General features: G+C 62.5%; 54 protein-coding genes (1 of these 54 cut by a window edge). 17 read left to right on the top strand and 37 right to left on the bottom strand.

The window, feature by feature from the left end; translation table 11 throughout:
• The 8 genes from AB5Y80_RS06455 to AB5Y80_RS06420 form a co-directional block, all read right to left on the bottom strand.
• Positions 1–512 carry the 5' portion of a tetratricopeptide repeat protein gene (locus AB5Y80_RS06455; RefSeq protein WP_368172682.1) on the bottom strand. The gene continues 625 nt to the left of window position 1, outside the view, so the window shows 512 of its 1,137 coding nt (coding positions 1–512); it begins with the start codon at positions 510–512; its stop codon lies off the left edge, out of view.
• Positions 509–1,399, bottom strand: a complete 891-nt coding sequence (locus AB5Y80_RS06450; RefSeq protein ID WP_368172681.1) for an ExeA family protein — start codon at positions 1,397–1,399, stop codon at positions 509–511. The genes AB5Y80_RS06455 and AB5Y80_RS06450 overlap by 4 nt, the downstream gene beginning before the upstream one ends.
• Positions 1,390–1,572 (bottom strand): hypothetical protein, encoded by a 183-nt coding sequence (locus AB5Y80_RS06445; protein WP_124244044.1) that lies wholly within the window; start codon positions 1,570–1,572, stop codon positions 1,390–1,392. The genes AB5Y80_RS06450 and AB5Y80_RS06445 overlap by 10 nt, the downstream gene beginning before the upstream one ends.
• Entirely contained in the window at positions 1,551–3,227 is a 1,677-nt protein-coding gene (gene mshL, locus AB5Y80_RS06440; RefSeq protein ID WP_010672620.1) for a pilus (MSHA type) biogenesis protein MshL, read from the bottom strand. Before mshL ends, AB5Y80_RS06445 begins: the two co-directional genes overlap by 22 nt.
• Positions 3,228–3,297: 70 nt before the next feature.
• Positions 3,298–3,627, bottom strand: coding sequence for an MSHA biogenesis protein MshK (locus AB5Y80_RS06435; RefSeq protein WP_042015443.1), 330 nt, complete (start codon positions 3,625–3,627; stop codon positions 3,298–3,300).
• 28 nt (positions 3,628–3,655) lie between these two features.
• Positions 3,656–4,303, bottom strand: a complete 648-nt coding sequence (locus AB5Y80_RS06430; protein ID WP_368172680.1) for an MSHA biogenesis protein MshJ — start codon at positions 4,301–4,303, stop codon at positions 3,656–3,658.
• Complete coding sequence (locus AB5Y80_RS06425) at positions 4,303–4,896, bottom strand: PilN domain-containing protein (protein ID WP_048208876.1); 594 nt, start codon at positions 4,894–4,896, stop codon at positions 4,303–4,305. Before AB5Y80_RS06425 ends, AB5Y80_RS06430 begins: the two co-directional genes overlap by 1 nt.
• Positions 4,896–5,759: a hypothetical protein gene (locus AB5Y80_RS06420; protein ID WP_041214302.1), complete on the bottom strand. Its 864-nt coding sequence runs from the start codon at positions 5,757–5,759 to the stop codon at positions 4,896–4,898. The genes AB5Y80_RS06425 and AB5Y80_RS06420 overlap by 1 nt, the downstream gene beginning before the upstream one ends.
• 120 nt (positions 5,760–5,879) lie before the next feature.
• On the opposite strand from AB5Y80_RS06420, the gene AB5Y80_RS06415 reads away from it, so the two are divergent.
• Positions 5,880–6,794 carry a 1-aminocyclopropane-1-carboxylate deaminase/D-cysteine desulfhydrase gene (locus tag AB5Y80_RS06415; protein ID WP_368172679.1) on the top strand — a complete coding sequence of 305 codons (915 nt, stop codon included), beginning with the start codon at positions 5,880–5,882 and terminating at the stop codon, positions 6,792–6,794.
• Here AB5Y80_RS06415 and AB5Y80_RS06410 read toward each other — a convergent pair.
• Positions 6,791–8,710, bottom strand: coding sequence for an EAL domain-containing protein (locus AB5Y80_RS06410; RefSeq protein WP_368172678.1), 1,920 nt, complete (start codon positions 8,708–8,710; stop codon positions 6,791–6,793). The genes AB5Y80_RS06415 and AB5Y80_RS06410 overlap by 4 nt on opposite strands.
• Positions 8,711–9,223: 513 nt before the next feature.
• Here AB5Y80_RS06410 and AB5Y80_RS06405 point away from each other — a divergent pair.
• Both AB5Y80_RS06405 and AB5Y80_RS06400 read left to right on the top strand, forming a co-directional pair.
• Positions 9,224–10,759: an EAL domain-containing protein gene (locus AB5Y80_RS06405; RefSeq protein WP_368172677.1), complete on the top strand. Its 1,536-nt coding sequence runs from the start codon at positions 9,224–9,226 to the stop codon at positions 10,757–10,759.
• Between the two features lie 151 nt (positions 10,760–10,910).
• Positions 10,911–12,008, top strand: a complete 1,098-nt coding sequence (locus AB5Y80_RS06400; RefSeq protein ID WP_010672612.1) for a calcium:proton antiporter — start codon at positions 10,911–10,913, stop codon at positions 12,006–12,008.
• A gap of 193 nt (positions 12,009–12,201) precedes the next feature.
• On the opposite strand, the gene hutH is transcribed toward AB5Y80_RS06400, so the two are convergent.
• From hutH to ftsY, 10 genes are all read right to left on the bottom strand, one after another.
• Complete coding sequence (gene hutH / locus AB5Y80_RS06395) at positions 12,202–13,734, bottom strand: histidine ammonia-lyase (RefSeq protein ID WP_368172676.1); 1,533 nt, start codon at positions 13,732–13,734, stop codon at positions 12,202–12,204.
• Position 13,735: 1 nt separating this feature from the next.
• Positions 13,736–15,439 carry a urocanate hydratase gene (gene hutU, locus AB5Y80_RS06390; protein ID WP_042015303.1) on the bottom strand — a complete coding sequence of 568 codons (1,704 nt, stop codon included), beginning with the start codon at positions 15,437–15,439 and terminating at the stop codon, positions 13,736–13,738.
• Positions 15,440–15,484: 45 nt separating this feature from the next.
• The gene (hutG, locus tag AB5Y80_RS06385; protein ID WP_103244105.1) at positions 15,485–16,423 is read right to left on the bottom strand and encodes a formimidoylglutamase; all 939 of its coding nucleotides are present in this window, start codon (positions 16,421–16,423) and stop codon (positions 15,485–15,487) included.
• Positions 16,416–17,651: an imidazolonepropionase gene (gene hutI / locus AB5Y80_RS06380; RefSeq protein ID WP_010672608.1), complete on the bottom strand. Its 1,236-nt coding sequence runs from the start codon at positions 17,649–17,651 to the stop codon at positions 16,416–16,418. The genes hutG and hutI overlap by 8 nt, the downstream gene beginning before the upstream one ends.
• A gap of 156 nt (positions 17,652–17,807) precedes the next feature.
• The gene (gene hutC, locus AB5Y80_RS06375) at positions 17,808–18,512 is read right to left on the bottom strand and encodes a histidine utilization repressor (RefSeq protein WP_010672607.1); all 705 of its coding nucleotides are present in this window, start codon (positions 18,510–18,512) and stop codon (positions 17,808–17,810) included.
• A gap of 10 nt (positions 18,513–18,522) precedes the next feature.
• Positions 18,523–19,182: a carbonate dehydratase gene (can, locus tag AB5Y80_RS06370; RefSeq protein ID WP_010672606.1), complete on the bottom strand. Its 660-nt coding sequence runs from the start codon at positions 19,180–19,182 to the stop codon at positions 18,523–18,525.
• A 127-nt stretch (positions 19,183–19,309) separates the two neighbouring features.
• Entirely contained in the window at positions 19,310–20,164 is an 855-nt protein-coding gene (gene rpoH, locus AB5Y80_RS06365; protein ID WP_029313526.1) for an RNA polymerase sigma factor RpoH, read from the bottom strand.
• A 452-nt stretch (positions 20,165–20,616) separates the two neighbouring features.
• Positions 20,617–21,570: a permease-like cell division protein FtsX gene (ftsX, locus tag AB5Y80_RS06360; protein ID WP_029313524.1), complete on the bottom strand. Its 954-nt coding sequence runs from the start codon at positions 21,568–21,570 to the stop codon at positions 20,617–20,619.
• Positions 21,570–22,238, bottom strand: a complete 669-nt coding sequence (gene ftsE / locus AB5Y80_RS06355) for a cell division ATP-binding protein FtsE (protein ID WP_010672603.1) — start codon at positions 22,236–22,238, stop codon at positions 21,570–21,572. Before ftsE ends, ftsX begins: the two co-directional genes overlap by 1 nt.
• Before the next feature lie 222 nt (positions 22,239–22,460).
• Positions 22,461–24,293 (bottom strand): signal recognition particle-docking protein FtsY, encoded by a 1,833-nt coding sequence (gene ftsY, locus AB5Y80_RS06350; protein WP_368172675.1) that lies wholly within the window; start codon positions 24,291–24,293, stop codon positions 22,461–22,463.
• Between the two features lie 110 nt (positions 24,294–24,403).
• Between ftsY and rsmD the strand changes: the two genes are divergently transcribed.
• Positions 24,404–25,033 (top strand): 16S rRNA (guanine(966)-N(2))-methyltransferase RsmD, encoded by a 630-nt coding sequence (rsmD, locus tag AB5Y80_RS06345; RefSeq protein WP_029313522.1) that lies wholly within the window; start codon positions 24,404–24,406, stop codon positions 25,031–25,033.
• 108 nt (positions 25,034–25,141) lie between these two features.
• Positions 25,142–25,456 carry a DUF1145 domain-containing protein gene (locus AB5Y80_RS06340; RefSeq protein WP_010672600.1) on the top strand — a complete coding sequence of 105 codons (315 nt, stop codon included), beginning with the start codon at positions 25,142–25,144 and terminating at the stop codon, positions 25,454–25,456.
• 33 nt (positions 25,457–25,489) lie between these two features.
• Here AB5Y80_RS06340 and AB5Y80_RS06335 read toward each other — a convergent pair whose 3' ends face one another.
• Positions 25,490–25,855: a YijD family membrane protein gene (locus tag AB5Y80_RS06335; RefSeq protein WP_010672599.1), complete on the bottom strand. Its 366-nt coding sequence runs from the start codon at positions 25,853–25,855 to the stop codon at positions 25,490–25,492.
• A 19-nt stretch (positions 25,856–25,874) separates the two neighbouring features.
• A complete protein-coding gene (gene fabR, locus AB5Y80_RS06330) occupies positions 25,875–26,495 on the bottom strand; it encodes an HTH-type transcriptional repressor FabR (protein ID WP_010672598.1) in 621 nt (206 codons plus the stop codon).
• A 149-nt stretch (positions 26,496–26,644) separates the two neighbouring features.
• On the opposite strand from fabR, the gene AB5Y80_RS06325 reads away from it, so the two are divergent.
• Positions 26,645–27,763 carry a fatty acid desaturase gene (locus tag AB5Y80_RS06325; protein WP_042015295.1) on the top strand — a complete coding sequence of 373 codons (1,119 nt, stop codon included), beginning with the start codon at positions 26,645–26,647 and terminating at the stop codon, positions 27,761–27,763.
• Positions 27,764–28,232: 469 nt separating this feature from the next.
• Here the strand turns inward: AB5Y80_RS06325 and AB5Y80_RS06320 are convergent, their stop codons facing one another.
• Positions 28,233–29,486, bottom strand: a complete 1,254-nt coding sequence (locus AB5Y80_RS06320; protein WP_368172674.1) for a phosphatidylserine/phosphatidylglycerophosphate/cardiolipin synthase family protein — start codon at positions 29,484–29,486, stop codon at positions 28,233–28,235.
• A 75-nt stretch (positions 29,487–29,561) separates the two neighbouring features.
• On the opposite strand from AB5Y80_RS06320, the gene AB5Y80_RS06315 reads away from it, so the two are divergent.
• Complete coding sequence (locus tag AB5Y80_RS06315) at positions 29,562–29,723, top strand: hypothetical protein (protein WP_010672595.1); 162 nt, start codon at positions 29,562–29,564, stop codon at positions 29,721–29,723.
• A gap of 5 nt (positions 29,724–29,728) precedes the next feature.
• On the opposite strand, the gene AB5Y80_RS06310 is transcribed toward AB5Y80_RS06315, so the two are convergent.
• The 3 genes from AB5Y80_RS06310 to tatA form a co-directional block, all read right to left on the bottom strand.
• Positions 29,729–31,150, bottom strand: coding sequence for a lytic transglycosylase F (locus tag AB5Y80_RS06310; RefSeq protein ID WP_103259354.1), 1,422 nt, complete (start codon positions 31,148–31,150; stop codon positions 29,729–29,731).
• A gap of 216 nt (positions 31,151–31,366) precedes the next feature.
• Positions 31,367–31,669, bottom strand: coding sequence for a YfcZ/YiiS family protein (locus tag AB5Y80_RS06305; protein ID WP_010672593.1), 303 nt, complete (start codon positions 31,667–31,669; stop codon positions 31,367–31,369).
• A 10-nt stretch (positions 31,670–31,679) separates the two neighbouring features.
• The gene (gene tatA / locus AB5Y80_RS06300; RefSeq protein ID WP_010672592.1) at positions 31,680–31,844 is read right to left on the bottom strand and encodes a twin-arginine translocase TatA/TatE family subunit; all 165 of its coding nucleotides are present in this window, start codon (positions 31,842–31,844) and stop codon (positions 31,680–31,682) included.
• Between the two features lie 292 nt (positions 31,845–32,136).
• Here tatA and AB5Y80_RS06295 point away from each other — a divergent pair, with 292 nt between their 5' ends.
• A complete protein-coding gene (locus tag AB5Y80_RS06295) occupies positions 32,137–33,114 on the top strand; it encodes a LysR substrate-binding domain-containing protein (protein ID WP_368172673.1) in 978 nt (325 codons plus the stop codon).
• Between the two features lie 61 nt (positions 33,115–33,175).
• Here the strand turns inward: AB5Y80_RS06295 and AB5Y80_RS06290 are convergent, their stop codons facing one another.
• Both AB5Y80_RS06290 and AB5Y80_RS06285 read right to left on the bottom strand, forming a co-directional pair.
• The gene (locus AB5Y80_RS06290; RefSeq protein ID WP_010672590.1) at positions 33,176–33,775 is read right to left on the bottom strand and encodes a YhgN family NAAT transporter; all 600 of its coding nucleotides are present in this window, start codon (positions 33,773–33,775) and stop codon (positions 33,176–33,178) included.
• 101 nt (positions 33,776–33,876) lie between these two features.
• Entirely contained in the window at positions 33,877–34,122 is a 246-nt protein-coding gene (locus AB5Y80_RS06285) for a YecH family metal-binding protein (RefSeq protein WP_039040405.1), read from the bottom strand.
• 208 nt (positions 34,123–34,330) lie between these two features.
• On the opposite strand from AB5Y80_RS06285, the gene AB5Y80_RS06280 reads away from it, so the two are divergent.
• Positions 34,331–35,614 (top strand): dicarboxylate/amino acid:cation symporter, encoded by a 1,284-nt coding sequence (locus tag AB5Y80_RS06280; protein WP_042881904.1) that lies wholly within the window; start codon positions 34,331–34,333, stop codon positions 35,612–35,614.
• Between the two features lie 15 nt (positions 35,615–35,629).
• Here the strand turns inward: AB5Y80_RS06280 and AB5Y80_RS06275 are convergent, their stop codons facing one another.
• The 3 genes from AB5Y80_RS06275 to AB5Y80_RS06265 are packed head-to-tail and all read right to left on the bottom strand — an operon-like array spanning position 35,630 to position 37,119.
• Entirely contained in the window at positions 35,630–35,944 is a 315-nt protein-coding gene (locus AB5Y80_RS06275) for a DUF2007 domain-containing protein (protein WP_010672587.1), read from the bottom strand.
• Positions 35,928–36,200 (bottom strand): hypothetical protein, encoded by a 273-nt coding sequence (locus AB5Y80_RS06270; protein WP_324047720.1) that lies wholly within the window; start codon positions 36,198–36,200, stop codon positions 35,928–35,930. Before AB5Y80_RS06270 ends, AB5Y80_RS06275 begins: the two co-directional genes overlap by 17 nt.
• A gap of 16 nt (positions 36,201–36,216) precedes the next feature.
• The gene (locus AB5Y80_RS06265; RefSeq protein ID WP_010672586.1) at positions 36,217–37,119 is read right to left on the bottom strand and encodes a LysR family transcriptional regulator; all 903 of its coding nucleotides are present in this window, start codon (positions 37,117–37,119) and stop codon (positions 36,217–36,219) included.
• A 97-nt stretch (positions 37,120–37,216) separates the two neighbouring features.
• Here AB5Y80_RS06265 and AB5Y80_RS06260 point away from each other — a divergent pair, with 97 nt between their 5' ends.
• Both AB5Y80_RS06260 and AB5Y80_RS06255 read left to right on the top strand, forming a co-directional pair.
• Positions 37,217–38,269 carry an HlyD family secretion protein gene (locus AB5Y80_RS06260; protein ID WP_043154430.1) on the top strand — a complete coding sequence of 351 codons (1,053 nt, stop codon included), beginning with the start codon at positions 37,217–37,219 and terminating at the stop codon, positions 38,267–38,269.
• Positions 38,269–39,822 (top strand): DHA2 family efflux MFS transporter permease subunit, encoded by a 1,554-nt coding sequence (locus AB5Y80_RS06255; RefSeq protein WP_368172672.1) that lies wholly within the window; start codon positions 38,269–38,271, stop codon positions 39,820–39,822. The genes AB5Y80_RS06260 and AB5Y80_RS06255 overlap by 1 nt, the downstream gene beginning before the upstream one ends.
• Before the next feature lie 60 nt (positions 39,823–39,882).
• Here the strand turns inward: AB5Y80_RS06255 and AB5Y80_RS06250 are convergent, their stop codons facing one another.
• Positions 39,883–40,509, bottom strand: a complete 627-nt coding sequence (locus AB5Y80_RS06250; protein WP_039040401.1) for a lysoplasmalogenase — start codon at positions 40,507–40,509, stop codon at positions 39,883–39,885.
• A gap of 172 nt (positions 40,510–40,681) precedes the next feature.
• Between AB5Y80_RS06250 and AB5Y80_RS06245 the strand changes: the two genes are divergently transcribed.
• Positions 40,682–40,840 (top strand): hypothetical protein, encoded by a 159-nt coding sequence (locus AB5Y80_RS06245; protein WP_005332188.1) that lies wholly within the window; start codon positions 40,682–40,684, stop codon positions 40,838–40,840.
• 88 nt (positions 40,841–40,928) lie between these two features.
• On the opposite strand, the gene AB5Y80_RS06240 is transcribed toward AB5Y80_RS06245, so the two are convergent.
• From AB5Y80_RS06240 to AB5Y80_RS06215, 6 genes are all read right to left on the bottom strand, one after another.
• The gene (locus AB5Y80_RS06240) at positions 40,929–43,493 is read right to left on the bottom strand and encodes a TRAP transporter permease (protein ID WP_368172671.1); all 2,565 of its coding nucleotides are present in this window, start codon (positions 43,491–43,493) and stop codon (positions 40,929–40,931) included.
• Positions 43,494–43,580: 87 nt separating this feature from the next.
• A complete protein-coding gene (locus AB5Y80_RS06235; protein ID WP_029313514.1) occupies positions 43,581–44,552 on the bottom strand; it encodes a TAXI family TRAP transporter solute-binding subunit in 972 nt (323 codons plus the stop codon).
• A 547-nt stretch (positions 44,553–45,099) separates the two neighbouring features.
• On the bottom strand, positions 45,100–47,265 hold the full coding sequence (locus AB5Y80_RS06230; RefSeq protein WP_368172670.1) for a S9 family peptidase: 2,166 nt from the start codon (positions 47,263–47,265) through the stop codon (positions 45,100–45,102).
• A gap of 288 nt (positions 47,266–47,553) precedes the next feature.
• Positions 47,554–47,985: a DUF411 domain-containing protein gene (locus tag AB5Y80_RS06225; protein ID WP_010672577.1), complete on the bottom strand. Its 432-nt coding sequence runs from the start codon at positions 47,983–47,985 to the stop codon at positions 47,554–47,556.
• A 45-nt stretch (positions 47,986–48,030) separates the two neighbouring features.
• A complete protein-coding gene (locus AB5Y80_RS06220) occupies positions 48,031–48,354 on the bottom strand; it encodes a hypothetical protein (RefSeq protein WP_319861866.1) in 324 nt (107 codons plus the stop codon).
• A gap of 76 nt (positions 48,355–48,430) precedes the next feature.
• Positions 48,431–49,153 carry an SDR family oxidoreductase gene (locus AB5Y80_RS06215; protein ID WP_042881944.1) on the bottom strand — a complete coding sequence of 241 codons (723 nt, stop codon included), beginning with the start codon at positions 49,151–49,153 and terminating at the stop codon, positions 48,431–48,433.
• A gap of 140 nt (positions 49,154–49,293) precedes the next feature.
• On the opposite strand from AB5Y80_RS06215, the gene AB5Y80_RS06210 reads away from it, so the two are divergent.
• The 5 genes from AB5Y80_RS06210 to AB5Y80_RS06190 all read left to right on the top strand — a co-directional run bounded on the left by AB5Y80_RS06210 (position 49,294) and on the right by AB5Y80_RS06190 (position 54,378).
• Complete coding sequence (locus AB5Y80_RS06210) at positions 49,294–50,136, top strand: LysR family transcriptional regulator (RefSeq protein ID WP_042015287.1); 843 nt, start codon at positions 49,294–49,296, stop codon at positions 50,134–50,136.
• A gap of 59 nt (positions 50,137–50,195) precedes the next feature.
• Positions 50,196–50,795 carry an NAD(P)H-dependent oxidoreductase gene (locus tag AB5Y80_RS06205; RefSeq protein ID WP_266136296.1) on the top strand — a complete coding sequence of 200 codons (600 nt, stop codon included), beginning with the start codon at positions 50,196–50,198 and terminating at the stop codon, positions 50,793–50,795.
• A 70-nt stretch (positions 50,796–50,865) separates the two neighbouring features.
• Entirely contained in the window at positions 50,866–52,722 is a 1,857-nt protein-coding gene (locus tag AB5Y80_RS06200) for a monovalent cation:proton antiporter-2 (CPA2) family protein (RefSeq protein WP_010672573.1), read from the top strand.
• The gene (locus AB5Y80_RS06195; protein WP_103259350.1) at positions 52,719–53,105 is read left to right on the top strand and encodes a SirB2 family protein; all 387 of its coding nucleotides are present in this window, start codon (positions 52,719–52,721) and stop codon (positions 53,103–53,105) included. The genes AB5Y80_RS06200 and AB5Y80_RS06195 overlap by 4 nt, the downstream gene beginning before the upstream one ends.
• Before the next feature lie 286 nt (positions 53,106–53,391).
• Complete coding sequence (locus AB5Y80_RS06190; protein ID WP_029313511.1) at positions 53,392–54,378, top strand: YafY family protein; 987 nt, start codon at positions 53,392–53,394, stop codon at positions 54,376–54,378.
• Positions 54,379–55,741: the final 1,363 nt, after the last annotated feature.

The following is a 55,741-nucleotide window of genomic DNA, read 5'->3' as shown; positions in this document are numbered from 1 at the left end:
GGTGCAGGCGCCTCTTCGGCGCTCTGCTCCGCGGCCAGCTCGGCATAGAGGTCCGGCTGCAGCTCCTCGTCGCTCGGGATCGTCTCGTCCCCCAGCGCTTCCTCCGGATTGCCCTCATCGGCGAGCACGGCCTCATCGGCCGGAACCTGCTCGGCTACGGAGGGGGCCACTCTCGCGGCGGTCGACTCGGCACCGGCGGCGGGCACCTTTGCCACTGGCGCGGCAGAGGAGACCGCCTGCGTGGTGGCCACCACGGCCAGGGGCGAGGATGGCGCCGCCGCAGGGGCAGTGTGGAGGGCCTCGACCTGCGCCGCTGGCAGGGAGGCTCGCTGGCTCTGCTGCCAGAAGATCCAGGTGCGCCAGCCGAGGATCCCCAGGGCCAGGGTACACAGCAGGGTCAGCACCAGCATCCACCAGCCTTGCTGGCGCACCGGCGCCACATAGACGGCGGCGCCCTCGGCCTCTTGCTGACGCCTATCCAGATCTTTCAGCATCTGATTGATCACGCTCATGACCAGACTCCATACGCCAGGGCGGTGCCCAGCAACAACAACAGGGGCCACCAGAGGGTGAGACGGCCAAGGCGGGCATCATCGGTATCCCGGATGGCGAGCCGGACCAGGGCGCTGTCGATCCGCCGCACACCGCGGCCATAGGCCAGCATCAGGCACTTCTGCGCCAGTATGTTGATGAGGCGGGGAATGCCGCGGGATGCGCGCCACAGCCTGCGCAGGGCGCGGCCATCGAACAGGGCGGCCCCGCGATAGCCGGACACCTGCAGCCGGTACTCCAGATAGGCGCGGGTCTCGTCGAGCCGCAGCGGCCGCAGGCGGTAGGAAAAACCGATGCGCTGGCGCAACTGGCGAAGACGGGGCTGCCCGAGCCTGGCATCCAGCTCGGGCTGGCCGAACAACACGATTTGCAGCAGCTTGCTGGATTCGGTTTCCAGGTTGCCAAACAGCCGGATCGCCTCCAGGGTCTCGTCCGGCAGGGCTTGCGCCTCGTCGATCAGCACCACCACCCTGCTCCCCTGCCGATGCAGGGAGATCAGATGGCGGTGAATACGATCCGTGAGATCCAGCTCGCTCTCCCCCGCCAACGTCAACCCCAGCTCCAGGGCCAGGGCCGTGCGCAGCTCCCCCGGAGTGAGATGGGGGTTGGGCAGCCAGGCCAGGCGCACCGGGCAGGCCTCGGAGCCGAGCTCGCTCAGCAGTTTGCGACAGAGCAGGGTCTTGCCGGTGCCGACCTCGCCGGTCACCTTGATGAACCCCTCCCCCTGGGAGAGCGCCCAGTTGAGCACCTGCATGGCCTCCTCGTGGGGGGGCAGGCCGTAATAGAAACCGGTGTTCGGGGTCAGGCCGAAGGGGGCCTCCCGCAGTCCGAAGTGACTCAGATACATGCTCCCTCCCGGCCAGAGTCCAGGGCGCGCAGCCGCAGACAGCCCCGGATCAGCGACATGGCGCCACCGCCGTCGGGCAGGGCAGACTGGCAGCAGCCGGGAGGCGCCACCACATGGGAGAAGGAGTGCTCAACAGGCGCGTCATCCCGGATCAGCCCTTGGGGGGATACCATTTGTCGAGCAGCTCGGAGGAGCGTTGCAGCTCTTTCTGCCAGGTGTCCTTTTCCACCACGGTGGGCTTGAGCAGGATCACCAGCTCCACCTTGCGGTTGCTCTCCCGGCGGTTGGTGAAGGCCTCGCCGACCCAGGGGATGTCACCCAGCAGGGGCACCTTGCTGACAATCTCCTGCCTGTCGGTCTTCATCAGACCACCGATGACGATGATGTCCCCATTGTTGGCCTGCACCACGGTATCGGACTCGCGGATGGAGCTCTTGGCCAGCGGCAACACCAGGGGATCGGCGGTGCCGACGTTGATGGTCTTGCTCTGCTCCTCGGTGTCGATGACGGAGGGGTGGATATGCAGCAATACCTTGCCCTGCTCGTCGATCTGGGGCGTCACGTCCAGGGCTATCCCCGAGAAGAAGGGGGTCAGCTCCACGTTCGGGGTGACGATGGGGGCCGAAGTCCCCGAGGTGGTGGTGGTGGTAGAGGCGTTGGTGACGAAGTATTCGTCCGTCCCCACCTTGATCACCGCTTTCTGGTTATTGGTGGCCGTCACGCGCGGGCTGGAGAGGGTGTTCACGTCCCCCTGGGTCTTGAGCAGGCTGACCGCGACGTTGAAGTTGCCATCGGAGATGGTGAAGCCGGCGCCGCCCCCCAAAGCCCGGAAGATCTGGTTGGGGGTCGAAGCGATGGGGCTGTCCATGAGGGAGCCGCCCCCCGTGATGCCCTTGCCGCCGTCCCAGCTTGCGGAGAGGCCGCTCCAGTCCACCCCCTGCTCGTAACCCTCGTTGAGGGACACTTCCAGGATCCGCGCCTCCAGCACCACCTGGCGCTTGAGGTGTTCGCCGGACTGGTCCAGGAACTCGCGCACCGCCTTGAGCTCTTTGGGATAGGCACGCACCGTGACCAGGCCCGCCTGGGGACTGGTGATGACGGCCCGCCCTTCCCCTGTGCCGATCAGGGTCTGCAGGGCATCCCGCAGATCGGTCCAGTAGTCGTTGTTGCTGTCCGTCTCGATGCGGGTGCCGTTGCTGTTGGTGTTGTTGTCACCGCTGGCGGTGTTGCCCTGGCTGTTGTTGTTGCCGCTGTTGTTCAGGCCGTTGTCGAAGTTGTTGTTATTGCCATTGTTGTTGTCGTTGGCCGTCACCCCGCCTGTGCTCACCGAGGTACGGGAGAGACCGCGCCGGGCCATCATCAGGTAGTTGACCGGAATGGTCTCGGTGCGCAGACCGGCGGGATAGACGTGGAACACGTTGCCCTTGCGCTGTACGTCGAAGCCGTACATGTCGCCGACGGTCGCCAGCGCCTCCTGCAGGGTCACATCCTTGAGCTCTACCGAAATGACACCCGCCACACCGGGATGGACCGCCACGCTGTAGCGGGAGCCCTTGAACAGGGAGCCGAAGAACTCCACCGCGTCCACGTCATGGGCCGCGATGCGCATCCGCTTCTCGGGAATGGTCATCGGCTGCTGAGGACGATTGAGCTGCAACAGCTCGCTCTGCACCGAGGGCGGCAGGGAAGTCAGGGGGGCGGTCGGGCTCTGCTCGCTCATCGCCTGCTTGAGTGCATCTTTGGCCTGTACCGGCTCGGGGTGACGATAGGTAGTGCAACCCGCCACCGCCAGCGCGAGGGGAAGCAGACAAAAAGGGTGTTTTTTCATGTTATTCGTGCACCTGACTCGCTATGAAACTCGACAAACCTGGCCCGCACCATCCCGTGCGACACCCACTTCACATCCGGATCTTGCTGCCAAACAGGGTCAGTGTCTGGCGTTTGCCCGCTTTTTCCAGCACCACGCTGTCGGCGCTGATCCCCACCAGCCGGAATCCGTTGACCTGCTGGCCGACCCGGTAGCTTTGACCGTCGAGCACCGCCAGGGCAGGCCCGCTCCCCAGGATGACGCTCTGCAACCTGGGCAGACCGGCCTCCTTGGCGACACTCGCCGCCGAGCCGGATCCCGCCAGGGGCAAGGTGGGATCCTGCAGCACCTCGGCCTGGGCCTGCAGCGCGAGCAGGCTCCCCCACAGGGCCAGCCAGCGCCAGGATGGGAAGGCAAAAATGCGGGATCCCGTCCCGCCGACATGCCGCTTAACCACGGATGAACTCCTTGCTGGTGCTGAGGGTGTAGATCTCCATCGCTACCGCCGCCTTGGGATGCTCGACCACCCGGTAGTCAAAGCCCTTCCAGTAGAAGTGCCGAGGCAGGGCTTCGAGCGCTTTCAGGTACTGGTAGACATCGAAATAGCCGCCCTCCAGCTGAAGCCGGATGCCGTGCCTGAACAGGTTCACCTTCTGCTCCCCGGCCATCAGCGGCTCGGGCTTGAGGGAGGTGAGCGCCAGCATATGCAGGTTGGCGGAGCGGGACAACAGGGCTTCCAGCACCGCGGGCATTTCGTGGGCGGGGATCAGATCCACCGTCTGAGCCAGCAGCTCGGCATCCATCTGGCGCAGAGACGTCTCTACGCCGGCGAGCTGCTCGCGTACCTGGGCATCGGGATCCCGCCCCAGCCTGGCCTGCTTGCCCTGGTTTTCCAGGGTCAGGATCTCCAGATCCCGCTGCGCCGCAACCAGGGCCAGCCGATCCTGGCCCAGCCGGGTGTCGGCGTCATCCAGCCAGCCATAGATGCCCATGGCCCCGAGCAGCACGACCCCGGTCAACAGAATGAGGATCCGCTCGCGCAGGCTGAGGGCTGCGATCTGCTGCGCCCATCCCTGCCATTGTGCCTTCATGTCCATCAAGGAGTCTCCCGCGCTATGCCACTGAGCTGGAAGGCAAGCTGGCCCTCCTTGTCCCGACTCAGGGTGAGCTCGCCAAACTGCTTGCCCGCCAGGGAGGGGGTCTGCTTGAAGCGGTTCACCCAGGCGGGCACGTCCTGACTGCGTTCGGCCACGCCCGCGAGGTTGATCCGCCCGTCGCTAATTTCGATCCGTTGCAGGGAGAGACGGGGATCCCGCAGGCGGGCAAGGTCCGCCATCACCCCCGCATAGCCCTGGGATTTTTGCAGGGAGAGGTGGCCAAGCTGCTGCATCAGCGCCTGTTTCGCCCCCAGCTCTTCCCGCTTGTCGGCCAGTTGCCGCTGCAAGTCTGCATTCGCCAGATGGCGCGCCAGCTCCGCATCGAGACGCCTGGCCTCGCCGCGCTGCACGTCGAGCTGTGCCCGCACGCCAGCCAATTCACGATCGAGGCCCTGCTGTTGCCAGCCATAGAAGAGGGTGGCCCCCAGCAGCAGCACCAGGACGCCGCCCCAGACCGACGCCATCTGGGGCAGGCTGGCCCACAGGCGTCTTGGCCGGAATTCGGCGCCATAGAGGTTGATATGGTGTTTCATCAGTCGCTCCTGCCCAGGGCCGCGCCATAGGCACTGAGGTATTCGACTCCCGCCAATACCGCCTTGTTTGCCATGGCCGACACCGGGAAACCGAATGTCTGTTCCAGGTGACGCACCAGTACCCCCATGGCGGAGGAGGCGATGGCCAATTGCAACTGGCCGGGCTCGGGCAGCTTGAGATGGCCGGCCAGATAATCGATGGATCGCTGGATCTCCAGCGCCAGCGCGTCGAGCTGGTCGGCATCTGGCTCATGGCTGCCGGTGAGGCTCGCAAATCCGCGCAACTGGCGGGAGAAACAGAGTCCACCCCGATGGAAGACCAGCAGTTGCAGCTCCTGCCCCCGGGGTTGCCAGAGCAGCATGCGCACCATCTGGTCCGCCTCGTAGAGGGCCGTCATGGCCAGCTCGTCACTGACGATGGCCTCCAGGGTCGCCGCGCCGTTGACCGCATCCGCCACCTGCTGCACCCGGCTCTTGGGCATGCAGACAACGTTGATGCGCGGACGCCCGGCAGGGGGCGTCGGCAGGTCCACATAATCCATGGCGAGCTGCAACACCGGCTCGTTGACGAAATCCTTGATGGCCCAGGGCAGGGCCCCCGCCATCTCGGCATCGGGGACGGCGGGCTTGTCGATCTGGATCTGCTGATAAAGGCTGGCCGCGAGGGCCACCCGCACCTTAGACTTGGCCAGACCGTGCCGGGAAAACAGCTCGGCCAGGGCCTTGGACCAGTCGTGGGGGCCGTTGACAGGCTGGCTGGCAAACACGGGAACGGGGTCCACGCAGGCCAGCAGAATGCGATCGCTGGCCAGCAGGATCCCGACCTGATGGCTGGAGGGAGAACGCCTGAACAGTGACTTCATCTGGATCTTCACCTGGCCGCGTAAAACGGACTAAACCTTAACATAAACAGGCTATTAGCCTCCAACTTTATGACAAACGACGCATCGACGGCCACGCTGGCACCCACGGGAGACGATCCCATGGCTCCCCTTCAGCTCCCCTCCCCCCTGCACCGGATCCGGCATCCTCTGCTGGCCGCCCATGACGTCACGCTCTGGTGCAAGCGGGACGATCTGATCCACCCGACCCTCTCCGGCAACAAGTGGCGAAAGCTCAAATACCATCTGCAACAGGCACAGATGCTGGGCAAGGGCCACATCCTCTCCTTTGGCGGCGCCTACTCCAATCACATCCACGCCCTGGCCGCAGCAGGACTCAGACTGGGAGTGCGTACCACGGGCATCATACGCGGTGAAGGGGATACCGTCAGCAATCCCACCCTGAAAGCGGCCAAAGGCTGGGGCATGGATCTCGTTTTTGTCGACCGCCAGAACTATCGCCGGCGCCAGGATCCCGAATGGCTTGCCCGGTTCGAGGATGACGACACCCTGCTGGTACCGGAAGGAGGCAGCAGCCCGCTGGCCATCCCCGGAGTGGCCGAGTTGGTCGACGAGGTGCCCTTCTCGCCGGATCTCTGGGTGCTGCCCTGCGCCAGCGGCGGCACCCTGGCGGGGCTCATCGCGGGCAAGCGGGCGCAGGAGCAGATCCTGGCCATCGCGGTGCTCAAGGGGGCCGACTTCATCACCGGCGAGGTATGCCGGTTGCATCCGGCAGCGGCCACTACTCCGGGCTGGCGCATTGCGCTGGATCACCACGATGGCGGCTATGCCAGGTTCAGTCCGGCACTCTGGCAATGGGTGCAGGCATTCAGTGCCGAAACCGGCTTGCCGCTGGAACCCATCTACAGTGGCAAGGCGATGTGGGGGCTGTTTCGCGAACTGGCGGCAGGCCGCATTGCGCGCGGCAGCAAGATCATCTTCATCCACACCGGTGGCTTGCAGGGGCTGGCGGGCCTGCAGGAGCAGGGCCGCCTGTCACCCCGGCCGGGACGCTAGTCAGGCAGGTTGAGGGGCTCGGGGTCGGCAAACCAGGGACCTTGACCGGCATGCACGCCCAGGTGTCGCAGCATCTTCCACTCGTCGCCACTCTCCACCCCCACCGCGATGACCCGGGCCTGGGTATTGGCACAGCCCCCCACCAGACTGCGTACCGCCATCTGGTTGACCTGGCGCAGGTGGATCTCCCGCACCAAGCTGGGGTGCAGCTTGAGGAAGTGGATCTCGAACTCCTTGATGTACTGGGTGCTCACCACGTCCTGGCCCGCATGATCGATGGCAAGCCTGCACCCCAGCATGCGCATCGCCCGAAGCGGCCGCTTGAGGGCTTCGTAGTGGCGGGTCACCTGGGACTCCGACAACTGCAGGATCAACCCCTCGTTGGTACTGCGCGGCAACTGGAACAGCTCGAAGAAGAGCTCGCGCTGGAACTCGCGGGTGAGCAGGTTCTGGGCGCACAGAGAGAGGCTGATGGGGCAGCTCGATGCCGGTCGCTGGCGCAGCAGTCGCAAGGCTCGGGCCACCACCAGCCTGTCCAGCGGCAGCAGCAGACCGGCCTTCTCCGCCATGGGCATGAAGACCCCCGCCTGCAGCTCCCGGCCCTGCTCGTCGTGAAGGCGGATGAGCAGCTCCTGCTGCAACACCACCTGATCCCGCTCCTGCTGCACAGGCTGGACGTAGAAGTCGATGCCCTGCTCCTCGATGCGACGGCTGATCAGGGTGCGCCAGCGCACCGTTCCCTTGCTGCTCGCCTCCTCGTTGAGGGATTTCTCGAACAGGAACCAGCCGCTGTGTCCTTGCAGGCGCGCGCTCTTGAGCGCCAGCTCCGCTTCTTCCTGCACCTTGAGCAGGGAATCCTGTGCCTGATAGCAGACCGCACCGAGATAGACTGCGGTGTCGGCATTGACCGCTTCGGGCCAGTGCAGCCGCTGCAGACTCTTGAGCAACTGGCTGGCACCGTCCACCATCTCGCTCTCTGACATGTTCGGCAGCAGCACGGCAAAGACCTGACCGGCATAGCGCGCCTGCAGGGCTCCGCTGTGCTTTCGCACGAAGGCGGCGATGGTGGCGCTCGCCTCCATCAGGAGTTCCTGGCTCGGGCGCCCGCTCAGCTCGGGATCCAGCTCCTCCAGACCGGCCAGCTCGATCAGCAGCACGCCGCCGCTGATCACACTTGCTTCCATGATGGCGCTCTCCAGCCGGTTGTCGAAGAAGAGGCGGTTGCCGATGCCCGTCGTCTTGTCGACGAAGGCATTGCTGCGGATGAAGTTGTCGAACCGGCTGCGCTCCTTGCGCGCGTCCGCCAGCTCGGCCAGCAGATGGGTGAGGGCCTGGCTGGCGGAGGCGGGCCACTCGTCGGCGGGATCATGGGCCAGCTTGGTGAGCTTGCCGTCCAGGATCAGCTGGGCGCGCTCCGCCAGCAGCTCGGCACCGCGCAACTGCTGGCGCAACCAGCGGATGGAGTACCAGAGGCCGAACACCACGATGAAGACCCCGAGGGAGATGCCGAACATCGCCTGCATGGAGTACTCGAACTCCTTGAACGGCCTGTCCAGCTTGAAGTCGGCCTGCATGCCGGCCTGATTGGGGATGGCCTTGCTGTAGGGGATCAGCAGGCTCTCGTCCGTCTGCTGCTGCACATCGCGAAACCAGTAGACCCGCTGCTTGTCCTGACGGATCTCCAGCTCCACCACATGGGAGGCCCGCAACAGGGAGGGCAGCCACCGGGCAAGGGCTTGCTGGTCATCGGTCACCCCCAGTTGCTTGTCGATGATCTCCACCAGGGAGTCGACCCGGTTCTGCTGCAGCTCCATTCCCATCTGGCGGAAACTGAAGACCCCGCCGAGCATCACCATGGCCATGGCCGAGATCACGCACAGCGTAATAAAAGAGACGAGTTGAGTGGTCAGTTTCATGTGCCTTTCCGTAGCCGACAGCATCCATAGGGCATCATGGTATCAGCCCAGACCAAACGCCGCCTATGGATGAAGATCCCGCTTCTGCAAATAAGCGGGCGGATGCGTCATGCGGCGCCGTTGTGCGGGCCGCAAAAGAGGCATCAAGGGAGAGAACGAGGGGGCACAGGCTGAGGAGCGGACAGAAAAATGGTCCCACAGCGGGGACCAAAAGAAACACTCATATCAAAACTAACACTCTGTGCTACTGACAAAAATAGATACAGGAGTATTGAACACACGGTGAGTCAAACCGCACCGCTACTTTAGCCACTTCAGATAAGCTGGACAATTGTCATTTATGACAGGTCAGCGATTGAATCTTGTTCAGGTGTGTAGCCATATCCTTTATTTATCAATTAATTATCGTTTTTGTTCCAAGTGTGACCAACTTGGCTCAAATCGATGCAGCTAATGCTATGATGCTTGAGTCTCAATCGGGTTGTTTCATTTCAGGGAAGAAGGGGGCCCACCATGTCTGCACGATCTCCGTTATGGATTCCTCTGGGCCTCTTCTGTTTGCCCCCGCTGCTGATGCTGTTGCTCACCCCCCTGTTGAGCGACAAGCTGGCTCACCACCTGTTGCAGACAAAGGAAAGGGCTCTGCTCGACTACCAGCAGGAGCGCAACCAGCTCCTGGATCACGATGTCCCCGCTCAACTCGCCCACTTTGCCTTCGATTGCGGCCCCAAAGACATGGCGCTGCTGCGCTCACCCCAGTATTACAACCGCCATATTCGCCTGGCCGGCCTGCAGCTTGCCAACGGGAGCGGCTGCTCCACCCTGGGCCCCGCCCTGCCCCAGCTTGCCGACGCCGGCATACCGGTCTCCCCCGACTTTCATATTTCCAGCACGGCCCCCATGTTCGATACCGAACGCGAAACCCTGGTCTATGCGAGACGCAACGGCAATCTGGCCTATTGGGTGCTCGACAGCAGCTGGAGCCATGAGCTGCTGCGCACCCCCTGCAACGACTGTTTCTACCTGGAGTTCAACCACAAGCACCCGACCCAGTCCGGGCTCTTTTTCCCCCGTGGCAACAAGCACATTCGAGAAGAGGCAAACCCGATGCGGCTGCTCAGTTTCGACCCCCAGCATCAGGTGGAACAGACCCTCTGGGCTGGCGAGGCACTGAAACGCTACGCCCGCTCACAGATACACCGTGATGGCCTCTGGTCGGCCGGGGCGCTGGGGGCGCTGCTGGCGGCCCTCTACTGGAGCCTTAGAAACTACCGGCGCTCCCTCAAAGGATTGCTGCAAAGAGGGCTGGCTCGGCGGGAGTTCATCCCCTTCTATCAGCCCATAGTGGACAGCAGAAACCGAAGGGTGGTGGGATTCGAGGCCTTGCTGCGCTGGCAGCGAGGACGGGATCTGGTGTCGCCAGGCACCTTCATCGCCTATGCGGAGGAGCAGGGGCTGATCCTGCCGATGACGGATCAACTGCTGGAGCGCATCCTGGCGGATCTCCCCGTCCTGGCCCCGCACCAGTGGGTCAGCGTCAATCTGGTGGCGGGCCATATCGAGCAGCCTCGTCTGCGCACCCAGTTGCAGCGCCATGGCTGGCCCTCGCCGGCCCGCCTCACCTTCGAACTCACCGAGCGGGATCCCATCAAGCACATCCAGGGGGCCATGGCGGAGATCGCAGCCCTGCAGGAGAGGGGCTATCACTTCAAGCTGGATGACTTCGGCACCGGTTATGGCGGCTTTGCCTACTTGCAACGGCTCGGCATTCGCCAGATCAAGATCGACAAGATGTTCGTGGATACCATAGGCACGGACGACCTCAAGCGCAGCGTGCTGGATGCCACCATCGCCTTCGGCCTCAAATCGGGCATGGAGATGATCGCCGAAGGGGTCGAAACCCAGGAGCAGGTGGATTATCTGTATCGCCACGGAGTCCACCTGATCCAGGGCTACGTCTATGCCAAGCCCATGCCCCTGAGCAAACTGAAGATCTGGCTGATGGCATGGCAAGAGGGCGAGACAACCAGCCCCTCCGACCCGCACTGAGGCGGTATCTGCCCCGCCTCTCACCCTTTGCAACAAAATGATGCTCCGCATGAGGAGCATCTCCCCTTATCATGGGTCTGTGCACCTTGGGTGCACCAAGTCGCTCCATACCCCGTCGGCCGAGGCCGCCCCGAGATGAGAACCACTGCCTATGAAGTCTTTTATCCGACAAGAGATTGCTCTGCCTGCCGGTCTGCTGACCCTGCTCTTCTTCAAAACCCTGGGGAGCGACCTGCTGGCAGAGACAACCCCCCTTGCGGTCTACCTGCCGGTGTCGCTGGCCCTGCTTGCCATCGTGACCTGGGCCATCTTCTCCGTCGTGCGTCACTCTGACGCCCTCGCCATCAAGCTCGGGGAACCCTTCGGTACCCTGATCCTGACCCTCTCGGTCATCTCCCTGGAAGTGGTGATGATCTCCTCCGTCATGCTGACCGGCGATCCCAATCCCACCATGGCCCGTGACACCATGTTCGCGGTGGTGATGCTGGTCACCAACGGTCTGGTGGGCTTCACCCTGCTGTTTGGCGGCTGGCGCTATCACACCCAGAACTTCAATCTGGACGGGGTCAAATCCTATCTGGTAGCCATCATTCCCCTGGCACTGCTCTGTCTGGTCCTGCCGAACTTCACCCAGGGCGGCACCCTGGGCAGCCTCTCCAAGGCCATGTCATGGATGCTGATCATCATCTCCATCCTGCTCTATGGTGTCTTCCTGCTGATCCAGACCCGCAGCCACAGCCACTTCTTCGTCGACAGCGATCACGAGGATCTCGAGGATCACCACGGCCCGCTGCAGAGCAACGTCTATCACACCCTCTTGCTGCTCGCCTACCTGGTGGTAGTGATCCTGCTGGCCAAGACCCTGGCCATCCCCATCAACTACGGGGTGCACGTGATGGAAGCCCCGATGGCGCTGGGTGGTTTCATCGTCGCCTGTATCGTGCTGGCTCCCGAAGCGGTCGGCGCCATCAAGGCGGCCTTCAACAACCAGTTGCAGCGGGCCATGAATCTCTACTTCGGCTCCGTGCTGGCCACCATCGCCCTCACGGTACCCTCCGTGCTCTTCATCGGCTCCCTGATGGGGCAGGAAGTACGCCTGGGCCTCTCCCCTGCCGACATGGTGCTGCTCATCACCACCCTCATGGTCTGTAAAGTGACCTTCAGCAGCGGCCGCACCCACGCCCTGCACGGCGCCACCCATCTTGTGCTGTTTGTCGTTTACCTGTTCCTGATGTTTGAACACGGATAAGGCTGCCAGCACTCACCCCAGTGCTGTTCGTGGTTTATCTGTTCCGGATGTTTGAACACGGATAAGGCAGCCACCACCTGCCTGCTGCCACTCTGCGCAGCGCGCTTCCGATAGCCCCGACGCGAGGCGCGGGAGACGAAAATGAAAAGACCGCCCCATGGGCGGTCTTTTTTATGGTTGCTCAGGCTCCAATTCAGAGGCTGGGCAGGGTCCCGGCCGGGATCAGGTCGTTGTAGCTGGCACGGCCCAGCAGGGCGGCGGCCGCCTCGATGTCCGGTGCAAAGTATCTGTCCTTGTCATAGAAGCTGACCTCTTCCCGCAGACGGCCCTTGGCCAGCTCGATGAGCTCGGTGGAGCGCAGGGGAGCGCGGAAGTCGAGCCCCTGGGCCGCTGCCAGCAGTTCCACCGCCAGGATGCCGCGGGTGTTCTCGGCCATGTCCGCCAGCCGGCGACCGGCGAAGGTGGCCATGGAGACGTGGTCCTCCTGGTTGGCCGAGGTGGGCAGGCTGTCCACCGAGGCCGGGTGGGCCAGGGTCTTGTTCTCGGAGGCGAGCGCCGCCGAAGTGACCTGGGCGATCATGAAACCGGAGTTCACCCCGCCGTTGTTCACCAGGAAGGCCGGCAGGCCGGACATACGCGAGTCGATGAGCAGCGCCATGCGCCGCTCGGACAGCGACCCGATCTCGGCGATGGCCAGGGCCAGGTTGTCGGCGGCAAAGGCCACGGGTTCTGCGTGGAAGTTGCCGCCGGAGATGATCTCCTCATCCTCGGCAAACACCAGGGGGTTGTCGGAGACCGCGTTGGCCTCGCACACCAGCACCTCGGCGGCCTGACGGATCTGGGTCAGGCAGGCACCCATCACCTGGGGCTGGCAGCGCAGGGAGTAAGGATCCTGCACCTTCTCGCAGTTGTGGTGGGACATGCCGATCTCGCTGCCGTCCACCAGCAGGTGGCGGTAGCAGGCGGCCGCATCGATCTGGCCGCGCTGACCGCGCACCTCGTGGATGCGGGCATCGAACGGCCGGCGGCTGCCCAGCGCCGCTTCAACGCTCATGGCCCCTATGGTGATGGCGCCAGCGTAGAGATCCTCGGCATGGAACAGCCCTTCCAGCGCGAAGGCGGTGCTCGCCTGGGTGCCGTTGAGCAGGGCCAGCCCCTCTTTCGGCGCCAGGGCGATGGGCTCCAGCCCGGCAATCTGCAGGGCAGTGGCGGCGTCGATCAGCTCGCCCTTGTGACGGGCCTTGCCTTCACCGATCAGCAGGCAGCTCATGTGTGCCAGGGGCGCCAGATCGCCGGAAGCGCCGACGGAGCCCTTCTTCGGCACCACGGGGTAGACCTCGGCGTTGATAAGGGTCATCAGGGCCTCGAGCACCGTCAGCCGGATGCCGGAGAAGCCACGAGCGAGCGAGTTGACCTTGAGCACCATCATCAACCGTACGGTGGCGTCATCCATGTACTCGCCAATTCCTGCCGCATGAGAGAGCACGATGGAGCGTTGCAGCTCGTCCAGCTGCTCCACCGGGATCCGGGTATTGGCCAGCAGGCCAAAGCCGGTGTTGATGCCATAGACCACCCGGTTTTGCTCGATCACCTTGGTGACCACGGCGGCGGAGGCGTGGATCCCCGCCAGGGCAGCCGGATCCAGGCTGACGTGTACCGGCTCGCGGCTGACACGGCGCAGGGTGGCGAGGCAGAGTTTGCCCGGTTGCAGATTGAGTTCGAACATCTTATTTCACCCCTTTGCCGGTGGCGTCGATCATCGGCAGATCCAGTTTCGCCTCATGGGCACAGTTGATGGCAATCTCGTAGCCGGCGTCGGCGTGACGCATCACCCCGGTGGCCGGGTCGTTGCGCAGCACGCGGCCGACCCGCTTGGCGGCATCGTCGGTGCCGTCACAGACGATCACCACGCCGGAGTGCTGGGAGAAGCCCATGCCCACACCGCCACCGTGGTGCAGAGAGACCCAGGTCGCGCCGCCGGCGGTGTTGAGCAGGGCGTTGAGCAGCGGCCAGTCGGAAACGGCGTCGGAACCATCCATCATGGATTCGGTCTCGCGGTTCGGGCTCGCCACCGAGCCGGAGTCCAGATGGTCACGGCCGATGACGACCGGTGCCTTCAGCTCGCCATTCTTCACCATCTCGTTGAAGGCCAGACCCAAGCGCACCCGATCCTTGACACCGACCCAGCAGATCCGCGCCGGCAGGCCCTGGAAGGCGATGCGCTCGCGGGCCATGTCGAGCCAGTTGTGCAGGTGGGGATCGTCCGGGATCAGCTCTTTTACCTTCTGGTCGGTCTTGTAGATGTCTTCCGGGTCGCCGGAGAGCGCCACCCAGCGGAACGGGCCAATGCCCTCGCAGAACAGCGGGCGGATGTAGGCCGGCACGAAGCCCGGGAAGTCGAAGGCATTCTTGACGCCCTCTTCCAGCGCCATCTGGCGGATGTTGTTGCCGTAATCGAGCGTGGCGGCGCCGCGGGATTGCAGGGTCAGCATGGCTTCGACCTGACGGGCCATGGAGCGGCGAGCCGCCACGTTGACCTCGTCCGGTGCGCTCTTTTGCAGATCGCGCCATTGGGCCACGCTCCAGCCCTGGGGCAGGTAGCCGTGTACCGGGTCATGGGCGGAGGTCTGGTCGGTCACCACGTCCGGCGTGATGCCGCGAGCCACCAGCTCGGCGAAGACGTCGGCGGCGTTGCCGAGCAGGCCGACGGAGACGGCGGTGCCGCTGCGTTTGGCCTCCTCGATCATGGCCAGCGCCTCATCCAGGCTGTGGGCCTTCTTGTCGACGTAGCGGGTACGCAGACGGAAATCGATACGGGTCTCGTCGCACTCCACGGCGATCATGGAGAAACCGGCCATGGTGGCGGCAAGGGGCTGGGCACCGCCCATGCCACCCAGGCCCCCGGTCAGGATCCAGCGGCCTTTGGGCTCGCCGTTGAAGTGCTGGTTCGCCACCGCGAAGAAGGTCTCGTAGGTGCCCTGTACGATGCCCTGGGTGCCGATGTAGATCCAGGAGCCAGCGGTCATCTGGCCGTACATCATCAAACCCTTTTTATCGAGCTCGTTGAAGTGCTCCCAGTTGGCCCAGTGGGGCACCAGGTTGGAGTTGGCGATGAGCACCCGCGGCGCATCCTTGTGGGTCTGGAACACCCCGACCGGCTTGCCGGATTGCACCAGCAGGGTCTGATCGTCCTCGAGCCGGGTCAGTACCTCGACGATCTTGTCATAGCAGGCCCAGTTTCGGGCAGCGCGGCCGATGCCGCCGTACACCACCAGAGACTGGGGATGCTCGGCAACATCCGGATCCAGATTGTTCATCAGCATCCGCAGTGGCGCTTCGGTGAGCCAGCTCTTGGCGGTCAGCTGGGTGCCGTGGGGAGCACGGATCACGCGGCTCGGATCGTGGCGGGGATCCTGGTGTTGTACAGACATAGACACTCCTTGTTTAGCGATGCAGTCAGGCGGCGCGGTGCGCCACTACTTGGTCAACTGGTGAACCAGGCGCGCAGCCACGCGGGCACTGCGGTTGTCCTGATCCAGGTTCGGGTTGTACTCGGCCAGATCGGCGAGCCTGAGCTTGCCGCTGGCCCGGATATGGGCGATGAGCGGTTCGATGACCGCCAGCTCCACGCCGCGAGCAGCGGGAGCGCTCACTCCCGGCATCACCGCCGCCGGCAGCACGTCGAGATCGATGGTGAGATAGAGGTGGTCGCAACGGGCGATGAAGGCATCCAGCCCGCCTAGCAAGGCTGGCAGCTCGGTCTGCGTCATCGCCTCGTCCAGCACGTGCCAGACTCCCAGCGCCTCGGCGCGGGCAAAGAGCGCCGCGGTATTGGCGGTTTCGGCCACCCCGAGACAGGCATAGTGAAAGGGGGTGCCCTGGGCGGCGCACTGCTCGGCAATCTGGAAGAAGGGGGTGCCCGAGCTCGCCTGCTCCTGTTTCATGCGTAGATCGAAGTGGGCGTCGAAATTGATGATCCCGACCCGCCCTTCGCCACCAAGATGACGGTTCAGGCCGCTCCAGCTACCGAACGCCACCTCGTGGCCGCCTCCCAGCACCAGGGGGAAGTGCCCCTGATCCAGCGCACTCGCGACCCGTTCGGCCAAGCGCCCGTGGGCGGCATCGAGATCGCCGTCCTCACAGGCCAGATCCCCGCCGTCATAGACGGGGGCGCCCAGGTGCCAGGCCGTGTTGGCCAGCAGCTTGCGCAGCGCCAGCGGTGCACCGGCCGCACCGACCCGCCCCTTGTTGCGGCGCACCCCTTCGTCACAGGCAAAGCCGAGCAGTACCACGCCGGGTTCGCGATTCCCCTGCCAGGGTTGCACCCTGTCGTGCCAGCGCAGGGCCAGCTCGCCGTCTTCGGGATCCTGACGCCCCTGCCAGACCGACATGTCGATCCCGTTGAACTTATCCATGAAGGGTTTCCTCCCCGTTGACCACACGGCTCACCAGCTGATCGACACCGATGAGGTAGCTGAGCTCGGCCGGATGGCCGCAGTTCCAGACAAGGAAATCCGCCAGCATGCCGACCTTGAGCTGCCCCAGCCGTTCCTGCTCGCCAAGCGCCCTGGCGGCGTGGCGGGTCACCCCGGCCATGGCCTCCACCGGGGTCAGGCCAAACAGGGTGCAAGCCATGTTCATGGCCATGCGCAGGGAGACGATGGGAGCCGTGCCCGGGTTGATGTCGGAAGAGACAGCCATGGGTACCCCCGCCTTGCGCAAGGCAGCGATCGGGGGCAGCTTGGTCTCCTTGAGGAAATAGAAAGCGGTGGGCAGCAGGGTGGCGACCACGCCACGGTGAGCCAGCGCCTGGATCCCGTCCTGATCCAGATATTCCAGATGATCCACCGAGAGGGCGCCGAAGTGGGCGGCGAGCGTGCTGCCCCCCAGGTTGGAGAGCTGATCCATGTGCCCTTTCACCGCGAGGTTGTACTGATCCGCCGCCAGATAGACTTGCTCGGTCTGGGCAAGGGAGAAGCCGATGTGCTCGCAGAAGACATCCACCGCATCCGCGAGACCAGCCTCGGCCGCTGCCGGGATGATCTCCTGGCAGATGGTCTCGACCCAGGAGTCGGGATCGTCGCGATACTCCGGCGGCACCGCATGGGCCGCCAGCAGCGTGGTCTTGACCCGGATGGGCTGCGTCTCTCCCAGACGACGGGCCACCCGCAACATCTTGAGCTCGTCTTCCAGGGTGAGGCCGTAGCCGGACTTGATTTCGACTGTGGTGACCCCTTCCCGGATCAGGGACTTGATCCGCGGCAACGCCAGCTCATAGAGCCGCTCCTCGCTGGCTGCCCGGGTGGCGCGCACCGTGCTGATGATACCGCCCCCCTTGCGGGCAATCTCCGCATAGGGGACTCCCTTCTGGCGCAGTTCGAACTCTTCGGCGCGGCTGCCGGCGAAGATGAGGTGGGTGTGACAATCGATGAGACCGGGGGTGACCAGCTTCCCCTTCATGTCCTGCCAGGAGGCGGCATAGGGGCCCTTGAGATCCTGCATGGGGACCAGAGCGTGGATCTTGCCATCCCGCACGCCAAGAGCATGGGGCTCCAGCAGGCCGTAGTCCGCCAGATCGGGGCGCAGGGTGGCGGGTGTCACATTGAGCCAGACCCGCTCGCAGTTCAACAGTTCCTTGTTCATACCGACCTCTAAATGTATATACAATAATTTATAGCCGATCTCTGAAAAGAAAGAAAGGATCAAGTTCACATCTTGATAACAGCGGCTTTATTAGAGTGTAAGCACAAAAAAGCCCACCGAGAGGTGGGCTTTTAAATGCTTAGTATGTATATACAATTATGCGAGACGCGTCTTGGAGCTCAGCTTGTAGCGGGAACCCGGCGACAACAATCTGGCATAGGAGACCAGAAAGCCGTCTGACCAGGTGCGCCGGTGCAGCAGCAGGCAGGGGGTGTCGACCCTCACTTGCAGCAGTCCGGCTTCACCAGCACTCGGCAACACGGCTTCTACCACGTGCTCCATCTCGGAGAGGGGGCAGATCTCCATCAGATAGCTGTTTGGCGTCTGCTGGGTGAAATCCTGCTCGCCATAGCCGGGCAGTCGCTCGGCATCGACGAAGCGCTCCTCCAGTTGCAGCGGCTCCCCATCGGCCTGATGGACGATGAGGCTGTGAAAGGTGGGCGCCCCGACCCGCAGGCCCAGACGCACCGCCACTTTCTCGTCGGCGGCCTGACGTTGCAGCCGGATCACCCGCGCGCTGTACTCGCTGCCCCGCTCGGCGATCTCATCTGCAATATTGCGAATCGCCAGGAGCGGCGACTCGGTGCGCCTGTCGGCCACGAAACTGCCGGATCCGGCGGTGCGCACCAGCCAGCCTTCGGCCACCAGTTCACGCAGCGCCTTGTTCACCGTCATGCGGCTCACGGCAAACTGCTCGCACAGGGCGGCCTCGGTCGGGATCCGGTCGCCCGCCTGATAGTGGCGTTCGCGGATCCCGTCCAGGATGTGCTGCTTTATCTGAAGGTAGAGCGCAGGAGCCACCGGCTGGTCCTCAGCGGCGACGATGGGGCGGACGCATGTCCGGCCAGGCGCGATAGACGTCCGGGATCTGGTCAGGGCCGCTGATGCATAGATCGAGATCGTGCAGCAGGCCATCCTTGATGCCGTAGATCCAGCCGTGCACCGCCAGCTCCTGCCCCTTGCGCCAGGCATTCTGGATGATGGTGGTGTGGCAGACGTTGGCGACCTGCTCAGCCACGTTCAGCTCGCACAGGTAGTCGAAGCGCTCGTGCTCATCCTCGATGGCTTCGAGCTGTTCGCCGTATTTGAAGTAGACGTCCTTGATGTTGCGCAGCCAGTTGTCGATGAGACCCAGCTCCTGGTTCTGCATCGCAGCCTTGACCCCACCGCAGCCATAGTGGCCGCAGACGATGATGTGCTTCACCTTGAGCACCTCCACCGCGTATTGCAGCACCGAGAGGCAGTTGAAGTCGGTGTGCACCACCAGGTTGGCGACGTTGCGGTGGACAAAGACGTCCCCCGGCAAGAGCCCCATCAACTGGTTGGCGGGAACCCGGCTGTCGGAACAGCCGATCCAGAGGTACTCGGGTGCCTGCTGGGCGGACAGGGTAGCGAAGAAATTGGGATCCTCGGCCTTGATCCGTTCCGCCCACTCGCGGTTGTTGGTAAACAAGTCGTTCAACAGTTTCACTTCTGCTCTCCCTACTGTGGCAGTGGCGGCAACATACCATACACAAGGGTAACCAAGGCAAGGCCGACCAGATCCCCGCAAAACAAAAACAGGGCCATCAGGCCCTGCTTCTTACCGGAGGAGGCCGTCAGGCATCCATGGCATCTTTCAGCTTCTTCAGCGCGTTTTTCTCAAGCTGGCGCACCCGCTCGGCGGAGACGCCGTAAGTATCGGCCAGCTCCTGCAGGGTGGTCTTGCTCTCGTCATCGAGCCAGCGGGCACGGATGATGTGCTGGCTGCGCTCGTCCAGGGTCGCCATGGCCGCACTCAGGCGACGGGTGGCATGGCTGTCCCAGTTGTCGTTCTCGATGTTCGCCGCGAGATCGGAAGATTTGTCTTCCAGATAGTGCACCGGCGCGAAGCCACCCTCGTCTTCATCGTCACCGACCAGATCGAAGGCCTGATCGTAATTGCTCATGCGCGCTTCCATCTCGGTGACGTCGGCAGCGGATACTCCGAGGTCGGCAGCCACGGCCTGCACCTCTTCGTGGTTCAGCCAGCCCAGACGCTTCTTGGACTTGCGCAGGTTGAAGAACAGCTTGCGCTGGGCCTTGGTGGTCGCCACCTTGACCATGCGCCAGTTGCGCAACACATATTCGTGGATTTCGGCCTTGATCCAGTGCACGGCGAAGGAGACCAGACGCACACCCACGCTCGGGTCGAAGCGTTTGACGGCTTTCATCAGGCCGATGTTGCCTTCCTGCACCAGATCGGCCTGAGGCAGGCCATAGCCGGAGTAGCTCTTGGCCACGTGAACGACAAAACGCAGGTGCGACATAACGAGCTGGCGTGCAGCTTCGAGATCACCATCCTGCTGCAGACGCATCGCCAGTTCGCGCTCTTCCTCTGCGCTCAGCACAGGGATCGAGTTGACGGCCTGGATATAGCCTTCCAGACTACCTTGCGGAATCAGAGCCATAGTGCGTTGCAATGAAGTTCCCATGTTCTACCTCTTACTTTTCAATCGAATCAGTCTAACACCCTGAGAAGACGTGTCTACCGACCAGGTATCATTCTGCGTGCTGCATCATACATCACCCCAGCATGAACCCGGCCTATCTTAGGCTGACGGCATGAATCATAAATGAACAGTCAAAAAAAAGGGGTCACAGTAAAGGACCCCTGAAAAGTAGCATGCTAAGTCCATTGTTGCGGAGCTCGCAACCTTCACATGCTTGCCAAGTCAGACGAGCAAGGCATAGGGGCCATACCCGTATTCATTCTGCTGCAGTCAATAGACCATTGATAAATCAAAAGGTTCAGAGGATCCACATATGATCCTCGGCGCAGACACCATTCAGATTACTCTGAGAAAGTGGCCCGTGCCAGAAACGGGCCACTCTTTTACTTGATCCAGTTCGCAAAATCCAGCGCTTTAAAATGCTGACAAATTAATCAGGACGGTTCTATGTCGCGAATGTGCCTGTGCACCGAGAACCAGGAGGCGATCAACCCCAGCAGGGCGCCCAGCAATATGAGATTGAAGCCGTCGAACGCCCCCATCCCCACCAGACGGAAGTTGCTGTTGTAGAGCCCCGCCAGCTCCTTCACCACCCCCTCGCTCCAGATCACCATCACCTCGGTCAGCCACCAGGCCAGCATGCCGCCGATGACCCCGAACCAGATGCCCGTATAGAGGAAGGGACGGTGGATGAAGGCATCGGTCGCGCCCACCAGCTTGAGCACTTCAATCTCGGAACGCTGGTTCAGGATGTTCAGGCGCAGGGTGTTGCCCACGATCAGCAACACGGCGGAGAGCAGCAACACCGCGATACCTGTAATGGTGTGGCGCAGCAGGTTCATGATCCCCTGCAACCGGGTCAACCACTGCAGATCCAGCTTGCCCTGCTCGATACCGGGCTCGTTCTCCAGCTTGGCGAGCAGCTCGGCGGCCCCTTCGGGATTCTGCCAGCGCGGATCCGGGATCACGCTCAGCACCGGCGGCAGCGGGTTGCTGTCCAGATAATCCAGGGCATCACCGAAACCGGAGATCTCCCGAAATTCCCTGAGCGCCTCGTCACGGTTCATATAAGTGACGGACTCCACCTCCGGATAGAGCAGGATCCGCTGCTTCATGTCGAGGATGCTCTGCTCCGGCAGATCCTTGCGCAGATAGAGAGAGATCTGGGAGCTGGTCTGCCAGCTCCCCTCTACCACTTCGGCATTCTTCAGCAATACGTGGAAACAGGAAGGCAGCGCCAGACTCACGCCAAGTACCGCCAGGGTCATCAGGGAGGCGAGCGGGTTGCGCCACAGCTCACCCAGGCTGGCAAAGGCCTGACGCACATGATCCACACCATACATCATCAAACGACGCAACGGCGGCTGTTTATGACGAACAATAGCCATCAGCGATCCTCCCCGGACGAATACATGCGACCCGCCTTGAGGGTCAGGGTGCGGTAGCGCATCCGGGCGATCAGCCCCAGATCGTGAGTGGCAATCAGCACGGAGACGCCGAAGCGGTTGAACTCCTCGAACAGGCGCATGATGTCCATGGAAAGCTGGGGATCCAGGTTGCCGGTCGGCTCGTCCGCCAGCAGCAGGGGCGGCTTGTTGACGATGGCGCGGGCGATGCCGACCCGTTGCTGCTCACCACCGGAGAGCATGCGCGGCTGGTAGCGCTCCTTGCCGAGCAACCCGACCTTGTCCAGCGCCGCCGCCACCCGCTTGTTGATGTCCCCATGGCTGTAGCCATCGATCACCAGGGGCAGGGCGACGTTGTCGAACACGGTACGATCCATCAGCAGGCGGTGATCCTGGAAGATCATGCCGATCTGGCGGCGCACGTAGGGGATCTGACTGCGCTGGATGTGGCTGACGTCATCGCCGTGGAAGAAGACGCGGCCGTCGGTCGGTCGTTCCATCACGCTGATGAGCTTGAGGAGGGTACTCTTGCCCGCCCCCGAATGGCCGGTCAGGAAGGCCATCTCCCCCTTGCGCAGGTGAAAACTGACCTTTTGCAGCGCTTGATGACCGCCACTGTAGACCTTGCTGACCTTGTCAAAACGAATCATAACGGTTCCCTGAGATTGACAAACCCCGACCGGGATAAAGCATGGGGCGCTCACTCCCCCGTACCGGCACAACACCTGGATGACAACACCGGTCACAAGCATGCCACATGTCATCCTTGTCCGGATGAGCCATGCCTGCGCCCTCATAGTGACATACCCCGACCGGAGTCGGGGTATGGAACACATGCTTGTCACGGCCGGGCCGGCTCATGTCAGCCGGATTTATTCTTCGCGGCTGAAGAGCGCCTCGATGAAGTCGTTGGCGACGAACGGGCGCAGATCGTCGATCCCCTCGCCCACCCCGATGTAGCGGATCGGGATCTGGAACTTGTCGGCCACCGCGAAGATGACACCACCCTTGGCAGTGCCGTCCAGCTTGGTGAGGGTGATGCCGGTCAGGCCCACCGCCTCGCTGAACAGCTTGGCCTGGCTCAATGCGTTCTGGCCGGTGCCTGCGTCCAGAGTCAGCATGATCTCGTGGGGTGCCGCATCGTCCAGCTTCTTCATCACCCGCACCACCTTCTTGAGCTCCTCCATCAGGTTGCTCTTGTTCTGCAGGCGGCCGGCGGTATCGGCGATCAGCACGTCAGCCCCGCGGGAGCGGGCAGCCTCGATGGCGTCATAGATGACGGAGGCGGAGTCGGCACCGGTGTGCTGGGCAATCACCGGAATGTTGTTGCGCTGACCCCACACCTGCAGCTGCTCGACCGCAGCGGCACGGAAGGTATCGCCAGCGGCCAGCATTACGCTCTTGCCCTCGGCCTGGAACTGTTTGGCCAGCTTGCCGATGGTGGTGGTCTTGCCGACGCCGTTCACGCCAACCATCAGGATGACGTAAGGCTTCTTGCTGGTGTCGATCACCAGGGGCTGCTCGACCTTGGCCAGCATCTCACCCATGTCCTGTTTGAGCAGACCGTAGAGCGCCTCGGCATCCTTGAGCTGCTTGCGGTCCGCGTGCTGTACCAGCCCCTCGATGATGCGGGTGGTGGTGTCGACGCCAAGATCGGCGGTCAGCAGCTGAGTCTCCAGCTCTTCGAACAGATCGTCATCGATCTTCTTGCCGCTGAACAGGCCGAAGAAACCGGAACCGATATTCTCCTTGGTACGCACTAGGCTGCGCTTGAGGCGGGCAAAGAAGCCCTCCCGCTGCGGCTTCTCCTGAGTGTCGTCGTCCACCTTGTCGGCCAGCGGCAGAGCGGCCAGAGCGGCGGCCTCAGCCTCCATCGCGGCGACCAGACGCAAATCTTCCGCTCTCTGGGCCTCTTTGGCGACACGGGCTTCCTCGGCAGCCTGAGCTTCGGCGGCAATACGAGCCTCTTCCACGGCACGGGCCTCGGCGGCAAGACGAGCCTCTTCTGCGGCGCGGGCTTCGGCGGCAAGACGAGCCTCTTCTGCGGCGCGAGTCTCGGCGGCGATGCGAGCCTCTTCTACAGCGCGAGCCTCGGCGGCAATACGGGTCTCTTCTGCAGCGCGAGCTTCGGCGGCAACACGGGCTTCTTCTGCGGCGCGAGCTTCGGCGGCAATACGGGCTTCTTCTGCGGCGCGGGCTTCGGCGGCAATACGAGCCTCTTTCGCAGCACGGGCCTCTTCTGCAGCACGAGCCTCGGCGGCAACACGGGCTTCTTCTGCGGCGCGGGCTTCGGCGGCAATACGGGCTTCTTCTGCGGCGCGAGCCTCGGCGGCAATACGGGCTTCTTCTGCGGCGCGAGCCTCGGCGGCAATAAGGGCCTCTTCCAAAGCGCGGGCTTCGGCGGCGACAATGGCTTCTTCTGCGACCTGAGCTTCGGTGGCGATCAAGGCCTCATTGACGATGACGGGCTCAAGCTCGCCCTCCGGCTCTTCCACAACCAGGGGGCCTTCGTCAGGGCCGCTCAGCGGCGCTTCGGGCTTGGCGGCGGGGGCATCAGCCGGGGCAACATCGGCGACAGGCGCGGGAACAGCGGCGGCCTCCGACTCGACTACCGCCGGGGTAGCGTCGGGCGCCTGCGATGGAACGGCCTCAGCCTCTTCTTTCTTGCGGCCGAAACCCAGCCAGGAAAACAAACCTTTTGCCATCTAAAAATACTCACATCAAAGGCTGACTGCTAAGATAGCCGTCCCTCGGCGGGTCGGCATAAAAATGAACCGCCTTATACTATCACTTTATTTTCTGACGACGAAACGCGATGCCCAGAGTGAAATCCAGCCGTAACAGTCCGAGCAAGAGCCCGGCCCCTCAGGGGCGAGCGGGCGTGGTACGAATCATCAGCGGCCAATGGAAGGGGCGCAAACTCCCCGTCAGGGATGTGGAAGGGCTCAGACCCACCACGGATCGCGTCAAGGAGACCATCTTCAACTGGCTGGCTCCCCACGTGCGCGGTACCCGCTGCCTGGATCTGTTCGCCGGCAGCGGCGGGCTGGGGCTGGAAGCCTTGTCCCGTTATGCCGAACAGGTCACCCTGATCGAGATGGACAGAGGCGCCGCCGACCAGCTCAAGAAGAACCTGACGACCCTGGGCAGCAGCCAGGGGCAGGTGATCCAGGCCGATGCCGTGAGCTGGCTGCAAGGCCCGGCCACCCCCTTCGACCTGGTCTTTCTGGACCCACCGTTTCGTCGCGAGCTGCTTCCCCAGGTGTGCGAGCTGCTCGAGCAGCGCGGCTGGCTGGCATCCGATGCCCTCATCTATCTGGAGCGGGAAAAAGAGATGGCCGATCTGGCGCTGCCCGCCAGCTGGAAACTACTCAAGGACAAGCAGGCTGGTCAGGTCTGCTATCAGCTCTATCTGCGGGACACCAAGCATGACGCAGCTGTTTAAAGGGGAGATGGGTACAGTCCCCTTCTCCGTCAATTTGGACAACGGCTCAAGGACAAGCAGGTCGATCACATCAGGCCTGCTATCAACTCTATGTACGGGAGGTAAACGATGAAGCGGGTGTTTAATCTGTTGGCGATGGGGGTGCTGCTGTTCTTCTGGTTCGGTGTGGCACTCGCCCTGCTGGGCACCCTGCCGGGCAAACTGAACGGCTTTCTGCCGGTGTGCGGCGTCATCGTGATATTGATGCACTGGGTACAGGCCAGCATGATCAAGGCGGCCTGCAAACCCTACTTCGCGGTCACTCGTCTCGAATTCACCCAGGTGCTGATCTTCGGGGTGTTCGGCATGATGGATATCCGCACCAAGCTGCAGGCCATCATAGACGCCAGGAAGAAGGGAGAGACTCCCCCCAGGGCCGACTAGGCCACCCCCGGCCCGACCAGAAGGAGTGATTCGTCACTCCTTCTGCGTTTTTCCGAGGCTGATTCCCAGCTTGATGGAAAGGGCGGCGAGCAGCAGCAGCATGGCAATGAGGGAGAAGAAGTTGCTGCCAAGCTCGGGGTACTGCACCTTGACCAGGGCAGAATGGCCGAACACGCCGATAAAGAAGCAGAGCAGGATGCAACTGGGTGTGTTGCCCACCATGGGCTCATGGCGATAGTGCTGATAGAGCTGGCTGGCCGCCAGCAACAGGGCGATGAGGGGGTAGAAGGAGAAGGGGACGACCGACTCCGTCAAGGCCGACAGGAAGGCATCGCCACAGATACCGATCAGCAGGGCCAGCACCAGGGGCTTCTTCGGAATCGCGTTCGGTTCATGCATGAGGCTGTCCATCCTTGCGTTATGTGAGAGATTCGTGGCGCTTGCGGTTCTGCACCTCGGCGCCCATGGCGATCATCCGCAACTGGCTGATGGTGCGCTCCGACAGTGCCTTGCACTCTTCCGGAGTCATGTCGAGGGCGTCTGCACCGGCGCTGAAGACGATGGTCACCATGGCCTCGGCCTGGATATAGGCCTCTTCCCGTGGCGCCTGCGTGGTGGCTTCCAGATAATCGGTCAGCTCGGCGATGAAGTGCTGGATCTCCCGGGCCACCGCCTGACGGAATGCAGCCGAGGTGCCGGAGCGCTCGCGCAGCAGCAGCCGGAAGATGTTCGGGTTGTTTTCGACGAATTCCATGAAGGTCTGCACCGAGGTGCTGATGACGCTGCCACCACCGGCAATGCGCTGGCGCGCCTGGCGCATCAGTTGGCGCAGGGTCAGCCCTCCCTCGTCCACCAGCGTCAGCCCCAGCTCTTCCATGTCCCGAAAGTGGCGATAGAAGGAGGTCGGCGCTATGCCCGCCTCTCTGGCCACTTCCCGCAGGCTGAGGTTGGAGAAACTGCGGTTGGCGCAGAGTTGACTGAACGCCGCCTCGATCAGCGTACGCCGGGTTTTTTCTTTTTGTTGCGCGCGAATACCCACGAAAACAGTCACCTTGAGATTAGCGAGGCCAGATGATAACCCGAAGGCGGGGCCGGGATCAGGTTTGTCTCCGACTTTTTTACCATTGACCCGCATTCCGGCTCAATGGAGAATAGTGAACAGCTGTTCGCTGAAAGGAGCCGAGTGAAATGGACCGCCCCCCGATCATCATGACCAACACCCTGCTGTTCGCCCTCTCCGGGCTGACGGCACTGATAGCGGTCCCCTGGTATGGACTGAGCCAGGGCTACGACCTCTGGCAGTGGCTCTGCTTCCTGCTGCTGTTCTGCTATTGCGGCATCTCCATCACCGCCGGCTACCACAGGCTCTGGTCCCACAAGGCCTACAAGGCGCACCCGGCCCTGCAATGGATCTTCGCCATCGGAGGCGCGCTAGCCCTGCAAAACTCGGCGCTGCACTGGTCCTCGGATCATCGCCGCCACCACCGCCACGTGGATGATAACCAGAAGGATCCCTACAGTGCGGGTCGCGGTTTCTGGTACTCCCACATCGGCTGGATGCTGCGGGAATACCAGCGCGATACCTACCACGACTACAGCAATGTGCGCGACCTGCAAAACAACCCCGTGGTCGCCTTCCAGCACAGGCACTATCTGACCCTGGCTCTGGTCACCAACATCGGCATTCCGCTGCTGCTCGGCCTCTTGCACGGGGATCTGCTCGGTATGTTGCTGCTGGCCGGGGTGCTGCGCATGGTGATGACCCATCACACCACCTTCTTCATCAACTCCCTGGCCCACATCTGGGGCAGCCAGCCGTTCACGGATCGCAACAGCGCCCGGGACAACGGCATCCTAGCCTTCTTCACCTTTGGCGAGGGCTATCACAACTTCCATCACCTGTTCGAGAACGACTACCGCAACGGCATTCAGTGGTGGCAGTTCGACCCCACCAAGTGGCTGATCCGCACAGCCGCCTGGTGCGGGCTCGCCAAAGACCTGAGATCCTGCCCGGAGGAACGCATCGAACAGGCCAGGCTGGAGATGCAGCTCAAGCGCGCCCAGGCCAGAGTGCACAAGCAGGATGACAGGGAACGCTGGCAGGCACTGCTGCAGGAGGAGTACGACAAGCTGAGCCTGCAGATCCAGCACTACTATGCCAGCCGCAAGTCACTGCTGGAGCAGCGCAAGCGCACAGCCCTCGCACGCTACGACAGGCTCAGGCTGCAACTGGAGTACCGCACGTTGCGAGACGGTTTCCTCGTTGCCAAGCGCAACTGGAGTCGTCTGCTGGCGGGCCTCGCCTGATCGCCGAGACATCACGCAAAAGACCGCCAGCAGGCGGTCTTTTTGATTGGACAAGCAGACGGCGGGCATAAAAAAATGGGGCAACATTCGCATGTCACCCCCTCGCAAATAGCATGTTCCATATTGGGCTCCCGCAACCACGGGGGTCTGTCTGGCATCACGGGTTTCCGCTCCCGATCTGCCTCGCCTGCCGGAGCAATCCGGTTGGCCCATTTCCCCTGTTGCCGTCACCCACACGGCAGACCAGCCACCGTGTTTGTCCTTGCACTCGAGATACTACGCAGTTAAATAAAATAAAAAACCGTTCTACACGCACCTCTATGCAATCGAGGGCCCTGGATTGTTACGGCGCTCTTAATATAAATCGATTAAAAACAATACTATACAATCCAGTCCCGTATTTGGATGGCAAACGTTATCCTCGAAGGCGCACAAGGCTTTGAGAGATCTCGCACAAGGCGGATCCCACTCACAACCAACGATGTAAAGGTAACCAATCGCTCAATTGCGCCAGCAGGCGCCGCCATGCAGAGGGGGACGCCACCACCGGGTGCACGGCCTGCTGCAACCAGCCATCGATGAGTTGCTGCAACTCGTCGCACAGCGTCGGGCTATGGAGGTGCAGCATCAACTCGGTGTTGAGCATCAGGGAGCGGGGATCCAGGTTGAAACTGCCGAGCAGCGCCTCCTCCTTCCCCATCAGGATCAGCTTGGCATGCAGACTGAACGCCTCCGTCGTCAGCTCGAACAGGTTGACCCCCTGACGCTCGAGCCAGGGGCGGTGACGTCGATAGGCGCCATAGACCAGGGGCACGTCCGTGCTGGCCAGGGAGTTGGTCAGGATCTCGATGTCGACCCCCTGCCGTCGCTGCCCCTTGAGCCGGCGACGCAGCCCCCGTGTCAGTATCAGGTAAGGGCTCACCAACCTCAGGGCCCCCTGATTGCTCGCCAGCATGCGTCCCAGCAGGGGCGCCGTGGTCGGCCGGGCGACCAGCCCCTTGCCGGGGCGATCGAACCAGCACTGCCCTCGCCCGGGATGCCAACAAAGGGGAACGGGGCACTCATCAAACAGAGTGGCCGGCAGATCATAGGCGGCCGCCATGGCGGGGTCGGTCAGGGTCAGCAGGAAGTCGTTCAGGGCCCGGGTTTCAGCTGGCAGCAAGGAGCGTCTCAACAGGCGACGGACCGGGTGGCTCCAGCGACTGTGCCAGAACAGCGCGAACCCCTGCTCGGCCTGCTGACAGAGGGGGCCGCGGCAGAGCAGATCCAGGTCGATGAAGTGAGGCGGCATCCCAAGCCCGAAGTAACGATCACCGATGTTGCGCCCGCCGATCACCACCTGGCTGCCATCCACCAGCAGCAGCTTGTTGTGCATCCGGTGGTTAATGCGGCGAAAGCTCAGCACCCCTTCCAGCAACAAGGTAAGGGGACGCCAGCCCCGCAGCCAGAAGGGGTTGAACAGGCGCACCTCGATGCCCGGTTCCGCCGCCACCGCCTCCAGAAAGCGGTTCTCCCCGCCGTAGAGATCGTCGATGAGCAGTTGCACTACCACTCCGCGCCGGGCCGCCCGCACCAGCTCCGCCAGCAGCAGCTTGCCGCTGCCGTCCTCTTCCCAGCTGTAATACTGGGCGAGGATCCGGTGGCGGGCCTGGCGGATCAACTGGCATCGGGCCTTGAGGGCTGCGCCGGGATCGGCGAGCAAGGCAAACTCGGCGGGGATCAAGGGTCATCTCCCTGTCATCTGGTGGTGGCATAACCCAGACAACCGCCCCGATAGCCCAGTGTCAAGGAGCCGATGATGGAACTGCGCGACCACCCCTCCCTCAGTCAGAGACCTCATGCCAGCCAGCCGGATCCCACCCCGGCCAGGCTGTTGATGCCCTGGTACCAGCAGCACCGGGATCTGGGCTGGGAACCCCTTGCGCAGCATCACGAGGATCCCCTCCCCGGCCAGCATTGACAGGCTCAGGGCTGCACCGCCTCGATGGCCTCTGACTTGCCCTCCAGCTGGGGCAGGCTGAAACGGTAGGCCACGTAGTATTTGTAGATGGTGCCAACGTAGTTGATGGGCCCCTGGCCCACGTCGTTGGCCACCAGCTGCTCCACGTTGCCGAACCAGACGTTCGGATCCAGCCCCTTGTCGGCCGCCTTGGCCTGCAATGCCTGGACACGGTTCGGACCCGCATTGTAGGCGGCCAGGGCGAACAGATGGCGATTGAGCCTGTCCATCCCGGGATCATTGAAGTAGGTGTCCAGGATGAGCCGCATGTAGCGACAGGCCGCCTCCACATTGCCCTCCAGACTGGTGAGTCTGGCGCCTCGGATCCCCACCTCCTTGCCGGTACTCGGCAGCAGTTGCATGATGCCGACGGCCCCCCGGTGAGAGCCGACATTGGGATTGAGCCCCGACTCCTTGTAAGCCAGCGCGGCCAGCATCAGCCAGTCCAGCTGATACTTGTCCGCCTGGGCCTCCAGTACCTTGCGAATGGTCGACAGGCGCCCCAGCGGGTCCGGCGCCAGTATGTTGCTCATGCGGTCGCTTTGCGCCAGCAGGCGGCGCAATGTCATGTCACTGTAGAGGGTCCGCTTGCTCGACTCCGAGATGTAGGCGTTCACCGCCTTGAGCAGCTCCGGGCTGTTGTTGCGCAGGGCCCAGGCGCTGCGCCCCTTGTCCCGCAGCGGTATCAGCCTGTGGGCCTTGAGGCCGCCAATCATGTCGAGCCAGATCCGCCCCTTGAAGCTGTCGGTGACCGTCAGCGGAATGATCCCGGCTGACACCATCTCCAACAGGTCCCCGTCCTGCAGGTATTCGGGAACCGTCTCGATGTAGACCGGGGGCAACCCCAGCTCCCGAAACAGCCAGTTGAGCTGGTGCAGGCTCTCGAAATAACTGGAGCTGGCTCGCACCCAGACCCGCCGGCCGGACAGCTGGGTGATGCGATTGAAGGCAGGGAGATCCCGCTGGCTCACCACCCACTCCTCGATGGGGGCGATCAGCGGCTGGGAGAAGGTCACCTGCTCACGCCGGGTGGGGGTGACCGTCAGGTTGGCGGCCACCAGATCCCCGCGCCCCTCGGCGAGGTAGTCCAGCAGCTTGTCCTGGCGCACCGGGATATAAATGATCTTGAGTTTGAGCTTCTCCTTGGCCAGGTAGGTCTGGTTCAACCAGCGCTCGAATCCCTGAAGCTGATTGACCAGGATGCCGTACTGGGCTCCCTTGTCGAAAAAGAAAAACCCCCGCTCATAGACCACCAGGGCCCTGAGCTCTTTTTTTTGCAGGATGTGTTCGAGATCACCGGCCTGGGGCAGCAACTGCGGCTTGAGATCCGCCGCCAGCAGAGGGAGAGAGCAGAGAGCCAGCAGGGCCCAGATCCATCGCCGCATCATGATGTAACCACCTCGCTGTGGGCCGGTGCGCACCGTCGGGTCTGTCAGAGAAGGCGCCTGCGCCAAGTCATGGGGCGTCGCGGGATCTTCTGCCGATCGGCGCATGCCGGACGGAAAACGGATCGTCCGTGGGATAACTCACTATACAACGCAAAGGGAGGGAAAAAGCGAGGGGCAGAGCAAGACGGCAGGCAAGCCTGCCGTGTCATCACGATCTCAGAGGGAGCGGGCGCGCATCTCGAAGATCAGCTTCTCGGCGGTGCAGGTGAATTGCAGGCGGGCCTTCAGGATCACGCCATCCGGGCCCCGGCTCAGCTCGCTGCTGCTTTTGGCTTCGGCAGTGACCTGCTTGGCCAGCGCCTCGTAAGCTGCAAATTTCTCGCGGGCGTCGGCTTCTGCAGCAGCCTCGATCACCAGCTCCATGACGTCGTCACCTTCGCCGATGATGGTGCCAATTTCGGCGAAACAGCCGCAACTGTCACAGGTCTCGTTCAGTTCCACTTTCTCGTCTACAGACATACGTTCACTCCTACTTATTCCGGATATTGTCATCGTCGCGCAAGGCGTTGCGAAAATCCCTGATGGCAGTGCCCAGATCCTCACCGGCGCCAGCCAGGCGTTTGCTGCCAAACACCACGACGACGACCACGAGCAGGATCAGCAGATGCCAGATATGAATGCCACCCAGTCCCATAGGGAGACTCCTGACTGTTAGATACCTGGAGGTTGTATCAAAAGAAAGCGTATCGATTGTTGGGCAAAATCAAGGCAGGTGCAAGTTGGCGAAAAAATCGCGCAAAAACGGCGACGAGGCGCAAAAAAATACGGCGACCATGGGCCGCCGTATGGGTCGGTGCTACTTGTCCCCTCAACCGCTACATCCTGTACCAGCCGCCACCAGGGCGAGAGACCCGTCGAGCATAGGATCGCCAAGATATGAAAACAAATGGTATATATTCATCTAGGAATTGAAGAGGATTCATATCATGTTGCTGGAACAGCTTGCACGCATAGACCTTAATTTGTTGATAATCCTGCAAGTCTTGCTGGAAGAGCGCAACGGCAGCCGGGCTGCACGCCGTCTGCACCTGAGCCAGTCCGCCGTCAGCAAGGCCCTCGGACGGTTGCGGGAGACCTTTGACGATCCCCTGTTCGTGCGCTCGGCCTACGGGATGGATCCCACTCCGCGCGCCCTGGATCTCCAGCAGCAACTGCAGCCCATACTGCTCTCCCTGGACAACCTGATCCAGCCGCCGGACTTCGATCCCGCCAGCACGGAGCGGGAGTTCGTCATTGCCAGCATGGACAGCGCCTTCACCCTGTTTGCCCCCCTCTACCTGAGCGAACTGAAGCGTCAGGCTCCTGGCATCCGCCTGCGCTACGAGGAGTGGACCGAGCACAGCCTGACCGAGATGAGCCAGGGCCAGGTGGATATCGCCTTCACGGTGCGGGAGAACTGCATCAATTCGGATTTTCGCCTCGACACCCTGCCCAACGCCATCTGCCAGCGGTTGCTCACCATCGACGATCTCACCTGCCTGGTGCAGCGGGATCACCCCGCCTTGCAGGAGCCCGAGTGGGATCTCACCCGTTACCTCGCCTACCCCCACGTGCAGACCTACTGCGAGGGGCGGGATCGCTGGATGCTGGATCACAAGCTGGCGGAACAGAATCTCTATCGCCGGATCGAGGCGACCGTGCCCTCCTTCGAGGCGGCCCTGCGCATGGGCATGCACTCGGACATGATAGTGACCCTCTCCCGCCTCTACGCCCGCCACGCCACCCAGGTCTACCCCCTGGTGCCGCTGCCGCTGCCCATCGCCCTGGACAGCATCTCCCACCTGCTCATCTGGCATCAGCGCCACGAGGAGGATCCGGGCCATCGCTGGCTGCGGGAGACCCTGCTCGCCCTCATCATGGGCAAGCTGGAAACCTCAGTGGACGACCCGGCCGCTGCCGCCTGACGCGCAAAAAAAAACGGGGCTCAAGAAGCCCCGTTTCACGTTGACATCAGCATTCGCCCCGTCAGTTCTGACCCGTCACCGCCAGATAGTGGTGTACCCCGTCCAGCAGCATCTGCACCGAGATCATCACCAGCAGCATGCCCATCAGCCGCTCCACCGCGGTGAGTCCTCGCTCACCCAGCAGCTTGTTGAACAGCTCGTAGAACATCAGGATCACGGCGCTGGCCCCCCAGGCCATCAGCAGGGCCAATGACCAGTCCACCATCCGGGTCGGCTCCTGGTTGGCCAGAAGCAGCAGGGAAGCCAGGATGGAGGGGCCCGCAATCATGGGGATGGCCATGGGCACCAGGAAGGGCTCCTCCCCCGCCGCCAGCCCGGTCACGCCACCGGGGCTCGGGAAGATCATCTTGATGGCGATGAGGAAGAGGATGATGCCCCCCGCGATGCTGACCGCCTCCTGACGCAGGTTGAGGAAGCTCAGGATCTGCTGACCGGCGAACAGGAAGCCCATCATGATCACCAGTGAAAACAACAGCTCCCGCAGCATTACCTTGCGTCGACGCTTGGGGTCGACATGGCGCAGGATGGAGAGGAAGACCGGCAGGTTGCCCAGCGGATCCATGATCAGAAACAGCATGACGGCAGCGGAGAATGTGTCCATAGAGCGCCCGGGCAGAACCTTTCAACAAGAGGGGAAGGAGGGCGAAATATAACAAAGGTGGCGGGATTCGGCGAGCGCCCCACCGCGCTCGCCACTGGCGATCATCCGTGGTTGCAGATCTTGTCAGCGCGGGTCTGGAACCCTGACTCCGAGTCGATGAACTTGCCGCGCCTGGCCAGGAAGTCGATCAGGGCGTCAGCGTCCATCTCGCTGGCGCTGCAGGTGTGGAACCGGGCCTCGGCACCGAAGCGCGAGGCGATCGCCGCCCTGAGGCTGGCCCGGGTAAACGGACTCTCCTGCTCCAGCATCATCTCCATCACTTCGTGACCGTGTATCGATTGGGACATCTCGAACCTCTTTAATCATCATGTCAGATGACAATTAAAGCTCGAAGCCCGGAGAGGGTTCTTGATATAGGCCAACAAAACGCCTTTTTTAACGCCAGCGGGCTGGTCGTAAGCGCCGCTTTGTCGATAATGTGGCAACCTGACGGGGGGATGGCTACACTGTCGCCCCTTTTTGCCACCGCAGACAGAAAATAAGGACATTGGCGTCATGCTGTTCCATGGATTGGTCTTCAAACCCTGGCGGATCTGGACCCGTCGCCCGCTCTGGTTGAAGACCCTGCTCGGCATGCTGACCGGGATAGGTCTGGGGCTCTGCTTCAGCGAGCAGGCCCTGCTGCTCAAGCCCATCGGCGTCCTGTTCGTCAACACCATCCAGATGCTGATGGTGCCCCTCATCTTCTGTTCCGTCCTGGCAGGCCTCACCGCCCTGCTCAAGGGCAAGCGGCTCGACCGCATCGCCGGCAAGGCCATCGGCTTCTATCTCTGCTCCACCGCCGTCGCCATCTGCATCGGCCTGATGATGGGCTGGCTGCTGGAACCGGGCATGGGCGCCAATATGGGTCCTTATGAACGGGGCGCCATGGCGCAGCAACCTACCCTGGCCAGCGTGCTGAGCCACCTGGTGCCGCGCAACCCGGTGCAGGCCATGGGCGATGGCAAGATATTGCAGGTGATCGTGTTCGCCGTGGCCCTCGCTCTCGCCCTCAACGCCACCGGACGACGCGGCCGCCCCGCCATCCTGTTCTTTACCTCATTGGCGGAGGGAATGTTCAAGCTGACCCAGATGGTGATGGCCCTGGCCCCCTATGGCGTCTGCGCCCTGATGGCCTGGATGACCGGCAAGTACGGCGTCAGCCTGCTGTTGCCGCTGCTCAAGGTGATCGGCGCCGTCTACCTCGGCTGCCTGCTCCACGTGCTCGGCGTCTACAGCAGCCTGCTGCTCCTGATGGCGCGCCTCAACCCGTTGCACTACTTCAAGAGCATCGTCGATGCCCAGGCGGTGGCCTTCACCAGCAGTTCAAGCAACAGCACCCTGCCCATCAGCCTGGCCTGCGCCGAACGCAGGCTCGGGGTCTCCCCCGCCATCACCGCCAAGGTGCTGCCCATCGGCGCCACCATCAACATGGATGGCACCGCCCTCTATCAGGGAGTCACCGCCCTGTTCGTGGCCCAGGCCTTCGGGGTGGATCTGCATCTGGTGGACTACCTGACCATCATCAGCATCGTCACGCTGGCCAGCATCGGCACGGCGGGCACACCCGGTACCGGGCTGATGCTGCTGACCCTGACCCTCACTGCCGTGGGACTGCCGCTGGAAGGGGTGGCGCTCATCGCCGGCATAGACCGGATCCTCGACATGGCGCGCACCACGGTCAACGTCTCCGGCGACATCCTGGTCTCCGTGCTCATCGCCCGCAGCGAGAAGGAGCTGGATCTCGCCACCTACCACGATGCCCATGCGGGGGATGACATCGACTTCACCCTGCGCTGAGGACGTGAGGGGCGTTCAATGATCCTGGGGATCGTGATGGCAGCGCCAGCAGATATCGAAGTTGGCGCCGTTCTCCTCCCCGCACTGGCCGCACAGCCAGCCGTTGCCCTGGCGCTGCTGGTAGCGCTCGATGATCCGGCCCGCCCGCTGACGATCCCGCTCGTTCACCATCAGGGTCACTTGCAGCAGATCCACCGGCAGCTCCCCGAGCGCGCCGGAGAGCCCTTCGCCGCTGAGGCGCACCCTGACTCCCTCTACCTCCAAGGCCCCTTTCAGGGCATGCGCCTCCAAGGAGTGAGAGGCGCGATACAAGTTAATCCACTGATCCATACGTTGTCCTCGAAACCCTTGCCAGTGCCATCATCACCAGCACTACCATCATTCCAGGGCGAGCATCTTCCGGGAGCGAGATGCCCGATACAGATTCATCCACCGCTCCATACGTTGTCCTCGAAACCCTTGCCAGTGCCGTCATCACCAGCACTACCATCATTCCAGGGCGAGCATCTTCCGGGAGCAAGATGCCCGATACAGATTCATCCACCGCGCCATACGTTGTCCTCGAAACCCTTGCCAGTTCAATCATCGCCGCATCGGGCTCTTCACAGCAGCTTGTCGATACCGTAAGCCGGGCCGTTGGCCACCAGAAAATCGATGAATGCCCTCAGCTTGCGCGGCATCAGGCGCCGCTCGGGAAACAGCAGGTAGATGGGTACCCTGGGTTGCTGCCACTCCGGCAGCAAGGAGACCAGCGTCCCGTTCGCCAGCTCATCATGGCACAGCATGGCGGGCAGGGAAGCCAGCCCCAGCCCCGCCTTCGCCGCCTCCCTGGCACAGGTGATGTTGTTGACCTGGAAGCGGGACGGGGGATCCACCAGCACTTCACGATCATCCAGCTCGAAACACCAGTGCGAGGCGAGGAACCCCGTGCTGACCGCGATCCGCTCGTGATGCACCAGATCGGCGGGCCTCTGGATCACCGGGTGGCGCGCCAGATAGTCCGGGCTGGCACACAGCAGCCGCTCGGTGCTCCAGAGACGCCGCGCCGCCAGGTTGGAGTCGCTCATGTCGCCGACCCGCACGATGGCATCCAGCCCCTCGCTGATGGGATCCACGATGCGGTTGGTCAGCTCCAGCTCCACCTTCATGCCCGGATAGGCTTGCAGGAAGTTCGCCACCAGCCTGCCCACTACCAGCTGTCCCGTCTCGATGGGCACCGCCAGCTTGAGGGTCCCCGTCACCTCCTGCTGGCTGGCACTGAGCATCAGCTCGGCCTGGGCCAGCTCCTCCACCGCCTTGCTGCAGCGTAGATAATATTGTTCACCGGCTTCCGTCAGGGTGAGCTGCCGGGTGGAGCGATAGAGCAACCGCGCGCCGAGACGCTGCTCCAGCTCGGCAATGCGGCGGCTCACCGTCGCCTTGGTCATGCCCAGCTCCTGGGCAGCGGCGGTAAAGGAGCCCTTGTCGACGATACGAACGAGGATTAAGGCAGCATTCAGGTCCATTGTTTCACCAGTGAAACTGTATATCTCATGAATGGATACTAATCGAAACAGTTGCACGATGTTAGCCTGCCCGCCACAGTTCAGGAAAACCAATATCATGAGTCAACACAAGAAGATCCCCCTGCTGGCCGCCCTGGTGCTGGCCCTGCTCGGCCTGCTGTTTGCCGGTTACTGGTATCTGCATGGCCGCTACTTCGAGAGCACCGACAACGCCTACCTGCAAAGCGAGGTGACCGGCATCGGTTCCAAGCTCTCCGGCTACATCAGCGAAGTACTGGTGACCGACAACCAGGCGGTGAAGGCCGGCCAGCTCATCGCCCGGCTCGACGACCGCGAATACAGGACCAAGGTGGCGGAGGCCGAGGCCGATCTGCACCTCAACCAGGCGACGGCGGATAACCTCGCCGCCACCCGTATCCAGCAGTTGAGCCTCATCCGCCAGGCCGAGGCAAAAGTCAGCTCGGCCAATGCCGAGCAGGTCCGGGCCCAGCAGCAGGTGCGCCGGGTCAGCCAGCTCAATGAGCGTCACTACAGCTCCCAGGACAGCCTGGACGAGGTGCGGGCCGGCTTGCAGGTCAACCAGGCCCAGGCACTGGAGGCCAAGGCCGCCCTGCAGGCCGCCCGCGAGCGGCTGCTGGTGCTGGATGCCGAAGCCAAGCAGAACCAGGCCAGGCTGGCATTGAGCGAGGCCCAGCTTGAACAAGCCAGGCTGGAACTCGGCTACACCGAGCTGCGAGCCCCGGCTGACGGCATCATCGGCAAACGCAGCCTGCGGGAAGGGCTCTACGTCCAGTCCGGTATGCAGGTGGCCAGCCTGGTGCCCCTGAGCCAGGTGTGGGTCGAGGCCAACTTCAAGGAGACCCAGTTGCAGCACATGCAGCCGGGCCAGAAGGTGGAGGTGATCCTGGATGCCTATCCGGATCAACCGGTCGAGGGGATCATCGACAGCCTCTCTCCGGCCACCGGCGCCAAGTTCGCCCTGCTGCCGCCGGAGAACGCCACCGGCAACTTCACCAAAATCGTGCAGCGGGTACCGGTCAAGATCCGCATCCCGGATCCGGGCTCCCTGGCGGGCAAGCTGCTGCCCGGCCTCTCCACCGAGGTGATCGTCGACACCCGCACCCCTGATCCCGTGGTGGCCGCCCACTGATGGACGCCATACCACGCCGCAACTGGATCGCGGTCATGGGGGGCCTCATCGGCGCCTTCATGGCCATCCTCGACATCCAGATCACCAACGCCTCCCTGAAAGACATTCAAGGGGCGCTCTCGGCCACCCTGAGCGAGAGCTCCTGGATCTCCACCTCCTATCTGGTGGCGGAGATGATCGCCATACCGCTGAGCGGCTGGCTGAGCCGGGGACTGAGCGTGCGGCGCTACCTGCTGTGGACCACGGGCGCCTTCATCGTCGCCTCCGTGCTCTGCTCGTTCAGCTGGAACCTCACCAGCATGATCGTCTTTCGGGCGCTGCAGGGCTTTACCGGCGGGGCCCTGATCCCCATGGCCTTCTCCCTCATCGTCAGCTTGCTGCCGCTGCACAAGCGAGCCACCGGCATGGCGCTGTTCGGCCTGTGCGCCACCTTCGCCCCCGCCATCGGCCCGACCCTGGGGGGCTGGCTGACGGAGCAGATGTCCTGGCACTACATCTTCTATCTGAACGTGCCGCCCGGCCTGCTGGTGATGGCCATGCTGGCCCACGGGCTGGACAGGAAGCCGGTGGACTGGGAGGTGATCAAGCGGGTGGATCTCATCGGCATCCTCACCATGGCGGTGGGGCTCGGCCTCCTGGAGGTGGTGCTGGAAGAGGGCAACCGGGAGGACTGGTTCGGCTCGAGCTTCATCGTGCGGCTCACCGTCATCTCGTTGGTGGCCCTGGTGTTCTTCGTCATCAGCCAGTTGCTGCGCCGCCACCCCCTGGTCAACCTGCGGCTGCTGCACAACCCGCGCTTCGCCCTGGCCTGCTTCGCCTACCTGGTGCTCGGCATGGGGTTGATGGGCTCCATCTATGTGCTGCCCCTCTACATGACCCAGATCCACAACTACAACGCCCTGGAAATCGGTGAGGTGCTGATGTGGATGGGGCTGCCCCAGTTGCTGGTGCTCCCCCTGGTGCCCAAGCTGACCCACAAGATAGATCCGCGCTATCTGGTGAGCTTCGGCTTTCTGGTCTTCGCCATCAGCTGCTTCATGAACGTGAACATGAATGCCGACTACGCCGGGCCCCAGCTGATCCAGTCCCTCATCGTGCGGGCCCTGGGGCAGCCCTTCATCATGGTGCCCCTCTCCCTGGTGGCGACCGCCAGCCTGACGCCGGACGAGATCCCCTCCTCCTCTACCCTGCTCAACGTGCTGCGCAACCTGGGGGGCGCCTTCGGCATCGCCATCATCGCCACCCTGATCGACAACGACACCCGGACTCATGTCAGCCAGATCGGCAGCACCCTGGCCGCCACCAGCATCGAGGGGCAGGCCTATCTGATGCAGCTGGCCCAGAACATGATGGCCCAGGGAGCCGGGCCGGAGCAGGCCCAGTTGCAGGCCCGGGCCATGCTGTCGAACACCATCAGCCGCGAGGCGGCCATCATGGCCTACAACCAGGTGTTCTACGTGATGGGTATCTTCCTGCTCGTCGCCAGCGCCCTGATGCTGCTGCTCAAGCAGCCGGCCCCGAGGGACCCTGACGCAGAATCGGTCGAGGCGTGAAAGGTGGGGATCACATAGCAAAACGGGCCAGAAGGCCCGTTTTTCATGGCTGCCCGCTGGTCAGCCCGCCAGGGAGGCGGCGATCAGGAACTGGGCCGCGAAGTAGCTGCTCATGATCCAGGCCGTGGCATGGGGGAAGGGGCGGCGGAATCTGTCCAGCGCCAGCATGCTGTCGGAGAAGAGGAACATCAGCGCCCCCACCAGGGCGGCGGCGCTGCCGGCAGTGAGAGAGGCATGCCAGGCACCGGCAGCCACCCAGGCCATGGCGATGATCACCAGCATGTAGCAGAAGACGGGGATCCTCATCTCGCCGAGCTGGCCCCACAGGAGCCCGAACACCATGCCGGCCACCAGCAGAAGCAGCAGGCCGTCCACCAGCTTGAGCACCAGGGGCCCCTGGGCGAAACCGACGATGTAGCAGAGGTGAGCGACAAAAAATGCCGCCAGCCCCTGGATGAAGCGATCCCGTGGCAGCATCAGCAGCACGTCCCCCGCCAGCGACAGGCAGAGACCGAGCAGGATCCAGGCGTGGGAGCCGTTGTGATCGTCGCCCTGGTAGCCAAACGCCAGGGCGATGATGAACAGCATGGTCAGGGGTTTGCTGATGTAGAACTGACGGGAGTCTGAGCCGTAAGCCGCGCGGATGTGCCACCAGCCCGATGCGATGATCAAGAAACTCAATAACATGCCCTGCTCCTCACCGGCTGCTCACCCTGGGGCGGCAACCTCTTTAGTGCCCGCAAGAGTAGCAAATTCCCCCGGCCAGTGGCAGAGGCTGAAGCAGATGGCACCCTACACCTAAAGTCTAATTGCCCCCATCTCCGCCCTCGGGCATAAGAGACAGCTCTGGAGGATCACCATGGAAGACGCTATGACCAACTACCTGCCCGCTATCGACATCATGATGTGCCATCTTGGCATCAGCTTTGAACAGGCCTGCGAGCAGCTTGGCCTCAGCCCGCAGGAGCAGCAGACCCTCGACCAACTGCAAAAACAGAAGCAGACCCAGTCCAACTGATGCCCTGGACTGATGGCCCGAAGCGGCCGGCATCACAGTCCAGCATAAAAAACGGCGCCCGAAGGCGCCGTTTTTTATTGGGTGATGATCAGGGTCGAGCGACCCGGCGGCGTTGCAGCCAGACCACGGCCCCGAACAGCAGGAAGCCCGGCAGCCACATCAGCTCCTTGGGCCAGCGCTCGGTGGGCGCCTTGACGCTCAGGATCTGCTGATCCATCTCCAGCCCCAGATCGGCCGCCTGGCTACCGAAGGTGACGGTGTCGATCAGGATCTTGCCGTCCTGCTCATAGGTCTGGATCCCCAGCTTGGTCAGACGATCCTCACCGCTCGCACCATCCGGCACCGGCAGCAACACAGTGAAGCGGCGCAACTTGCCCACCGCATCTTCCCCTTCCATCCGCAGGCGCAGGGTGCTCTCGGCCTCCACCTGACCCATGGTCTGGACCAGCTCGGCCGGGGCGGTGTCGCGATACGGGTCGTGCAGCAGATCCATCCAGAAGCCAGGACGGAACAGGGTGAAGGCCACCAGCAGCAGCAGCAAGCTCTCGTACCAGCGGCTCTTCACCAGGAAGAAGCCCTGGGTGGCGGCAGCGAAGATCAGCATGGCGATGGTGGCCACGAAGAAGATCAGCACGCCGTGGGAGAAGTCCACGTTGATGAGCAGCAGATCCGTGTTGAAGATGAACAGGAACGGCAGCGCCGCGGTACGCAGGCTGTAGTAGAACGCCGTGATCCCGGTCTTGATGGGGTCGCCCTTGGAGACGGCGGCCGCGGCGAACGAGGCCAGCCCCACCGGCGGGGTCACGTCCGCCATGATGCCGAAGTAGAAGACGAACAGGTGCACCGCGATGAGCGGCACGATGAGGCCGTTCTGCTGACCCAGGGTGACGATCACCGGCGCCAGCAGGCTCGATACCACGATGTAGTTGGCAGTGGTCGGCAGCCCCATGCCGAGGATGAGGCTCAGCAGGGCGGTGAGGATCAGCATGAGCAGCAGGTTGCCCATGGAGAGGAACTCCACCAGATCCGCCAGCACCAGGCCGACCCCGGTCTGGGAGACAGCCCCGACGATGATGCCAGCGGTGGCAGTGGCGATGCCGATGCCGATCATGTTGCGGGCACCGGCAATCAGCCCCTCGCGCAGGTCCACTACGCCATCGGTGAAGGAGCCGTAGTCATGCTTGCCGTCGGTGCGCAGCCAGTTCAGCAGCGGTCGCTGAGTCAGCAGGATGATGATGAGCATCACCGACCCCCAGAAGGCCGACAGGCCGGGAGAGAGGCGCTCCACCATCAGACACCACACCAGCACCACCACGGGCAGCAGGAAGTGCAGGCCGGAGAGCAGCACGGCGCGGGTCTCGGGCAGCTCGTCCAGTGGCTTGTCCGGGTCTTCCGCCGGCAGCGGTGCGTTGCTCGCGGCGATCTTCAGCAGTCCGAGATAGGCGACGGCCAGCAGCACGCTGATCCCCGGCAGGGCATAGTCACCCAGTACCGGCTTGAGCCAGCCCAGACCGTAGTAGACCGCCATGGAGAGGCCGCTGATGAGGGCGGCACCGAAGGCGAAGCCGGTCAGGCGACGCAGCCAGGGGCGCGGCTGACGGTTGCCGATGGGCTGCATCCCGAGCTTGAGCGCCTCGAGGTGCACGATGTAGAGCAGGGCGATGTAGGAGATGGCCGCCGGCAGGAAGGCGTGCTTGATGATCTCCACATAGGGGATGCCCACGTACTCCACCATCAGGAAGGCAGCAGCCCCCATGACCGGCGGCATGATCTGGCCGTTGACCGAAGAGGCCACTTCCACCGCGCCGGCCTTCTCCTTGGAGAAACCGACCCGTTTCATCATGGGGATGGTGAAGGTGCCCGTGGTCACCACGTTGGCGATGGAGGAGCCGGAGATGACGCCGGTCAGTGCCGAGGCGACCACGGCCGCCTTGGCCGGGCCGCCGCGCAGGTGACCCAGCAGGCTGAAGGCGAGCTGGATGAAGTAATGGCCCGCACCGGCACGCTCGAGCAGGGCGCCAAACAGCACGAACAGGAAGACGAAGCTGGTGGAGACCCCAAGGGCGATGCCGAACACCCCTTCGGTGGTGATCCACTGGTGGTTGGCCAGCGCATGCAGGCTCACCCCGCGGTGGGCCAGCAGGGAAGGCATCCAGGGACCGGCCAGGCTGTAGGCCAGGAAGACGATGGCGATGACCGCCAGGGCCGGGCCCAGGGCGCGGCGGGCCGCTTCCAGCAGGAGCGGGATGCCGACGCAGGCCACCGCGAAGTCCATGGTGGTCAGGTTGCCAGGACGCTGGGCAAGCTCCTGGTACATGACGAACAGATAGCTGGCGACGGCGGCACCGACGAGACCGAGGGCGATGTCGGCAAGGGGAACCCTGTCTCGCGGTGAGCTGCGCATGGCCGGGAACACCAGGTAGGCGAGCAGGATGGCGAAGGCCAGGTGAATCGAGCGTGTTTCAGTGTCGTTGAGGACGCCGATGCCGAGGGAGAAGGGCAGCGGCGAGGCAATCCAGAGCTGGAACAGGGACCAGATCAGCGCAAGACCCGCGATGATCCAGCTCATGGGGCCGACGGGCAGCCTGGCGCCGACGTCCTGGGCGATCAGCTCCTCGGCCGAGAGCGCCTCTTGTTGTTGTGTTTGCTGCATAGTGTGACTCTGTAGGTACTGCAATAAATGAGACTCGCTCCCCCGAAGGAGGAGCGAGTCCGGGGCACATCCGAAGACGCAGCCGGATTACATCCAGCCACGTTCCTTGTAGTAACGCACAGCGCCTTCATGCAGCGGAGCGGAGAGACCCACCTTGATCATGTCGGCTTCCTTCAGATCCGCGAAGGCCGGGTGCAGGCGCTTGAAACGGTCCAGGTTGTCGAACACGGACTTGACCAGCTGGTAGACCACTTCCGGGTCAGCCTTGGCGCTGGTGGAGAGCACCGCCTTGCCACCGATGGACGGGGTCGGGTTCGGGCTGCCCTTGTAGAGACCACCCGGGATCTCGGCCTTGCTGTAGTAGCTCTTCTCGGCCAGCAGCTTGTCGATCTCGGGGCCGGTGACCGGTACCAGCACGGTGTCCGTGGTGGTGGAGGCTTCCTGGATGGCGCCGTTCGGGTGGCCGACGAAGTAGCTCATGGCGTCGATGTTGTTGTCACCCAGGGCAGAGGCCTGCTCGGCGGGTTTCAGTTCGGAGACCAGGCTGAAGGCGGATTTGTCCCAGCCCTTCACGGTCATGATCTCTTCGAAGGTGTCACGCTGACCGGAACCCGGGTTGCCGATGTTGACGCGCTTGCCCTTCAGGTCGTCGAAGCTGGCTACCTTGGCGTCCTTGCGGGCCAGGATGGTGAACACTTCGCTCTGCAGGGAGAAGACGGCGCGGATGTCATCCATCGGACCTTCGGCCTTGAACGGCTCGACGCCCTTCATCGCCTTGTACTGGTGGTCGGACTGCATGATGCCGAAGTTGAATTCGCCGGAGCGGATGCCGTTGACGTTGGCAACACCACCGCCACTGGCCGGGGCGTTGCACTTGATCTGGTGATCGGCGGCGCCGCGGTTGAGGAAGCGGCAGATGGACTGGCCCGCCACGTAGTAGACGCCGGTCTGACCGCCGGTGCCTATGGTCACGAAGCGCTCCTGCGCTTGCACCGGACCACCAAACGACACACCGACCAGAGCCGCCGACAAGGCGCACGCCAAGGATAATCCTTTCATGTTCTTCATCCTTTTCATTGATTTATTTCACCCGTTTCCCGGGAGAATATGAGACAGACCCGCACCAATACTGGGTTCGCCTATACGACCTCGTACGAGGAAATGGTCGAGCAGCACGCGCCCTTCCAGAAGCCACCATCATCCTGCAGTGAGATAATCAGCGTCATGCCGATCGGAGGTGATCTGACCAGAAACGGGTCAGTTCAAAAGCATTAACGCCCCGATTAAGCACATAACACCAACATAAATCAAACAAAACAGCAAAATGGCGGATTTAAATAGCGAGAAGTTTGAAGCGGATCATTAATTTCTCAAGGGCAGATTAATTACATGAACTATCAAAGGGAAGCAATAAAAAGCACGCCCAGATTCTTTCGCAACCCTTGACTGGCAAGGATTAGAAACCTGGTCCGTTATATTGCGAAGTGCTTACTGAACAGCATAAACACGACGTTAATGACGCTTTTGTCGCCAAGATGCAAAAACCCCGATCCGGGGCTGCCGGAACGGGGTTTGGTAACAAGCTGATTTCATTTGGGCCCGGCCATCACGCCTTGCTGCCAGCCAGCTCCAGAATGAAGGCGAACTCCAGGGCGATGTCCTCATAGGCCTTGAAACGGCCCGACTTGCCGCCGTGACCGGCCTCCATGTCGGTGCTGAGCAGCAACTGGTTGTCGTCCGTCTTCAGCTCACGCAGCTTGGCCACCCACTTGGCCGGCTCCCAGTATTGCACCTGGGAGTCGTGCAGCCCCGTGGTCACCAGCAGATTCGGGTAGGCCTGGGCCTTGACCTGATCGTAGGGGCTGTAGGCCTTCATGTAGTCGTAGTAGCGCTTCTGGTTCGGGTTGCCCCACTCGTCATACTCCCCTGTGGTGAGGGGAATGGACTCGTCCAGCATGGTGGTGACCACGTCGACGAAGGGCACCTGGGCCACCACGCCCCGATAGAGCTGGGGCGCCTGGTTGATGACGGCCCCCATCAGCAGGCCGCCGGCGCTGCCTCCCATGGCATAGACCTGATCCCTGGCGCCGTAGCCTTGCGCCACCAACGCCTCGGTCACGTCGATGAAGTCGTTGAAGGTGTTCTGCTTCTTGAGCAGCTTGCCCTCTTCATACCAGGTGCGGCCCAGCTCCTCGCCACCCCGGATATGGGCGATGGCGTAGACGAAGCCCCGGTCCAGCAGGCTCAGGCGTGAGCTGCTGAAGTCCGGGTCCATGCTGGCGCCGTAGGAGCCATAGCCGTAGACCAGCAGGGGATTGGTGCCTGCCCCCCCCCCTGCCTTCTTGAACTTGTCCTTGCGATAGACCAGCGACACCGGCACGGCCACGCCGTCACGGGCGGTGATCCAGAGCCGCTCGCTGGCATATTGCGCAGGCACGAAGCCCGCCACCGGCTGCTGCTTGAGCAGAGTCCGCTTGCCGCTGTCCATGTCCAGCTCGTAGGTGGAGGACGGCGTGGTCATGGAGGAGTAGCCATAGCGCAGGGCGCTGGTGTCCGGCTCCGGGTTGTAGGCAAGCCAGGTGACATAAGCGGGATCGTCGAAGGCGATCTCCTTCTGTTCGCCGCTCTGCCAGTTGACCTGACGCAACCGGGTCAACCCCTGGCTGCGCTCCTCCAGCACCAGCCAGTCCCTGAACAGGGCATAGCTCTCCAGCAGCACGTCCGGATTGGGGGCGATCACCGCCTTCCAGCGATCCACCGGGCTCTCCTTGGTCTCATAGAGGCCGAAGTTCTTGCCGTCCTTGTTGGAGCGCACATAGAAGCGACCACGGTAGTGATCCAGGCTGTATTCGTGATCCACCTGACGGGGCAGGAACAGGCGTGGCGTCTGGCCCGGCACATTGGCATCAATGAGGCGCGCCTCGCTGGTGGTGGTGCTGGAGAGGGAGATGACGATGAAATCTTCCGAGGTGGTGGCGTAGAGGCTCACATAGAAGGAGTCGTCCTTCTCCTCGTAGACCAGGATATCCTTCGCGGGGTCCGTGCCCAGCTCGTGGCGATAGACCTGGTAGGGCAGCAGGGTCTTGGGGTGCTTGCGCACGTAGAAGACCGTCTTGCTGTCGTTGGCCCACACCAGGTTGCCGGAGGTGTTCTCGAGGGTGTCGGCGGCCCAGGCGCCGCTCTCCAGATCGAGGAACTGGATCCTGTATTGACGGCGGGAGAGATAATCTTCCGCCACCGCCAGCCAGCGGTTGTTGCGGCTCACCTCGAGCGCCCCCAGGGCATAGAACTCGTGGCCTTCGGCGCGCTGGTTGCCATCCAGCAGCAGGGCGGAGGCCCCGTCCCCTTCCACCTTGCTGCGGGAGTAGATGGCGTACTCCTTGCCCGGCTCGTAACGGGTCTGATAGCGGTAGCCGTTCTTCACATAGGGGACAGACTCGTCCTGCTGGGGAATGCGGGCCACCATCTCCTTGTAGAGCTGCTCGCGCAGCGGCTTGATCGGTGCGAGCATGGCCTCGGTGTAGGCATTCTCGGCCTTGAGATAGTCCAGCACCTCGGGCTTCTGCCGCTCGTCGTCACGCAGCCAGTAGTAGTTGTCGACGCGCGTGTCCCCGTGTTTTTTCAGGGTATGGGGGTGCTTGGCAGCCACCGGGGGGACAATGACAGGCTGGGTGGAAGTATCGCTTGTAGGCATGGCGGACTCTTCGTTGGCATGGGAACAGGGCGCAGCAAGCAGGCAAGCCAGCAGCAACCCCCGGGAAAAGGTGAACATGTCGCATCCTTTGCGCTGTCACAGGGCCGCCCCTCCCGCTGGTGCTGCAGGCATCCAGACGGCACACCGGCAGGCAGTGGGAAAAGCGTCCCTGAGAAAATAAAAATTGGCGATCAATCTGCCCCTTGTCGCCCGGGGTTGCAAGGGCTCCCCGGACATTACCCCCCAAATCGACGAAAAAGGGCCGCCATCTCGCGATGGCGGCCCTCCTCCCTGACCGTGGGTGACACGGGTTCGCTCAGGTGTGCCTCACATGATGGAAGTGTGTCTGCTCACGGTCAGCATCCATCAGCCGGGGTAGCTCGACCAGACTTTGGTCGCGCCCTCGTCACTGATGCTCAGCACCTGATAGGGCTGACCCGGAATATCCATGCCCGGCGCACTCTGGGGCATCCCCGGAATGGTCAGACCGCGGATCGCCGGTTTTTCCTTGAGCAGCTTCTGCACGTCGGCAGCGGGCACATGCCCCTCCACCACATAGCCATTCACCACCCCGGTGTGGCAGGAGGCCAGCTGCGGGGTGATGCCATGCTGCTGCTTGATCGGGTCAAGCTGCTCGGTTTCCACGACCTTGACCTCAAAGCCGTTCTCTTCCATGTGCTTGATCCAGGTCTTGCAGCAACCGCAATACTGGGACTTGTAGACGGTCATCTGCCCGGTTGCCAGAGCAGAAAAACTGACGGTACCGGCCAGCACGGCCAGTAACAGGGACTTGTACATATCTCACCTCGGTTAAGAAGAAATGCCCGGAAAGGGAAACTCGACTCAGCCGTGGTGACGGGGCGGACGCTCGAGACGCTCCAGGGGCGCCTCCGGCATGAACAGAGAGGGAGAGAGGTATGTCGGCCTGTCGGGCTCAAGCCGGGCAACCGTCAGGCTGTCGCTGGTGAGCACCGTCATGGCGAGCGCCGAGGTGAAGCTGCCGCAGGGCATGGCTTTTTCCAGGGTACGCTCGCTCTGGCTGCAATGGGGCGTCAGGGTACAGAGATCGGCGGCCGCACGGCTGCCAAACGACATCAGCACCAGCACCAGACTCCACAGTGGGAGCCAGCGGCGGGCGCGAGCGAGTTGGCGACGGGTCAGGACCATGAGACGACTCAATGACGAAAGAGGGCCTATGGTAACCCTTGGCCCAGGGGGAGGGTCAACCCCTCCCCCGTTTGCATCAGGGTTGCTGACGGGTGGCTGCCAGCACGATCTCCCGCACGCAGACGTTGGCCGGCTGGTGCCAGGCGTAGAGCACGGCGTCGGCGATCACCTCGGGGGCAATGACGCCTCCCATCTGATCCTTCCAGTCGTGGTAGCCCGCCTTGATGCTCTCGTCCGTGGTGTGGCTGAGCAGCTCGGTTTCCACCGCGCCCGGAGCGATGGTCACCATCCGCACGCCGACATCGGCCACCTCTTCCCGGATATTCTCGGTCAGGGCGTGAACGGCGAACTTGGTGGCGCAGTAAGCGGCATGGTTCGGGAAGGTCTTGCGACCGGCGATGGAGCTGATGTTGATGATGGTGCCGCTGCGGCGGGCCTTCATGCCGGCCAGTACCGCATGCACGCCATTCAGAACCCCCATCACGTTGATGTTGAGCATCTGCTGCCACTCGGCGGGATCCTGCACGTCGGCCTGTCCCAGCAGCATGACGCCGGCATTGTTGACCAGACATCCCACCGGGCCGAATTGCGCCTCCGCCTGCGCCACGGCGGCCTTCATGGCGGCGGTGTCGGTGACATCGACCCCGATGCAGAGGGTATCGGGCAGGTTCAGCGCCTGCATGGGCTCGACCCGGCGGGCCAGCAACAGCAGCGGATGGCCGGCGGCGGAGAAGGCGCGGGCAATGGCGGCACCGATCCCGGCGGACGCGCCGGTGATCACCACGAGGGACTTGGACATGGAGTTTTCCTTCTGATGCGTTGAAATGGGCGTCAAACAAGGGCTGGCCAGCACGGGACCCAGTCACTATAGTCGCTACATCCATCGGCGATAAATATAGTTTTCCGCTGGTTATCATCTGAATTAACTATGGTATCCCCATGCTGGACCTGAGATTGCTGCGCTTCTTCATCGCCATCTATGAAGAGAAGAACATCACGGCGGCGGCAGCCCGCTGCCACGTGAGCCAACCCTCCCTCTCCGCCGGCCTTCGCCAGCTCGAAGAGAGCCTGGGGGACAGCCTCTTCATCCGGGGCAAGAAGGGGGTGGAAGCGAAGGATCCGGCCCACTATCTCTATCCCCACGCCGTCAAGCTGGTGGAAGAGGCGCGTCGCCTGCCGACCCTGTTTCGCCAGAAGGCGACGCGTGCGAGACTCAACATGGCCATCATGCCCGACCTCAGCCGCCGTCGGCTGGCGGGATTGCTTCGGCGGGTGCAGGGGGTACTGCCCGAGCTGGATCTCACCCTCTCCGATTACGGCACCCCGGCCGACTGCCGGCTGACCCTAGATGCCCTGCGCCGGGAGGACGAGATCTTCCTGCCGCTCTGGGAAGAGGAGTACGTGCTGTGCGTTCCCAGGGGACACCCTCTTGCGGGCAGGGCGCGTATCGAGCTGGCTGAGTTGCAACATTATGATTTTATTGAGTGTCCCCCCTGCGAAGCCCATCAGCAAACCATAGGCCTGCTGGCCTGTGACCGGCTCACCCTCAATCTGGTGGCCAAGGCCGAGAGCAAGGGGCTGGTGATGGCGCTGGTGCTGGCCGGTGTGGGCATCAGTTTCCTGCCCGACGGGCTGGTGGAGGACGAAGCGGGCCTGTGCACCCTGCCCGTGAGCGGCCCCCGGATGTTCCGCCGCATCGGCCTCTGCTACCCCGCCCACCAGACCCTGAATCCGGCGCTGCGCGCACTGATCCCGGAACTGGCGGGCCAGGGAGCTTCTTGATAACGTTTCAGCTCACAGTCTGTCGCATGTGCCGGCAGCAGACCCTCTTCAGGAATCCCATGAAACGCATTCTGATCATCTTTTCACACCCGGCACTGCAGAGTTCCCGGGCCAACAAGCAACTGCTGCACGCCATCGAGGGGCTGGAGGGGATCACCCTGCACGATCTCTGCCAGCGCTATCCGGACATGTTCATCAACGTGAAACGGGAACAGGCCCTGCTGGCGGAGCACGACATCATCGTCTTCCAGCACCCCTTCTACTGGTACTCCTGCCCGGCCATCATGAAAGAGTGGATGGACCTGGTGCTGGAGTACGGCTATGCCTACGGCCCCGAGGCCCATGCCCTCAACGGCAAGCAGTGGCTCAGCGCCATCACCACGGGGGGCGGCCCCGAATCCTACTGCCGCGCTGGCTACAACCAGCGCCCGCTGCTCGACTTCCTGCTCCCCTTCCAGCAGACCGCACAGCTGTGCGGCATGCGCTGGCTGCCCCCTTTCGTGCTGCACTCCTTCCACAAACTCGAGGATCCCGAGGCGCTGCGCCGCTGCGGCCAGGACTATCGCCAACTGCTGTGCGCCCTGCGTGACGAGCAGCTGACCCCGGCCCAGCTGGCCGAGAGCCCCTATCTGCGCGATCTGCTGGGGGTACTCCCATGACACACACTCGATCCGGGCGCAGGCCCGGCCAGCCCTCACCGGCATTCATCATGTTAAGGAGGAGCCGCTGATGGGACATGGATTGCTGTTTGATGCCCTGATCTACCTCTCGGCGGCGGTGATCGCCGTCCCACTGGCCAAGCGGTGGGGGCTGGGCTCCGTCCTTGGCTACCTGCTGGCGGGGATCATCATAGGTCCCTTCCTGCTTGGTCTGGTGGGCGAGCAGAAAGACGTGATGCACTTCGCCGAGTTCGGGGTGGTGCTGATGCTGTTTCTGGTCGGTCTGGAGCTGCGCCCGGCCCTGTTGTGGCAACTGAAAGGGCCCATCCTCGGCACCGGTGGTCTGCAGGTGCTGCTCACCAGTGTCGCCCTGACCGGGGTGGGTTATCTTTTGGGTCTGCCCTGGCAGCAGGGGCTCGCCATCGGTCTCATTCTTGCGCTCTCCTCCACCGCCATCGTGCTGCAGAGCCTGCAGGAGCGCAAACTGATGCAGAGCGAGAGCGGCCGCTCCGCTTTCGCCGTGCTGCTGTTCCAGGACATCGCCGTCATCCCCATCCTGGCGATCCTGCCGCTGCTGGCCATCGCGCCGGTCGCCAGCAGCGGCAGCTCAGAGCTGGCAGGCTGGCAGCACGGCCTGCTGGTGGTGGCCGCCATCGCCGGCATCGTGCTGGGTGGTCATTACCTGATGCGGCCGGTGTTTCGCGCCATCGCCCAGTCCCACATGCGGGAGATCTTCGTCGCTGCCGCCCTGCTGCTGGTGATCGCCATCGCCGTGCTGATGGAATCCGTCGGCCTCTCCCCCGCCCTCGGCTCCTTCCTCGCCGGCGTGGTGCTGGCGGACAGCGAATACCGCCACGAGCTGGAAGCGGACATAGAGCCGTTCAAGGGGTTGCTGCTCGGCCTCTTCTTCATGTCGGTGGGTGCCGGCATCGACTTCAGCCTCTTTGCCGCCCATCCCCTGTTGATCCCGGCACTGGTGATCGGTCTGATGGTGCTCAAGTGGCTGGTGCTGATGGGGCTCGGCTTTGTCATTCGCCTCTCCCCGAACCAGCGCTGGACCTTCGCCCTGGCCCTGGCCCAGGGCGGGGAGTTCGCCTTCGTGCTGTTCTCGTTCGCCGCCCAGAACAAGGTACTGCCGGGCAGCACCATCTCACTGCTGACTCTGGTCGTCGCCCTCTCCATGGCGCTGACACCGCTGCTGCTTATCCTCAACGATCGGGTGATCCAGCCCTGGTTCGACTACCGCAACCAGAGTGACACCCCCGAACATGAACAGCCCGAGCTGGTGGAACACCCGGTCATCATCGCCGGCTTCGGTCGCTTCGGTCAGATAGTGGGGCGCCTGCTCCACGGCCATGGTATTGGCACCACCATCCTGGAGCAGGATGCCAGCCAGATAGAGATGCTGAGAAAGTACGGCTACCAGGTGTTTTATGGGGATGCCAGCCGACTCGACCTGCTGCACGCGGCCGGCGCCCACAAGGCCAAACTGCTGGTGCTCTCCCTCAATGACCCGGCCACCTCCCTCGAAGTGATCGAGATGGTGAAAAAGCACTTCCCGCACCTCAGAATACTGGCCCGTGCCCAGGATAGACCCCATGCCCACGAGATCCTGCGCCACGGGATAGACAGCGTGCACCGCGAAACCCTGGGGTCGGCCGTGGATCTTGGGGTAGAAGCACTCACCCTCTTGGGATTCAGGGCCAATCAGGCCTGGCGTGCGGGGCAGATGTTCAAGCAGTATGACAACCGGCTGCTGCGGGAACAGGTCAACTACCTGGACGACGAGCACACCTATATCAACAAGAGCCTGCAATACCGCGACATCCTCTCCGACCTGCTGCAAGACGATCAGGAAGGACAGGAGCGTACCCACGCCCATCAATGGAACAGCGGTCTGCCCGACAACGACAAGGAAGCAACATGATTGCCTATTACCCCATGCTCAAACACCTTCACATGACCCTGGCCCTGGTCAGCCTGCTGCTCTTCCTCTACCGCTGGAGCCTGGCGCTGGCGGGCAGCGGGCGGCTGCAACAGAAATGGTTGAAGGTGCTGCCCCACATCAACGACACCTTCCTGCTGCTGTTTGGCGTGCTGCTGGCGGTGACCCTGCAGATGAGCCCTGGCCAGCAGCCCTGGTTGATGGCCAAGCTGATTGCCCTGGTGATCTACATCGGCCTGGGCGCCATGGCGCTCAAGCGCCCTGCCCGCGGTCAGAAGCTGGTGGCCGGAGTGGCCGCTCTCGCAGTATTCGGCTACATGGTGGGCGCAGCCATCACCAAATCAGCCTGGTCCTGGCTGGCATAACGACGTGTCGAGGTGGGGGCCCGTCCCCCACCTCCTTCCCACCTCCCCCTCCTTACTGCTTCCATTTCCTTCCTGTCACCCTGGTCGCGAGCATCCTCGCAAGGCTTGTTTTCAATAAAAAAAGGGCTCAAACAACCCCTTTTGCTTGTTGTTTTGTTTTATTTATCAATGGCTTGATTCTTCATGTATGAAAATGGCGACAGTTGTCGCAGCAAAACTTGCGACATAGACTGTCGCAGGCCATGGCTAGGATACACTCAACGCTAAACCAGTGAAGGCATGCACCATGAGTAAGAAGCTGTTACGACAACTGACCTTGGCGCGTTGCATCCCGCACCGCCCTTACAAGCTGACCGCCAGCCAACTCCAGGTAAAACTGGAAGAGGAAGGCATTCACGTCAGTCTCCGTACCGTGCAACGGGACCTGGAAGAGATGTCCGGCATGGGACTGTTCGACCTCACCTCCGATGAGCGCAGCAAGCCTCATGGCTGGTGCTTCGAGCGCCATGGTCTCAATGACTTTGCCAACATCATGCCGCTCTCGCTGGCAGTGGCCCTGAAAACTTGGAGCGACCAGGCAAGCCAACTGTTGCCGGCAAGCGTGCTGACCGAATTGAACCCGCTGATCGACAAGGCTGGTCAGGTGATCCGCGACAGCCAGAGCGAACTGGCCGAGCGCTGGCTGGAGAGCGTGCACCAGTCACCTCGCCCCTTCGCCGGCAATCCGGAGATCCGCCGCAGCACCCTGATCCGCGACGCCCTCTGGCGTGGCCGCAAGTTCAGCGCCGAGATCCAGCGTGTCATCAAGGAGCGTACTGTCTGGCTCTGCTATGACCGCATCAATCCCCTCGGCATCCTGAACCAGCCCGATGGCCCCATCCTGCTCTGTACCCTGTCCGAGCTGGATCCCAAGGTCTACGGCATTCCGTTCGATCACATCAAGAACGTGGAGTTGACCAACTTCAGCGCGACCCAGCCGAAGGACTTCAATATCCAGAAGCTAATCCGCGACCAGGGTTATCAGGACGTCAGCGGTCCGATCCGCTTCGTCGGGCGCATCGATGCCAACTGCCCGACACTGATCGATGGACAAATCCCGGGACATAACCCGCGCATGACCCGTTACGACAAGCGCAGCGTGGTGGTGGAGACCGAAGTGCAGGATACGCCCGAGTTCCGCTCCTGGCTGAACAACATGAGCGGCAACCTGGAGGTGCTTGCACCCGAATCACTGCGCAAGGCCTACCCGACTCCTGGGACAAGGGTCAGCTAAAGAAACCAGCAGACAATACAAAGCCGAGATTTATCTCGGCTTTTGTCTACTTTTAAAGCATAATTATTCAATTAATTTTGAACTCTTACACCCCTGATTGAAGCGGCTGTACCATCGTTTTCCTACCGATTTCTGCTTGTAAGAGATCTGCCATTCCCCCTGTAAGACCCCTCAGTGTTGAACCGTACGTGAAGCCATCCCGCACTGGGTATGCTTTCCATGGAAACTATCTAAGCAACTGATAAACTTAGATAATATTCCACACAAGCCCATTTCTGCACCGCATGTCACGGAACCCAAGCCGAATGCACACCTTGTTCGAGCCCGTAATTGCCTTAGTATGGGTCTCACAAGGACGAGCTGATTCGGCAGGATGCAGAAACAGCGCATAAACAAGGAATAGCCTGCAGGATGTGGGCAAGGAACACCTCGGGATGGGGTTGATAGCCAGGATGGTTATCACAAGGATCGACAGGACAACCGCAGGATGCGGTAGTTGGATACCTCTGGATGAGGTTGAGTGGCACGGATTGTCGCTCATCAAGGATGAAAGGACACCGCAAGACGCGGTCAGGAACAGCTTCAAGATGAAGTGTGATAGCCAGGGTGGTTATCAGTCAGGATGACGCAGGAACACCACGGGATGTGGTAATGGACACCTCCAGGAAGGAGAGGGTGAAGCAATCAGGACAGATTGCCAGGCTAGGAAGGCCACAGGACACCCCAACGGATTGGGAAGGGGAATTTCCAAAGGAAAGGATAGCGTCAAGGATTGCAGGGAGCATGGCAGTTCAGGGAATGGACGAAATGACTTGAGGGGACAGCATCTGCTGTCCCCTTTTCTTTTGTGCACCCCATGCCCGCGACACAACAGAAAGTGGAATCAGCCTGAGCGGTCCTACAACATCACGCTTTTACCAGATATCCTCTGCATCCTGGATAACCCCATCAGACTCAGCCACAGTAGCGCACCTTACCTTTCCTGCGCCCTCCCTCGTCTATGCTCAGCGACATCCACTAGACCCTCAGAACGCAGCAGATCAGCCGCGGCCAACCAGCCAGAGTGCTCCTGGCGACTGATTCCAGGTAACAATGGCCACTGGCTTCTGCTCAGCCAGGCGGATTGTTGAGTCATCCCTAAACTGTCTATATGTGTGACCACAAATGAAGCGTGGATGCCATTCGGCAAGACGGAGATGGTCGTGTAGGGAGGTGAGGATAACCCGGCCAAGCCACCTGGCACTGAGGATAAGGGATTGGGTAAATGTCAGAAAGCAAAAAGGCCTTCCCGATAGGGAAGGCCTTTCAATTTAGTGGCGGAGCGGACGGGACTCGAACCCGCGACCCCCGGCGTGACAGGCCG

This window comes from Aeromonas sp. R2-1 (genome assembly GCF_040908425.1).
Classification (GTDB): domain Bacteria; phylum Pseudomonadota; class Gammaproteobacteria; order Enterobacterales; family Aeromonadaceae; genus Aeromonas; species Aeromonas caviae.
The sequence above is the reverse complement of the archived record's forward strand: the minus strand, read 5'-3'. Positions and strand labels throughout refer to the sequence as shown.

Excerpts from the sequence above, each read along its gene's own strand:
- ftsE (WP_010672603.1), bottom strand. The coding sequence starts at position 22,238 with ATGATTCGTTTTGACAAGGTCAGCAAGGTCTACAGTGGCGGTCATCAA.
- AB5Y80_RS06310 (WP_103259354.1), bottom strand. The coding sequence starts at position 31,150 with ATGATGCGGCGATGGATCTGGGCCCTGCTGGCTCTCTGCTCTCTCCCT.
- ftsX (WP_029313524.1), bottom strand. The coding sequence starts at position 21,570 with ATGGCTATTGTTCGTCATAAACAGCCGCCGTTGCGTCGTTTGATGATG.
- AB5Y80_RS06225 (WP_010672577.1), bottom strand. The coding sequence starts at position 47,985 with ATGTACAAGTCCCTGTTACTGGCCGTGCTGGCCGGTACCGTCAGTTTT.
- AB5Y80_RS06260 (WP_043154430.1), top strand. The coding sequence starts at position 37,217 with ATGAGTCAACACAAGAAGATCCCCCTGCTGGCCGCCCTGGTGCTGGCC.
- AB5Y80_RS06315 (WP_010672595.1), top strand. The coding sequence starts at position 29,562 with ATGGAACTGCGCGACCACCCCTCCCTCAGTCAGAGACCTCATGCCAGC.
- AB5Y80_RS06205 (WP_266136296.1), top strand. The coding sequence starts at position 50,196 with ATGAAACGCATTCTGATCATCTTTTCACACCCGGCACTGCAGAGTTCC.
- AB5Y80_RS06420 (WP_041214302.1), bottom strand. The coding sequence starts at position 5,759 with ATGAAGTCACTGTTCAGGCGTTCTCCCTCCAGCCATCAGGTCGGGATC.
- AB5Y80_RS06450 (WP_368172681.1), bottom strand. The coding sequence starts at position 1,399 with ATGTATCTGAGTCACTTCGGACTGCGGGAGGCCCCCTTCGGCCTGACC.
- AB5Y80_RS06295 (WP_368172673.1), top strand. The coding sequence starts at position 32,137 with ATGTTGCTGGAACAGCTTGCACGCATAGACCTTAATTTGTTGATAATC.
- hutI (WP_010672608.1), bottom strand. The coding sequence starts at position 17,651 with ATGAACAAGGAACTGTTGAACTGCGAGCGGGTCTGGCTCAATGTGACA.
- AB5Y80_RS06250 (WP_039040401.1), bottom strand. The coding sequence starts at position 40,509 with ATGTTATTGAGTTTCTTGATCATCGCATCGGGCTGGTGGCACATCCGC.
- AB5Y80_RS06220 (WP_319861866.1), bottom strand. The coding sequence starts at position 48,354 with ATGGTCCTGACCCGTCGCCAACTCGCTCGCGCCCGCCGCTGGCTCCCA.
- AB5Y80_RS06410 (WP_368172678.1), bottom strand. The coding sequence starts at position 8,710 with ATGAAACTGACCACTCAACTCGTCTCTTTTATTACGCTGTGCGTGATC.
- hutH (WP_368172676.1), bottom strand. The coding sequence starts at position 13,734 with ATGTTCGAACTCAATCTGCAACCGGGCAAACTCTGCCTCGCCACCCTG.
- AB5Y80_RS06335 (WP_010672599.1), bottom strand. The coding sequence starts at position 25,855 with ATGCATGAACCGAACGCGATTCCGAAGAAGCCCCTGGTGCTGGCCCTG.
- AB5Y80_RS06195 (WP_103259350.1), top strand. The coding sequence starts at position 52,719 with ATGATTGCCTATTACCCCATGCTCAAACACCTTCACATGACCCTGGCC.
- AB5Y80_RS06245 (WP_005332188.1), top strand. The coding sequence starts at position 40,682 with ATGGAAGACGCTATGACCAACTACCTGCCCGCTATCGACATCATGATG.
- AB5Y80_RS06215 (WP_042881944.1), bottom strand. The coding sequence starts at position 49,153 with ATGTCCAAGTCCCTCGTGGTGATCACCGGCGCGTCCGCCGGGATCGGT.
- AB5Y80_RS06290 (WP_010672590.1), bottom strand. The coding sequence starts at position 33,775 with ATGGACACATTCTCCGCTGCCGTCATGCTGTTTCTGATCATGGATCCG.
- AB5Y80_RS06240 (WP_368172671.1), bottom strand. The coding sequence starts at position 43,493 with ATGCAGCAAACACAACAACAAGAGGCGCTCTCGGCCGAGGAGCTGATC.
- hutG (WP_103244105.1), bottom strand. The coding sequence starts at position 16,423 with ATGGATAAGTTCAACGGGATCGACATGTCGGTCTGGCAGGGGCGTCAG.
- AB5Y80_RS06280 (WP_042881904.1), top strand. The coding sequence starts at position 34,331 with ATGCTGTTCCATGGATTGGTCTTCAAACCCTGGCGGATCTGGACCCGT.
- AB5Y80_RS06255 (WP_368172672.1), top strand. The coding sequence starts at position 38,269 with ATGGACGCCATACCACGCCGCAACTGGATCGCGGTCATGGGGGGCCTC.
- AB5Y80_RS06285 (WP_039040405.1), bottom strand. The coding sequence starts at position 34,122 with ATGTCCCAATCGATACACGGTCACGAAGTGATGGAGATGATGCTGGAG.
- rsmD (WP_029313522.1), top strand. The coding sequence starts at position 24,404 with ATGCCCAGAGTGAAATCCAGCCGTAACAGTCCGAGCAAGAGCCCGGCC.
- ftsY (WP_368172675.1), bottom strand. The coding sequence starts at position 24,293 with ATGGCAAAAGGTTTGTTTTCCTGGCTGGGTTTCGGCCGCAAGAAAGAA.
- AB5Y80_RS06445 (WP_124244044.1), bottom strand. The coding sequence starts at position 1,572 with ATGGTATCCCCCCAAGGGCTGATCCGGGATGACGCGCCTGTTGAGCAC.
- AB5Y80_RS06415 (WP_368172679.1), top strand. The coding sequence starts at position 5,880 with ATGGCTCCCCTTCAGCTCCCCTCCCCCCTGCACCGGATCCGGCATCCT.
- AB5Y80_RS06270 (WP_324047720.1), bottom strand. The coding sequence starts at position 36,200 with ATGATTGAACTGGCAAGGGTTTCGAGGACAACGTATGGCGCGGTGGAT.
- AB5Y80_RS06305 (WP_010672593.1), bottom strand. The coding sequence starts at position 31,669 with ATGTCTGTAGACGAGAAAGTGGAACTGAACGAGACCTGTGACAGTTGC.
- AB5Y80_RS06200 (WP_010672573.1), top strand. The coding sequence starts at position 50,866 with ATGGGACATGGATTGCTGTTTGATGCCCTGATCTACCTCTCGGCGGCG.
- AB5Y80_RS06230 (WP_368172670.1), bottom strand. The coding sequence starts at position 47,265 with ATGTTCACCTTTTCCCGGGGGTTGCTGCTGGCTTGCCTGCTTGCTGCG.
- AB5Y80_RS06325 (WP_042015295.1), top strand. The coding sequence starts at position 26,645 with ATGGACCGCCCCCCGATCATCATGACCAACACCCTGCTGTTCGCCCTC.
- AB5Y80_RS06405 (WP_368172677.1), top strand. The coding sequence starts at position 9,224 with ATGTCTGCACGATCTCCGTTATGGATTCCTCTGGGCCTCTTCTGTTTG.
- AB5Y80_RS06190 (WP_029313511.1), top strand. The coding sequence starts at position 53,392 with ATGAGTAAGAAGCTGTTACGACAACTGACCTTGGCGCGTTGCATCCCG.
- AB5Y80_RS06425 (WP_048208876.1), bottom strand. The coding sequence starts at position 4,896 with ATGAAACACCATATCAACCTCTATGGCGCCGAATTCCGGCCAAGACGC.
- AB5Y80_RS06400 (WP_010672612.1), top strand. The coding sequence starts at position 10,911 with ATGAAGTCTTTTATCCGACAAGAGATTGCTCTGCCTGCCGGTCTGCTG.
- hutU (WP_042015303.1), bottom strand. The coding sequence starts at position 15,439 with ATGTCTGTACAACACCAGGATCCCCGCCACGATCCGAGCCGCGTGATC.
- rpoH (WP_029313526.1), bottom strand. The coding sequence starts at position 20,164 with ATGGGAACTTCATTGCAACGCACTATGGCTCTGATTCCGCAAGGTAGT.
- AB5Y80_RS06210 (WP_042015287.1), top strand. The coding sequence starts at position 49,294 with ATGCTGGACCTGAGATTGCTGCGCTTCTTCATCGCCATCTATGAAGAG.
- AB5Y80_RS06275 (WP_010672587.1), bottom strand. The coding sequence starts at position 35,944 with ATGGATCAGTGGATTAACTTGTATCGCGCCTCTCACTCCTTGGAGGCG.
- AB5Y80_RS06265 (WP_010672586.1), bottom strand. The coding sequence starts at position 37,119 with ATGGACCTGAATGCTGCCTTAATCCTCGTTCGTATCGTCGACAAGGGC.
- AB5Y80_RS06340 (WP_010672600.1), top strand. The coding sequence starts at position 25,142 with ATGAAGCGGGTGTTTAATCTGTTGGCGATGGGGGTGCTGCTGTTCTTC.
- tatA (WP_010672592.1), bottom strand. The coding sequence starts at position 31,844 with ATGGGACTGGGTGGCATTCATATCTGGCATCTGCTGATCCTGCTCGTG.
- AB5Y80_RS06430 (WP_368172680.1), bottom strand. The coding sequence starts at position 4,303 with ATGGACATGAAGGCACAATGGCAGGGATGGGCGCAGCAGATCGCAGCC.
- mshL (WP_010672620.1), bottom strand. The coding sequence starts at position 3,227 with ATGAAAAAACACCCTTTTTGTCTGCTTCCCCTCGCGCTGGCGGTGGCG.
- AB5Y80_RS06235 (WP_029313514.1), bottom strand. The coding sequence starts at position 44,552 with ATGAAAGGATTATCCTTGGCGTGCGCCTTGTCGGCGGCTCTGGTCGGT.